The sequence below is a fragment of the Paraburkholderia sp. BR10141 genome, from assembly GCF_056155635.1.
Window position 1 is genome coordinate 57207 of the sequence record NZ_JBMIQH010000028.1, and the last position, 52318, is coordinate 109524.

At 66.2% G+C, this 52318-nt stretch carries 51 protein-coding genes and 1 pseudogene; 34 read left to right on the forward strand and 18 right to left on the reverse strand.

From position 1 onward, the window contains the following. The first annotated feature begins 16 nt into the window (after positions 1 to 16). Entirely contained in the window at positions 17 to 4093 is a 4077-nt protein-coding gene (purL, locus tag ACOJB8_RS30355) for a phosphoribosylformylglycinamidine synthase (protein WP_475015920.1), read from the forward strand. Positions 4094 to 4315: 222 nt separating this feature from the next. Next, positions 4316 to 5431, forward strand: a complete 1116-nt coding sequence (locus tag ACOJB8_RS30360; protein ID WP_342945725.1) for a Fic family protein — start codon at positions 4316 to 4318, stop codon at positions 5429 to 5431. A 70-nt stretch (positions 5432 to 5501) separates the two neighbouring features. Here ACOJB8_RS30360 and ACOJB8_RS30365 read toward each other — a convergent pair whose 3' ends face one another. The 5 genes from ACOJB8_RS30365 to ACOJB8_RS30385 form a co-directional block, all read right to left on the reverse strand. Then, the gene (locus tag ACOJB8_RS30365) at positions 5502 to 6281 is read right to left on the reverse strand and encodes a peptidylprolyl isomerase (protein WP_069268088.1); all 780 of its coding nucleotides are present in this window, start codon (positions 6279 to 6281) and stop codon (positions 5502 to 5504) included. 60 nt (positions 6282 to 6341) lie between these two features. Beyond that, positions 6342 to 6650: a BolA family protein gene (locus tag ACOJB8_RS30370; RefSeq protein WP_342945726.1), complete on the reverse strand. Its 309-nt coding sequence runs from the start codon at positions 6648 to 6650 to the stop codon at positions 6342 to 6344. Then, a complete protein-coding gene (locus ACOJB8_RS30375; RefSeq protein WP_069268086.1) occupies positions 6647 to 7180 on the reverse strand; it encodes a septation protein A in 534 nt (177 codons plus the stop codon). Before ACOJB8_RS30375 ends, ACOJB8_RS30370 begins: the two co-directional genes overlap by 4 nt. A gap of 101 nt (positions 7181 to 7281) precedes the next feature. Next, entirely contained in the window at positions 7282 to 7701 is a 420-nt protein-coding gene (gene msrB, locus ACOJB8_RS30380) for a peptide-methionine (R)-S-oxide reductase MsrB (RefSeq protein ID WP_342945727.1), read from the reverse strand. Positions 7702 to 7751: 50 nt separating this feature from the next. Next, the gene (locus ACOJB8_RS30385) at positions 7752 to 9350 is read right to left on the reverse strand and encodes a protein adenylyltransferase SelO (protein ID WP_475015923.1); all 1599 of its coding nucleotides are present in this window, start codon (positions 9348 to 9350) and stop codon (positions 7752 to 7754) included. Between the two features lie 143 nt (positions 9351 to 9493). Here ACOJB8_RS30385 and ACOJB8_RS30390 point away from each other — a divergent pair, with 143 nt between their 5' ends. From ACOJB8_RS30390 to ACOJB8_RS30425, 8 genes are all read left to right on the forward strand, one after another. Then, the gene (locus ACOJB8_RS30390) at positions 9494 to 11182 is read left to right on the forward strand and encodes a 3-(methylthio)propionyl-CoA ligase (protein ID WP_368683066.1); all 1689 of its coding nucleotides are present in this window, start codon (positions 9494 to 9496) and stop codon (positions 11180 to 11182) included. Positions 11183 to 11427: 245 nt separating this feature from the next. Then, a complete protein-coding gene (locus tag ACOJB8_RS30395; RefSeq protein ID WP_475015925.1) occupies positions 11428 to 13509 on the forward strand; it encodes a 3-hydroxyacyl-CoA dehydrogenase NAD-binding domain-containing protein in 2082 nt (693 codons plus the stop codon). A gap of 46 nt (positions 13510 to 13555) precedes the next feature. Further along, a complete protein-coding gene (pncA, locus tag ACOJB8_RS30400; RefSeq protein ID WP_069268081.1) occupies positions 13556 to 14191 on the forward strand; it encodes a bifunctional nicotinamidase/pyrazinamidase in 636 nt (211 codons plus the stop codon). Positions 14192 to 14244: 53 nt separating this feature from the next. Continuing rightward, a complete protein-coding gene (locus ACOJB8_RS30405; RefSeq protein WP_342945731.1) occupies positions 14245 to 15423 on the forward strand; it encodes an acetyl-CoA C-acyltransferase in 1179 nt (392 codons plus the stop codon). A 176-nt stretch (positions 15424 to 15599) separates the two neighbouring features. Then, complete coding sequence (locus tag ACOJB8_RS30410; RefSeq protein WP_069268127.1) at positions 15600 to 15902, forward strand: Dabb family protein; 303 nt, start codon at positions 15600 to 15602, stop codon at positions 15900 to 15902. Positions 15903 to 15910: 8 nt separating this feature from the next. Then, positions 15911 to 16438, forward strand: coding sequence for a PaaI family thioesterase (locus ACOJB8_RS30415; RefSeq protein ID WP_083245560.1), 528 nt, complete (start codon positions 15911 to 15913; stop codon positions 16436 to 16438). Positions 16439 to 16548: 110 nt separating this feature from the next. Beyond that, positions 16549 to 17547 carry an NADP-dependent oxidoreductase gene (locus tag ACOJB8_RS30420; protein WP_069268079.1) on the forward strand — a complete coding sequence of 333 codons (999 nt, stop codon included), beginning with the start codon at positions 16549 to 16551 and terminating at the stop codon, positions 17545 to 17547. Positions 17548 to 17636: 89 nt separating this feature from the next. Further along, positions 17637 to 18518, forward strand: coding sequence for an SDR family oxidoreductase (locus tag ACOJB8_RS30425; protein ID WP_475015927.1), 882 nt, complete (start codon positions 17637 to 17639; stop codon positions 18516 to 18518). A 147-nt stretch (positions 18519 to 18665) separates the two neighbouring features. Here the strand turns inward: ACOJB8_RS30425 and ACOJB8_RS30430 are convergent, their stop codons facing one another. Further along, positions 18666 to 19520 (reverse strand): NRDE family protein, encoded by an 855-nt coding sequence (locus tag ACOJB8_RS30430; RefSeq protein ID WP_069268077.1) that lies wholly within the window; start codon positions 19518 to 19520, stop codon positions 18666 to 18668. Between the two features lie 91 nt (positions 19521 to 19611). Beyond that, on the reverse strand, positions 19612 to 20631 hold the full coding sequence (gene ygfZ, locus ACOJB8_RS30435) for a CAF17-like 4Fe-4S cluster assembly/insertion protein YgfZ (RefSeq protein ID WP_342945734.1): 1020 nt from the start codon (positions 20629 to 20631) through the stop codon (positions 19612 to 19614). Between the two features lie 77 nt (positions 20632 to 20708). Between ygfZ and mltG the strand changes: the two genes are divergently transcribed. The 10 genes from mltG (at position 20709) to ACOJB8_RS30485 (ending at position 31041) form a co-directional block, all read left to right on the forward strand. Further along, on the forward strand, positions 20709 to 21719 hold the full coding sequence (gene mltG / locus ACOJB8_RS30440) for an endolytic transglycosylase MltG (protein ID WP_069268075.1): 1011 nt from the start codon (positions 20709 to 20711) through the stop codon (positions 21717 to 21719). Beyond that, positions 21720 to 22340, forward strand: a complete 621-nt coding sequence (gene tmk / locus ACOJB8_RS30445; RefSeq protein WP_069268074.1) for a dTMP kinase — start codon at positions 21720 to 21722, stop codon at positions 22338 to 22340. Between the two features lie 87 nt (positions 22341 to 22427). Then, complete coding sequence (locus ACOJB8_RS30450) at positions 22428 to 23471, forward strand: DNA polymerase III subunit delta' (protein ID WP_368606475.1); 1044 nt, start codon at positions 22428 to 22430, stop codon at positions 23469 to 23471. 51 nt (positions 23472 to 23522) lie between these two features. After that, complete coding sequence (locus ACOJB8_RS30455; protein ID WP_342945738.1) at positions 23523 to 24308, forward strand: TatD family hydrolase; 786 nt, start codon at positions 23523 to 23525, stop codon at positions 24306 to 24308. A gap of 67 nt (positions 24309 to 24375) precedes the next feature. Next, positions 24376 to 25101: an ankyrin repeat domain-containing protein gene (locus ACOJB8_RS30460; protein WP_069268071.1), complete on the forward strand. Its 726-nt coding sequence runs from the start codon at positions 24376 to 24378 to the stop codon at positions 25099 to 25101. 84 nt (positions 25102 to 25185) lie between these two features. After that, positions 25186 to 25548: a Rap1a/Tai family immunity protein gene (locus ACOJB8_RS30465; RefSeq protein ID WP_069268070.1), complete on the forward strand. Its 363-nt coding sequence runs from the start codon at positions 25186 to 25188 to the stop codon at positions 25546 to 25548. A 205-nt stretch (positions 25549 to 25753) separates the two neighbouring features. After that, positions 25754 to 27064, forward strand: a complete 1311-nt coding sequence (locus tag ACOJB8_RS30470; protein ID WP_368683060.1) for a mechanosensitive ion channel family protein — start codon at positions 25754 to 25756, stop codon at positions 27062 to 27064. Between the two features lie 42 nt (positions 27065 to 27106). Next, complete coding sequence (gene otsA / locus ACOJB8_RS30475; RefSeq protein WP_069268069.1) at positions 27107 to 28513, forward strand: alpha,alpha-trehalose-phosphate synthase (UDP-forming); 1407 nt, start codon at positions 27107 to 27109, stop codon at positions 28511 to 28513. 103 nt (positions 28514 to 28616) lie between these two features. Beyond that, on the forward strand, positions 28617 to 29783 hold the full coding sequence (locus ACOJB8_RS30480; protein ID WP_368606471.1) for an AAA family ATPase: 1167 nt from the start codon (positions 28617 to 28619) through the stop codon (positions 29781 to 29783). 190 nt (positions 29784 to 29973) lie between these two features. Continuing rightward, positions 29974 to 31041, forward strand: a complete 1068-nt coding sequence (locus ACOJB8_RS30485) for a glycosyltransferase family 4 protein (RefSeq protein WP_069268067.1) — start codon at positions 29974 to 29976, stop codon at positions 31039 to 31041. A 23-nt stretch (positions 31042 to 31064) separates the two neighbouring features. Here ACOJB8_RS30485 and ACOJB8_RS30490 read toward each other — a convergent pair whose 3' ends face one another. From ACOJB8_RS30490 to ACOJB8_RS30500, 3 genes are all read right to left on the reverse strand, one after another. Then, positions 31065 to 31652, reverse strand: coding sequence for a BPSL1445 family SYLF domain-containing lipoprotein (locus ACOJB8_RS30490; protein ID WP_069268066.1), 588 nt, complete (start codon positions 31650 to 31652; stop codon positions 31065 to 31067). Between the two features lie 128 nt (positions 31653 to 31780). Then, positions 31781 to 32224 carry a hypothetical protein gene (locus tag ACOJB8_RS30495; protein ID WP_069268065.1) on the reverse strand — a complete coding sequence of 148 codons (444 nt, stop codon included), beginning with the start codon at positions 32222 to 32224 and terminating at the stop codon, positions 31781 to 31783. Between the two features lie 311 nt (positions 32225 to 32535). Further along, a complete protein-coding gene (locus tag ACOJB8_RS30500) occupies positions 32536 to 32856 on the reverse strand; it encodes a PsiF family protein (RefSeq protein WP_342945740.1) in 321 nt (106 codons plus the stop codon). A gap of 204 nt (positions 32857 to 33060) precedes the next feature. Between ACOJB8_RS30500 and ACOJB8_RS30505 the strand changes: the two genes are divergently transcribed. Then, the gene (locus ACOJB8_RS30505) at positions 33061 to 33357 is read left to right on the forward strand and encodes a YciI-like protein (protein ID WP_368606470.1); all 297 of its coding nucleotides are present in this window, start codon (positions 33061 to 33063) and stop codon (positions 33355 to 33357) included. 34 nt (positions 33358 to 33391) lie between these two features. Here the strand turns inward: ACOJB8_RS30505 and ACOJB8_RS30510 are convergent, their stop codons facing one another. After that, entirely contained in the window at positions 33392 to 34063 is a 672-nt protein-coding gene (locus ACOJB8_RS30510; RefSeq protein WP_368619963.1) for a phosphoribosyltransferase, read from the reverse strand. 268 nt (positions 34064 to 34331) lie between these two features. Here ACOJB8_RS30510 and ACOJB8_RS30515 point away from each other — a divergent pair, with 268 nt between their 5' ends. Continuing rightward, positions 34332 to 34553 (forward strand): hypothetical protein, encoded by a 222-nt coding sequence (locus ACOJB8_RS30515; RefSeq protein ID WP_069268061.1) that lies wholly within the window; start codon positions 34332 to 34334, stop codon positions 34551 to 34553. A gap of 15 nt (positions 34554 to 34568) precedes the next feature. Here ACOJB8_RS30515 and ACOJB8_RS30520 read toward each other — a convergent pair whose 3' ends face one another. Beyond that, a complete protein-coding gene (locus tag ACOJB8_RS30520) occupies positions 34569 to 35426 on the reverse strand; it encodes a LysR substrate-binding domain-containing protein (RefSeq protein ID WP_069268060.1) in 858 nt (285 codons plus the stop codon). A 137-nt stretch (positions 35427 to 35563) separates the two neighbouring features. Here ACOJB8_RS30520 and ACOJB8_RS30525 point away from each other — a divergent pair, with 137 nt between their 5' ends. The 3 genes from ACOJB8_RS30525 to ACOJB8_RS30535 all read left to right on the forward strand — a co-directional run bounded on the left by ACOJB8_RS30525 (position 35564) and on the right by ACOJB8_RS30535 (position 38007). Then, the gene (locus ACOJB8_RS30525; protein ID WP_475015932.1) at positions 35564 to 36724 is read left to right on the forward strand and encodes a 2-aminoethylphosphonate--pyruvate transaminase; all 1161 of its coding nucleotides are present in this window, start codon (positions 35564 to 35566) and stop codon (positions 36722 to 36724) included. 54 nt (positions 36725 to 36778) lie between these two features. Continuing rightward, complete coding sequence (gene phnX, locus ACOJB8_RS30530) at positions 36779 to 37582, forward strand: phosphonoacetaldehyde hydrolase (protein WP_475015934.1); 804 nt, start codon at positions 36779 to 36781, stop codon at positions 37580 to 37582. Between the two features lie 107 nt (positions 37583 to 37689). Continuing rightward, positions 37690 to 38007, forward strand: coding sequence for a YnfA family protein (locus ACOJB8_RS30535; protein ID WP_342945745.1), 318 nt, complete (start codon positions 37690 to 37692; stop codon positions 38005 to 38007). 12 nt (positions 38008 to 38019) lie between these two features. On the opposite strand, the pseudogene ACOJB8_RS30540 reads toward ACOJB8_RS30535, so the two are convergent. Together ACOJB8_RS30540 and ACOJB8_RS30545 are read right to left on the reverse strand one after the other, a co-directional pair. Continuing rightward, positions 38020 to 38157: pseudogene (locus ACOJB8_RS30540) on the reverse strand (thioesterase); the annotation flags it as partial. An 88-nt stretch (positions 38158 to 38245) separates the two neighbouring features. Beyond that, entirely contained in the window at positions 38246 to 38422 is a 177-nt protein-coding gene (locus ACOJB8_RS30545) for a hypothetical protein (protein ID WP_342945746.1), read from the reverse strand. Positions 38423 to 38664: 242 nt separating this feature from the next. Here ACOJB8_RS30545 and ACOJB8_RS30550 point away from each other — a divergent pair, with 242 nt between their 5' ends. The 5 genes from ACOJB8_RS30550 (at position 38665) to ACOJB8_RS30570 (ending at position 41391) form a co-directional block, all read left to right on the forward strand. After that, a complete protein-coding gene (locus tag ACOJB8_RS30550) occupies positions 38665 to 38997 on the forward strand; it encodes a hypothetical protein (RefSeq protein WP_475015936.1) in 333 nt (110 codons plus the stop codon). Positions 38998 to 39001: 4 nt separating this feature from the next. Next, entirely contained in the window at positions 39002 to 39574 is a 573-nt protein-coding gene (locus ACOJB8_RS30555; RefSeq protein ID WP_368606463.1) for a cupin, read from the forward strand. A 70-nt stretch (positions 39575 to 39644) separates the two neighbouring features. After that, positions 39645 to 40088, forward strand: a complete 444-nt coding sequence (locus ACOJB8_RS30560; protein WP_256094983.1) for a PRC-barrel domain-containing protein — start codon at positions 39645 to 39647, stop codon at positions 40086 to 40088. A gap of 137 nt (positions 40089 to 40225) precedes the next feature. Next, a complete protein-coding gene (gene ppk2 / locus ACOJB8_RS30565) occupies positions 40226 to 41047 on the forward strand; it encodes a polyphosphate kinase 2 (RefSeq protein ID WP_475015938.1) in 822 nt (273 codons plus the stop codon). 89 nt (positions 41048 to 41136) lie between these two features. After that, positions 41137 to 41391 (forward strand): RNA-binding protein, encoded by a 255-nt coding sequence (locus ACOJB8_RS30570; protein ID WP_254313976.1) that lies wholly within the window; start codon positions 41137 to 41139, stop codon positions 41389 to 41391. A gap of 113 nt (positions 41392 to 41504) precedes the next feature. Here the strand turns inward: ACOJB8_RS30570 and arcC are convergent, their stop codons facing one another. The 4 genes from arcC to arcD form a co-directional block, all read right to left on the reverse strand. Further along, complete coding sequence (gene arcC / locus ACOJB8_RS30575) at positions 41505 to 42434, reverse strand: carbamate kinase (RefSeq protein WP_069268050.1); 930 nt, start codon at positions 42432 to 42434, stop codon at positions 41505 to 41507. A 106-nt stretch (positions 42435 to 42540) separates the two neighbouring features. Further along, complete coding sequence (locus ACOJB8_RS30580; RefSeq protein WP_342945751.1) at positions 42541 to 43551, reverse strand: ornithine carbamoyltransferase; 1011 nt, start codon at positions 43549 to 43551, stop codon at positions 42541 to 42543. 59 nt (positions 43552 to 43610) lie between these two features. Beyond that, entirely contained in the window at positions 43611 to 44870 is a 1260-nt protein-coding gene (gene arcA / locus ACOJB8_RS30585; RefSeq protein WP_370684327.1) for an arginine deiminase, read from the reverse strand. A 13-nt stretch (positions 44871 to 44883) separates the two neighbouring features. Next, positions 44884 to 46251 (reverse strand): arginine-ornithine antiporter, encoded by a 1368-nt coding sequence (gene arcD, locus ACOJB8_RS30590; RefSeq protein WP_475015951.1) that lies wholly within the window; start codon positions 46249 to 46251, stop codon positions 44884 to 44886. Between the two features lie 720 nt (positions 46252 to 46971). Here arcD and ACOJB8_RS30595 point away from each other — a divergent pair. From ACOJB8_RS30595 to ACOJB8_RS30610, 4 genes are all read left to right on the forward strand, one after another. Continuing rightward, positions 46972 to 48966: an acetoacetate--CoA ligase gene (locus ACOJB8_RS30595; protein ID WP_342945753.1), complete on the forward strand. Its 1995-nt coding sequence runs from the start codon at positions 46972 to 46974 to the stop codon at positions 48964 to 48966. Between the two features lie 79 nt (positions 48967 to 49045). Further along, a complete protein-coding gene (locus ACOJB8_RS30600; protein WP_342945754.1) occupies positions 49046 to 50050 on the forward strand; it encodes an AraC family transcriptional regulator in 1005 nt (334 codons plus the stop codon). Positions 50051 to 50292: 242 nt separating this feature from the next. Continuing rightward, positions 50293 to 52083, forward strand: coding sequence for an acyl-CoA dehydrogenase (locus ACOJB8_RS30605; protein ID WP_342945755.1), 1791 nt, complete (start codon positions 50293 to 50295; stop codon positions 52081 to 52083). A gap of 47 nt (positions 52084 to 52130) precedes the next feature. Then, a partial coding sequence (locus ACOJB8_RS30610) for an NAD(P)-binding protein (protein WP_475015941.1) occupies positions 52131 to 52318 on the forward strand: 188 nt, incomplete at its 3' end.

Sequence of the window (52318 nt, forward strand, 5' to 3'; positions counted from 1 at the left end):
CGCAACGCCCCAGTCCATGGCCCACTTCTCGTGTTTCCCCGGCGCTTCGGCCCTTTCCGACTTCCGTCAGACCCGCCTGCTAGAGACGCTTCAGCGTATCGACGCCAACATCGTCGGCGTGCACGGCCAGTATCTGCACTTCGTCAATTCGGCCGAGCCGCTCTCTGCCGACGACAGCGCGAAGATCGACGCGCTGATGCACTACGGCGCGCCGTTCGCGGCGCCGCAGGAGCGCGGCAGCGCGCTCACGTTCCTCGTCGTGCCGCGCTTCGGCACGGTGTCGCCGTGGGCGAGCAAGGCCACGGACATCGCGCACCATTGCGGCCTCGAGCAGGTGCGCCGCATCGAGCGCGGCGTCGAATACACCGTGGTGCTCAAGGCGGGCCTGCTCGGCGGCAAGAAGACGCTCCCGGAAGAGGCGCACGCCGCCGTCGCCGCGGCGCTGCACGACCGCATGACGGAAAGCGTGGCGCCTTCGCGCGACGCGGCACTGCATCTGTTCGACGAACTGCCGGCCCGCCCGATGCAGACGGTCGACGTGCTCGGCCACGGCCGTGCGGCGCTGGAAACGGCCAACGGCGAACTGGGCCTCGCGCTCGCCGACGATGAAATCGACTATCTCGTCGACAACTTCAAGAAGCTCGAGCGCAACCCGACCGACGTCGAGCTGATGATGTTCGCGCAGGCCAACAGCGAGCACTGCCGCCACAAGATCTTCAACGCGAGCTGGACGATCGACGGCCAGGATCAGGATATGTCGCTTTTCGCGATGATCCGCAACACCGAGAAGATCAGCCCGCAGGGCACGATCGTTGCCTACTCGGATAACTCGTCGATCATGGAAGGCGCGGTCGCGGAGCGCTGGTTCCCGCGCAAGAACCACGCCGACGGCACGCCCGGCGAACAGTACGGCCGCCACACCGAACTCACGCACACGCTGATGAAGGTGGAGACGCACAACCACCCCACGGCGATCTCGCCGTTCGCGGGCGCGGCGACGGGCTCGGGCGGCGAAATCCGCGACGAAGGCGCGACGGGCCGCGGCGCGCGTCCGAAGGCCGGTCTCACGGGCTTCACGGTTTCGAACCTCGATCTGCCCGACGCACGCGAAGCATGGGAAGACGCGCGTGACGCGGCCGTGCCGCTCGCGCTGCGCAACCCCGCCGACACGCAGGGCGCCTATGGCCGCCCGGACCGCATCGCTTCGCCGCTGCAGATCATGATCGACGGCCCGCTCGGCGGCGCCGCGTTCAACAACGAATTCGGCCGGCCGAACCTCGGCGGCTATTTCCGTACCTACGAGCAGAACGTGGCGGGCACCGTGCGCGGCTATCACAAGCCGATCATGATCGCGGGCGGCCTCGGCAACATCAGCGCGCAGCACACGCACAAGCACGACCTGCCGGCCGGCACGCTGCTGATCCAGATCGGCGGCCCGGGCATGCGCATCGGCATGGGCGGCGGCGCGGCCAGCTCGATGGCCACCGGCACCAATACCGCCGAACTCGACTTCGACTCGGTTCAGCGCGGCAACCCGGAAATCGAGCGTCGCGCGCAGGAAGTCATCAATTCGTGCTGGCAGCTGGGCGAGCGCAACCCGATCCTGAGCATTCACGACGTGGGCGCGGGCGGCCTTTCCAACGCCTTCCCGGAACTCGTCGACGGCGCCGACAAGGGCGCGCGCTTCGAGCTGCGCAAGGTGCAGCTCGAAGAGTCGGGCCTTTCGCCGCGCGAAATCTGGTCGAACGAGTCGCAGGAACGCTACGTTCTCGCGATCGCACCCGCCGATCTGGCCGAATTCCAGGCGATCTGCGAGCGTGAGCGCTGCCCGTTCGCCGTCGTGGGCGTCGCGACCGACGCGCGCGACCTGAAGCTCATCGACACCGACGAGCAGGCGCTCGCGGCCAACGGCGGCCACCAGCCCGTCGACATGCCGATGGACATCCTGCTCGGCAAGCCGCCGCGTATGCACCGCAACGTCGAGCACGCGAGCGTGCCGCTCGCGCCGGTCGAAGTCACGGGCGTCTCGCTCGACGAAGTCGCGAAGAGCGTGCTGCGCCACCCGACCGTGGGCAGCAAGTCGTTCCTCATCACCATCGGCGACCGCTCGGTGGGCGGCACGACGGTGCGCGACCAGATGGTCGGCCCGTGGCAGGTGCCGGTGGCCGACTGCGCGATCACCGCGCTCGACTATGCGGGCTACAAGGGCGAAGCGATGACGATGGCCGAGCGCACGCCGCTCGCCGTGATCGATGCGCCTGCATCGGGCCGCATGGCCGTGGGCGAGGCGATCACCAACATCGCCAGCGCGCCCATTTTGTCGCTCGACAAGCTCAAGCTCTCCGCGAACTGGATGGCCGCGTGCGGCGCACCGGGCGAGGACGCGGCGCTCTACGACACCGTGAAGGCGATCGGCATGGAGCTGTGCCCGGCGCTGGGCATCGGCATTCCGGTGGGCAAGGATTCGCTCTCCATGCGCACGAAGTGGAACGAAGCAGGCGTGGCGAAGGAAGTGGTCGCGCCGGTTTCGCTGATCATCTCGGCGTTCGCGCCGGTCGACGACGTGCGCCGCCACCTCACGCCGCAACTGCGCCGCGTCGACGAGGCGGGCGAGTCGGTGCTGATCGCGATCGATCTGGGCCGCGGCAAGAACCGCATGGGCGGCAGCATCTTCGCGCAGGTCACGCAGCAGGTCGGCGACGCGGTGCCCGACGTCGACAGCGCCGAAGACCTCAAGCAGTTCTTCACGGCCATCCAGCAACTGAACGCGAACGAGCAACTGCTCGCGTACCACGACCGCTCGGACGGCGGCCTGTGGGCGACGGTGTGCGAAATGGCTTTCGCGGGTCACACGGGCGTGTCGCTGAACGTGGACATGCTCGCGCTCGACAGCGAGCACGAGTCCGACTACGGCGACGCCAAGGACTGGGCGAAGCAAACGAGCGGCCGCCGCGAAGACCGCACGCTGCGCGCGCTCTTCTCCGAAGAACTGGGCGCCGTGATCCAGGTGCCGGCACAGCAGCGAGACGTCGTGATGGGCGTGCTGCGTCAGCATGGCCTCTCGGTGTGCTCGCACGTGATCGGCACGCTGAACAATCGCGACTCGATCGAAATCTACCGTGACGCGAAGCGCATCTACGAAGCGCCGCGTGCGGAGCTGCAACGCGTGTGGAGCGAAGTGAGCTGGCGTATTGCGCGTCTGCGCGACAATCCCGCGTGCGCCGATTCCGAATACGACGCGCTCCTCGACGCCGCCGATCCGGGCATGCAGCCGCATCTCACGTTCGATCCGGCCGAGGACATCGCTGCGCCGTTCATCGGCAAGGGTGCGCGTCCGCGTGTCGCCATCCTGCGCGAGCAGGGCGTGAACTCGCACCTCGAAACCGCATACGCGTTCGACCGCGCCGGCTTCGACGCGCACGACGTCCACATGAGCGACCTGCTCGAAGGCCGCGCCACGCTCGCTGACTTCGCGGGTGCGGTGGCCTGCGGCGGCTTCTCGTACGGCGACGTGCTGGGCGCGGGCGAAGGTTGGGCCAAGACGATCCGCTTCAACGCGAAGCTCGCGGACATGTTCGCGGCCTTCTTCGCGCGTCAGGACACGTTCGCGCTCGGCATCTGCAACGGCTGCCAGATGATGTCGAGCCTCGCCTCGATGATCCCGGGCGCCGAAGCCTGGCCGAAGTTCACGCGCAACAAATCGGAGCAGTTCGAAGCGCGCTTCTCGCTGGTGGAAGTGCAGGGCTCGCCGTCGATCTTCTTCAACGGCATGGAAGGCTCGCGAATTCCCGTGGCGGTCGCGCACGGCGAAGGTTTCGCGGACTTCTCGCAGCAGGGCGACATCGCGAAGGTCGCGGTGGCGATGCGCTACGTCGACCATCGCGCCCAGGCAACCGAGGCCTACCCATTCAATCCGAACGGCTCGCCGCAAGGCATCACGTCGGTCACGACGCCCGACGGCCGCTTCACGGTGCTCATGCCGCACACCGAGCGCGTGCAGCGCACGGTGACGATGAGCTGGCACCCCGAAGCCTGGGGCGAGGCGAGCCCGTGGATGCGTGCGTTCCAGAACGCGCGCAAGTGGGTGGGCTAATGCGCCTCGCGAACCACGCGAACTTCGCGGACGGTTGACGCCGGAGCAGGGCAACTCGCCCCGGCGGAAAACCCCGGTCCTGCCTCGATTGCGAGTGCGGACCGGGGTTTGTGCTTTTTGAGCGCCGGCCGGTGGGACCTTGCGGCGAAAATCGACATTAATCGCCGCATATTTTGCGGTGATTGGCTTGCGCGTGCGGCGAATACGTCTCATAATCGCCGCATGAATAGCGGCGAATACACCTACATCTGGGAAGCGGGCGACTGGCCTCAATGGCGCTTCGATCTGGCGGCGCTCGCCGAGCCCATGGCCGAGGTCAGCCGCGCCCAGGGCCTGCTGGTGGGCAGACTGGCCGATGTGGGACTCGCGCTGCGCGATCAGGCGAGCCTCGCGGCCCTGACGGAGGACGTGCTCAAGACCAGCGAGATCGAGGGCGAGCAGCTCGACGTCGCCTCCGTGCGTTCGTCCATCGCGCGTCGCATGGGCGTGGACATCGGGGCGCTCGCGCCGGTGGACCGCCACGTGGAAGGCGTGGTGGAGATGGTGCTCGACGCGACCACCAACAGCCGCGCGCCGGTTACGCGCGAGCGCCTGTTCGGCTGGCACGCCGCGCTATTTCCCACGGGCTACGCGGGCCTGTCGCGCATCAACGTCGGGGCATGGCGCGACGATGCGAGCGGGCCCATGCAGGTGATCTCGGGGCCGATCGGCCGTCAACGCGTGCATTTCGAGGCGCCGCCCGCGAACCGGCTGGAAGCCCAAACGCAGCGCTTTCTCGACTGGCTCAACGGCCCGCCGCGAGAGCCGCCGTTGATCAAGGCGGCCCTCGGCCACTTGTGGTTCGTCACGCTGCACCCGTTCGACGACGGCAATGGCCGCGTGGCAAGAGCCATCGGCGACCTGCTGCTCGCGCGCGCAGACGGCAGTGCGCAGCGCTTTTACAGCCTCTCCGCGCAGATCCAGCGGGAGCGCAAAGGGTATTACGACATTCTGGAGCGCACGCAGCGCGGCTCGATGGATGTCACGCTCTGGCTCGCCTGGTTCTTCGACGCGCTGCATCGCGCGGTCGATCAGGCGCAAATTACGCTGGACGCGGTGCTCGCCAAGGCGCGCTTCTGGCGCGAGTGGGCCACGACGCCCTTCAACGAGCGCCAGGTCAAGCTCCTGAACCGCTTGCTCGACGGCTTCGACGGCAAGCTCACGAGCGGCAAGTGGGCGGCTATTGCCAAATGCTCGTCCGATACGGCCTTGCGTGACATCAACGACCTGGTGGCGCGTGGCGTGTTGCGCAAGACGGAGGGTGGCGGGCGCAGCACGAGCTACGAGCTCAACGCGTAGTCCGCAAACAAAAACCCCGCGCCTTCGAAGGTCGCGGGGTTTTTTGCAGTACTTGGAGCCGCGTGCAGCCTTACTGAATCTTCGCCTGCTTGCGCAGATTCTCTTCGAACGCCTGCAGCTTTTCCTGCTGGATCTGCTGGACGATCTGCGGGCGCACCTGCTCGAGCGGCGGCGGCGTGACCGGGCGGATGTCGTCCACGCGGATGATGTGCCAGCCGAACTGCGTGTGCACCGGCGTATCGGTCATCTGGCCTTTCTGCAGATGCGTGGCCGCAGCCGCGAATTCCGGCACATAGGCTTTCGGATCGGACCAGTCGAGGTCGCCGCCGTTCTTGGCCGAGCCCGGGTCCTTCGAGTACTGCTTCGCGAGGTCTTCGAAGCTGGCGCCGGCCTTGATCTTCGCGATCAGGTCCTTGGCCTGCTGCTCGTTGTCCACGAGGATGTGGTGCAGATGGTATTCGCTGCCGCCCGCATCCTTGGTCAACTGGTCGTAGCGCGCCTTGACTTCGGCGTCGGTCGGCTGGTTGTTCTTCACGAAGTTCTGAATCAGCGCGCGCAGCACGACGGTCTGCTGGGCCACGGCGATTTGCGCCTTCACGTCCGGGTTGTTCGGAATGCCCTCGCGAATGGCTTCCTGCATGAGGATTTCGCGGTTCACGAGCTCCTCGCGCACCGCCATTTGCAGTTGCGGCGAATCCTGCTGGCCTTGTTGGACAAGCTGCTGGACCAGCGCATCGGCGCGCGCTTTGGGAATCGGCGTGCCGTTCACGACGGCGATGTTCTGCGCAAAGGCGGGAGCCGCCGCGCAGGCAGCCAGCAACACCCAGAGATGGGTCTTCTTCAAGGTCATCGGAAAGTCCTAACGGGGCGAACCAAAATGGCGAACAAAAAAGTCGAAATCTAACGTGGGCTAGCGGGGCAGCGCCGCGGCTTCTTCGGGCGTGAGCGCCGTGATCGCGAGAGCGTGGATGCCGCGCTGCATGGCCTCGGCCAGCGCATCATACACCATGCGATGCCTTGCCACGCGGGCTTTCCCCGCGAATGCGCCCGCAACGATCGTGACATGATAGTGACCGCCGGCAGCGGCGCCCGCGTGTCCGGCATGCTGCGCGCTGTCGTCGCGCACGTCGATCGAAACCGGGGTGAGCGCCGCGGTCAGGCGCGTTTCGATGAGCGCCATGCGCTCGGCGGGGCTGGCGTTGAGAAAGACGTCGCTCATTCTTCTTCCTTCATGTAACGCGAAAGCCACAGGCTCTGGCCGACGATGAACACCACGAGAATGCCGGTCGCGCCGAACAGCTTGAAGTCGACCCACGCGTCGGTGGAGAAGTGGAATGCCACGAAGAGATTGAGAATGCCGAGCAGCGCGAAGAAGATCGACCAGACGAAGTTCAGTTGCGTCCAGATGCGCGGCGGCAGGGTGATCTGCTTGCCCATCATCGCTTCGATGAGGTTCTTGCCGAAGGCCATCTGCGAGACGAGCAGCACGACCGAGAACGCCCAGTAGAGCACGGTCGGTTTCCACTTGATGAAGGTTTCGTCGTGCAGCATTAGCGTGGCGCCGCCGAACACGACGACGATGCCCAGCGAAAGCCACAGCATCGGGTCGACCTTGCGGTGACGGAACGCGACCCAAGCGATCTGCACGAGCGTAGCTCCAATCGCCACGGCCGTAGCCGTGAAGATGCCCCACAGCTTGAAGGCGACGAAAAAGAGGATGATCGGGAACAGATCAAACAGGAATTTCATTATCGGCCTGAGAGTTGACGAATTGAGCCCGGCAAAAGAGGGCACGACGTTGTCAAGGCCGCATTGGGCCCCGCGCGGGGCGCGAGGCTGCCTTGGCAACGTCACTTGGGCTCGAATTGTAGCGCAGCCGAATTGATGCAATACCGAAGGCCCGTCGGGGCCGGACCATCCTCGAACACGTGGCCGAGGTGCGCGCCGCAGTTCTTGCAGCGCACCTCGATGCGAAGCATGCCGTGCGTGCGGTCGGTTTTCTCTTCGATCACCTCGCCGTTGATCGGGCGGAAGTAGCTCGGCCAGCCGCAACCCGCGTCGAATTTCGTGTCGGACTCGAAGAGCGGCGTGCCGCAACACACACAGTCATACACGCCGCGATCGAAATGATCCCAGTATTTGCCCGTGAAGGCTCGCTCCGTGGCCGCATGGCGCGTGACCTGATACTGGCCTTCGTCGAGCTGCTCGCGCCATTGCTCGTCGGACCGGTAGCCGGGGTAGGAGGGTGAGTTGTGGTCGTCCTGGCTCATGTCGGGTTCCTGTCGGGTGGGAAACAAGGATCACGTAGATGGGGGCGCGCTCACGAAGAGCAACTGACTTCGAGCGAACTCGCCCAGTCGGGCGGCAGCCCTGCGTACGACGCGTTCTCGGGCTGCTCGTCGAATGGCCGCTCGAGCACCCTGGCGAGCCGCTCGACTTCGCTGAAGTCCTTCTGCGCAGCGCGCTCGATCGCCGTTTGCGCGAGGTGATTGCGCAGCACGTATTTCGGATTGGTGCGGTTCATCGCCTCGACGCGCGCAGCGTCGTCGCGTGTTTCGTGCGCGAGGCGCGCGCGGTAGTCGGCAGCCCACGCGTCGAAGGCGGCGCGATCGAGAAAGAGATCGCGCACCGGCGTGTCGCCACTCGCGTCATGCTTCGAGACGCGCGCGAGATGGCGATAGGTGAGCGTGAAATCGGCACGGTTGGCATGCATGATTTCGAACAGCTTGTTCGCGAGCGCGTCGTCGCCTTCGCGCTCGTGTTCGAGGCCGAGCTTCGCGCGCATGCGCGCTTCGAGCGCGGGCGCGAAGTGCCCCTTGAAGCGTTCGAGCACGCCTTGCGCGTCGGCTACCACGCGCTCGCCGCGCTTCTTTTCGTCGGCGATGTCGTAGTGCGCGCCGAACAGCGGCACGAGCGCTTGCGCGAGGCAAAAGAGATTCCAGTACGCGATCTGCGGCTGCATGCGATACGCGTAGCGGCCCTGCGAATCCGAATGATTGCAGATGTGGTTGGCGTCGAAGCCGTCCATGAAGCCGAACGGACCGTAATCGATCGTGAGGCCGAGGATCGACATGTTGTCGGTATTCATCACGCCATGGCAGAAGCCCACGGCCTGCCACTCGACCATCAGCGCTGCCGTGGTGCGCACCGCCTCGTCGAGCAGGGCGAGGTACGGGTCGTCGGCTTCGCGCAGTTGCGGATAGTAGCGCGCAATCACGTGGTCGGCGAGCGCGCGCAGCGCGTCCACGTCGTCGTGCGAATAGAAGTGCTCGAAGTGGCCGAAGCGCACGAAGCTCGGCGACACGCGCGTGACGACCGCAGCCGTCTCCATTTCTTCGCGGCGCACGGGCTGGTCGGAGCCGGTCACCGTGAGGGCGCGCGTGGTCGGAATGCCGAGATGATGCATGGCCTCCGAGCACAGGAATTCGCGGATCGACGAGCGCAGCACCGCGCGGCCGTCGCCCATGCGCGAGTAGGGCGTGCGGCCCGCGCCTTTGAGCTGGATCTCGTTGCGCCTGCCCTCGTGCTCGACCTCGCCGAGCGTGAGCGCGCGGCCGTCGCCGAGCTGGCCCGCCCATACGCCGAACTGGTGGCCGGAGTAGACCGTTGCGTACGACATGGCCGAAGGCGAGCGCTCGCGCGTGAAATTTCCGCTAAAGAACCCGGCGAACGCGGGGTCGGCAACGGCGGATGCATCGAGCCCGAGTTGCGCGGCCATGGCCTGCGAGAAGCCGACAACGTAAGGCGCAGGCAGCGGCGCGCCGGGCAGTCGCGTGTAAAAGCGTGCGCCGAGCGCGGCGAAGGCGTCGTCGCGCGGCACGATCAGTGCGCGTTCGAAGTCGGCGAGCGGACCGGTGGCGGGCGTGTGCGTAGCGGACGAGCCGCCTTGGGAGTCGGGAGTGCCTGGTGAAAACGACATATTGAGGGCCTGTTGAATAGTCGATATTGTAAGTCCGCACCCGCCGGCGTGCTGGGGCAGGTTCGAAGCTTGCCGGCGAGCCAGCCCGATGCGCCAAAGACAACGCCAGACAAAGCCGATCAAACGCGAGGAGACCGCCACCGATGACTGCGCCGCTGCTGGGACAGATGATGGATGTGCCGCTCACGCTCCCGTCGTTGATTGCGCATGCGGCGCGCCACCATGGCAACGCGCAGATCGTCTCGCGCCGCATCGAGGGCGATATTCACCGCTACACGTACCGCGAATGCGAGGTGCGCTCGAAGCAGCTTGCCCAGGCGCTCATTGCGCTGGGCGTGGCGCCGGGCGAGCGCGTCGGCACGCTGGCCTGGAACGGCTACCGGCACCTCGAAGCCTATTTCGGTGTGACCGGATTCGGCGCCGTGTGCCACACCATCAATCCGCGGCTCTTTCCCGAGCAGATCGCGTGGATCGTCAATCACGCCGAAGACCGCTACGTGCTGTTCGACATCACGTTTGCCGCGCTCGTCGACACGCTCGCGCCGCAATGCCCGAGCGTGCGCGGCTGGATCGCGTTGTGCGACGAGTCGCACCGGCCGGCAATGCGCACGGAAGTGCTCTGCTACGAAACGCTGCTCGCCGCGCAGGACGGCCACTTCGCGTGGCCCGAACTCGACGAGCGCAGCGCCTCGAACCTTTGCTACACGTCCGGCACCACGGGCAACCCGAAAGGCGCGCTGTACACGCATCGCTCGTCGGTGCTGCATGCCTATGGCGCGTCGCTGCCCGACGCCATGGGGCTTTGCGCGCGCGATGCGATCCTGCCGGTCGTGCCGATGTTCCATGTGAACGCATGGGGCATTCCGCATGCGGCGCCGCTCACGGGTGCGAAGCTCGTGATGCCCGGCAAGGATCTCGACGGCAAGTCGCTCTATGAACTCATGGAAGCGGAAGGCGTCACCGCCTCGGCCGGCGTGCCCACCGTCTGGCTCGGCTTGCTGGCGTATGTGCGCGCAGCGGGCGTGCGTTTTACCAAGCTGCAGCGCACGGTGGTCGGCGGCTCGGCCTGCCCGCCGGCGATCCAGCGCGCCTTCGAGGACGACTACGGCGTGCAGACCATCCACGCGTGGGGCATGACGGAGATGTCGCCTCTCGGCACGCTCTCGAGGCTCAACTGGGAGCAGTCGGAGCGTCCGCGCGAAGCGCAGCAGGCGCTGCTCGAAAAGCAGGGGCGCGTGATTTTCGGCGTGGACATGAAGATCGTGGGCGAAGACGGGCGGGAATTGCCGTGGGATGGCGTGACGTTCGGCGACCTGCACGTGCGCGGGCCGTGGGTGATCGACCGTTATTTCCGCCAGGAAAGCGGCTCGCCGCTCGTGGACGGCTGGTTCCCCACGGGCGACGTCGCCACGATCGACCCCGACGGCTTCCTGCACATCACCGATCGCAGCAAGGACGTGATCAAGTCGGGCGGCGAGTGGATCAGCTCGATCGACCTGGAAAACATCGCCGTGGCGCATCCGGCCATCGCGGAGGCCGCGTGCATTGCCTGCGCGCATCCGCGCTGGACCGAGCGGCCGCTCATCGTCGCGGTGAAGAAGCCCGGCGCCGCGGTGACGCGTGAAGAGTTGCTCGCGCACTTCGAAGGCAAGGTCGCGAAATGGTGGCTGCCCGACGACGCCGTGTTCGTCGACGAATTGCCCCATACGGCAACGGGCAAGCTGCAAAAGCTCAAGCTGCGCGAGCAGTTCCGCGCCTATGTGCTACCGACTGCGTTGGCCGTGGAGGGCTGTCCGCTCGACCCGGCGCAAGACGCCGCGAAGCGCGGATAAGCTACCCCGAGCCGCCCGCGCAGCCGCGCAAGGTTCTCCGGCGCAGCCATCTGGCTGCGTTTTTTTCTTCCGACTTTTTCCGGTCAACCCGCCAGATTCGTGGGTTCAGTACAAACCCTGGCGTCCGCAGCGCAGCAAAAAATTGAACGAACGTTCTTTTTTTGGGTATTCTGCCTGCTGACCGGGAATGTCGGACAATGAAACCGACGACGCACATCGCGGCCCGCAAGCATGGAGGCAGGCAAATGGCAGTGGACTACACGACTCGCGACGGCGTCGCCGTCATCACGCTCAATAATCCGCCCGTCAACGGCCTCGGGCATTCGACCCGCGCAGGCATTGTCGAGGGCCTCGCGCGCGCCGCTAGCGATCCGGCCGTTGCGGCCATCGTGATCACGGGCGCCGGCAAGGCGTTCTCGGGCGGCGCGGACATCACCGAATTCAACACGCCCAAGGCGATGCAGGAGCCCACGCTCCACACGGTCATCAAGGAAGTCGAAAAGAGCGCGAAGCCGGTCGTGGCCGCGATCCATAGCGTGGCCATGGGCGGCGGTCTCGAACTCGCGCTCGGCGCGCACTACCGTATCGCTGCTCCCGGCGCGCAGATCGCGCTGCCCGAGGTGAAGCTCGGCATTCTGCCGGGCGCGGGCGGCACGCAGCGTCTGCCGCGTGCGATCGGCCTGGAAGCCGCGCTCAACATGATCGTCACGGGCGCGCCTGTGATGAGCGAAAAGCTCGCGAATTCGGGGCTCTTCGACGCCATGGCGCAAGGCGATCTGCTCGAAGAGGCAATCGCATTCGCGCGCAAGGCGGCCGACAAGCCGGGCCCGCATCCGCTCGTGCGCAATCGCAAGATCGAACACGCGAACGCCGAGGGCTTCCTGCAGTTCTCGCGCAACACCGTGGGTGCGATGGCGAAGAACTATCCCGCGCCGGTGAAGTGCGTCGACGCCATTGCTGCGGGTGTGAAGCAGGGCTTCGAAAAGGGCCTCGCCTTTGAGCGCGAATGCTTCCTCGAACTCGTGCAGACGCCGGAAAGCCGCGCGCTGCGCCACGCGTTCTTCGGCGAGCGTGCCGCGAGCAAGATTCCCGATGTGCCGTCGAGCACGCCCACGCGCGATATCGAGAAGGTGGCCGTGATCGGCGCGGGCACGATGGGCGGCGGCATCACGATGAACTTCCTCAACGCGGGCGTGCCGGTCACGCTGCTGGAAACGAAGCAGGAAGCGCTCGATCGCGGCCTCGCCACGATCCGCAAGAACTACGAAGCGCAGGTCAAGAAGGGCAAGCTCACGCAGGAGAAGCTGGAGGCGCGCATGGCGCTCATCAGCCCGACGCTCTCCTACGACGACCTCAAGCAAGCCGATCTCATCATCGAGGCAGTATTCGAAGAACTCGGCGTGAAGGAGCAGGTGTTCAAGCGCCTCGACGAAGTCGCCAAGGCTGGCGCGATCCTCGCCTCGAACACTTCGACGCTCGACGTCGACAAGATCGCGGCGTTCACGAAGCGTCCGCAGGACGTGGTGGGTCTGCACTTCTTTAGTCCTGCCAACGTGATGAAGCTGCTCGAAGTCGTGCGCGGCAAGGAAACGGCCAAAGACGTGCTCGCCACCGTCATGCAGGTCGCGAAGAAGATCCGCAAGACGGCCGTGGTGTCGGGCGTGTGCGACGGCTTCATCGGCAACCGCATGATCGAGCAGTACGTGCGTCAGGCGCTCTACATGCTCGAAGAAGGCGCACTGCCCGCGCAAGTGGACCGGGCAGTCGAAAAGTTCGGCTTCGCGATGGGCCCGTTCCGCATGAGCGATCTGGCCGGCAACGATATCGGCTGGGCCATTCGCAAGCGCCGCTATCAGGAACACCCGGACATGAAGTACTCGAAGATCGCCGATCGTCTGTGCGAGACCGGCCGCTTCGGGCAGAAGACCGCCGCGGGCTGGTACGACTACAAGGCGGGCGAGCGCAACGCGCTGCCTTCGAAACTCGTCGACGAGATGATCGTCGCGTACTCGAAGGAAGCCGGTGTTGAGCGCCGCAAGATCAGCGACGAGGAAATCGTCGAGCGTCTCGTGTTCTCGCTCGTCAACGAAGGCGCGAAGATTCTCGAAGAGGGCATCGCTTCGAAGGCGTCGGACATCGACATGGTCTATCTCACGGGCTACGGCTTCCCGCTGTGGCGCGGCGGCCCGATGCTGTACGCCGACACGGTCGGCCTCTACAACGTCGAGCGCGCGATTCGCCGCTATGCGCAGCAGCGCAATGGCGAGGCGTGGGAAGTCGCGCCTTCGATCGTCGAACTGGCTGCCAGTGGCGGTACGTTCAACTAAGCATTACTTGCGGACGCAAAAGCGGACGAACAGGCGGACGAACATCATGAGAAGCGCAGACGACGTGCTCCTGCTGATCGACCTGCAATACGACTTCATGCCCGGCGGCGCGCTTGCTGTCGCGCGTGGCGATGAAGTCGTGCCGGTCGCGAACCGGCTCGCGCAGGGCTTCAGCCACGTGGTGCTCACGCAGGACTGGCACCCGGCGCAGCACGTTTCATTTGCGGCCAACCACGCGGGGCGCGCGCCGTTCGAGACGACGGCGCTGCCCTACGGCGAGCAAGTGCTGTGGCCCGTGCATTGCGTGCAGGGCACCGAAGGCGCGGCGCTGCATCGCGACCTGGACGTGCCGCACGCGCGCGCGGTGATCCGCAAGGGCCATCACGCCGACGTGGACAGCTACTCCGCGTTTCTCGAAGCCGACCGCAAGACGCCGACGGGCCTCGCGGGTTATCTGCGCGACGTAGGCGTGAAGCGCGTGTACTGCTGCGGCCTCGCGACCGACTACTGCGTGGCGTGGTCCGCGCTCGACGCGCGCGCTGCCGGCTTCGAAACCGTGCTGATCGAAGACGCCTCGCGCGCCATCGACCTGAACGGCTCGCTTGCCGCCGCGTGGCAGCAGTTGCTCGCGGCCGGTGTGAAGCGCGCGCAGTCGGCCGAGGTGCTGGCACTGTCCGCCTGAACGTCCAATCAAAGACATCCTCTGGATTCAATATTCGTAGTGGGAGACATCGCATGACTGACGCCGTAATCGTATCGACCGCCCGCACGGGCCTCGCCAAATCCTGGAAGGGCGCCTTCAACATGACGCACGGCGCCACGCTCGGCGGGCACGTGACGCAAGCCGCCGTCGAGCGCGCGAAGATCGACCCCGCGCGCGTGGAAGACGTGATCATGGGCTGCGCGAACCCCGAGGGCGCCACGGGCGCGAATATCGCGCGCCAGATCGCGCTGCGTGCGGGCCTGCCCGTGAGCGTGCCGGGCATGACGGTGAACCGCTTCTGTTCATCGGGACTCCAGACGATCGCGCTTGCCGCGCAACGCGTGATCGCGGGCGAAGGCGACGTGTTCGTCGCGGGCGGTGTGGAATCGATCTCGTGCGTGCAGAACGAGATGAACCGCCACATGGTGGCCGAAGGCTGGCTCAACCAGCACAAGCCCGAAATCTACTGGAGCATGCTGCAAACGGCCGAGAACGTCGCGAAGCGCTATGAAATCTCGAAGGATCGCCAGGACGAGTACGGCGTGCAGTCGCAGCTGCGCGCGGCGGCCGCGCAGGCAGCCGGTCTCTTCAACGACGAAATCGTGCCGATGACGGTCCTCGCCGGTGTCGCCGACAAGGCCACGGGGCAGCTCGTCACGAAGGAAGTGACGATCGCCGCCGACGAAGGCATTCGCGCCGACACCACGCTCGAGGGCGTTGCGAAGATCCGCACGGCGATGCCGGGCGGCGTCATTACGGCCGGCAACGCGAGCCAGTTCTCGGACGGTGCGAGCGCCTGCGTCGTGATGAACGCTAAAGTCGCGGAACGCGAAGGCCTGCAGCCGCTCGGCATTTTCCGCGGCTTCGCCGTGGCGGGCTGCGAACCGGACGAGATGGGCATCGGTCCCGTGTTCGCCGTGCCCAAGCTGCTCAAGCAGACGGGACTGAAGGTCGAGGACATCGGCCTGTGGGAACTGAACGAAGCGTTCGCAGTGCAGGTGCTGTACTGCCGCGACAAGCTCGGCATTCCCGCCGACCGCCTGAACGTGAACGGCGGCGCAATTGCCGTCGGTCACCCGTATGGCGTATCGGGCGCGCGCCTCACGGGCCACGCGCTCATCGAAGGCAAGCGCCGCGGCGCGAAGTTCGTCGTGGTGACGATGTGCATCGGCGGCGGGCAGGGCGCTGCCGGCCTCTTCGAGGTCGTGTGATGCACGGTGCGGCGGACTCGCGAGAGTCTGCCGCCGCCTCGGCCACACCACCGCTTTCCCGCGGCTTTCCGCGTGCCGAGCCGCTCTCGCACCCGTGCCGCTGCGGGTATCATGACGGCTATCGGCGCGCGCACGGTGCGGCGCCTGTTCCCATGCAGACTGAAAGAGGTGAGTTCGTGATTCGTCATATCGTGATGTGGAAGCTCAAGGAGTCGGCCGAAGGCGCGACGCGCGCCGAGAACGTCGTGAAGTTCAAGGCGCTGCTCGAAGGCTGCCGCGATCTCGTGCCGGGCACGCTGCACCTCGAAGTCGGTGTGGCCGAGCCGGGCCTCGCTTCCACATTCGACCTCGTGCTCGTCTCCGACTTCGCCGACCAGGCCGCGCTCGACGGCTATCAGGACCACCCCGAGCATCTCGTCGTGAAGCAGTTCGCGAAGCTCGTGGTCGAGTCGCGTCAGTGCGTGGATTACGTGGTCTAACGCGCATCATGACCGGTACCGCAGATCAATCGCAGGGCGGCGGCGCGCCAAAAAGCGAAGACGCTCAAGAACCGCAACCATCGCTCACGATCATCGAGAGTCCCTTCGTCGAGCACCTCGGCGCGCAACTCGTGAGCGCGCGTGACGGCGCGAGCGAAGTCGTGCTGCCGCTCGCCGAGCGGCATCTGAATACATGGGACGTCGCGCACGGCGGCGTCACGATGACGCTCGCCGACATCGCGCTCGCCATGGCCGCGCGCAGCGTCGCCGCCGACGGCGTGGGCGTCGTCACCGTCGAAATGAAAGTGAACTTCATGCAGCCGGGGCGCGGCGAATTGCGCGCCACCGGCCGCGTGCTGCACCGTTCCACTACCATGGCCTATTGCGAAGGCGAGATTCGCGACAGCGAAGGCCATTTCGTCGCCAAGGCGCTCGGCACCTTCAAGTACATGCGCCGGCTTGCGGTGGGCCGTGACGTGACGCGTCAGCGTCTGCGCAGCGACCCCAGCGCGCGGCCGGGGCCGAGCGACGGTTAAACGCGCAATCGGGCGCGTGCGAGGGCTTTGCTCGTGCGCACCCGGGTGCTGTTCTCTCGCGCGGCAGGCGTGCAACGCCTCGCCGCGCCCAACGAAGCAACACGGATGCCATGACCCAGACCAATCGCCAGATCCTGCTCGCTTCGCGCCCGGAAGGCGCCGCGAGCGTCGATAACTTCCGCCTCGTCAAAACGCCGCTCGCACCGCTCGAAGAGGGCCAGCTGCGCGTGCGCAACCACTATCTCTCGCTCGATCCGTACATGCGCGGGCGCATGAACGACAGTAAGTCGTACGCAGCGCCGCAGCCGCTCGACTCGGTGATGATCGGCGGCACGGTGGGCGAGGTGGTCGAATCGCGCAACCCGAAGTTCAAGGTCGGCGACAAGGTCGTGGGCATGTTCGGCTGGCAAGAGTTCGGCACCTCGAACGGCAGTGACCTGCATGTCGTCGATACGACGCATGTGCCGCTTTCCGCGTACCTCGGGCCGGTCGGCATGCCGGGCGTCACCGCGTGGTACGGCCTGAATCGCATCATCGAGCCGAAGGCGGGGCAAACCGTCGTCGTGAGCGCGGCGAGCGGCGCGGTGGGCAGCGTGGTCGGCCAGCTTGCGAAGCGCGCGGGCTGCCGCGCAGTGGGTATCGCGGGCGGCGCGGACAAATGCCGCTATGTCGTGGAGACGCTCGGCTTCGACGCATGCGTCGACTACAAGGCCGGCAATCTCTATCAGGATCTCAAGGCCGCGACGCCGGACGGCGTGGACGGCTACTTCGAGAACGTCGGCGGCGCGGTGCTCGACGCTACGCTCGCGCGCATGAACGCGTTCGGCCGCATCGCGCTGTGCGGGATGATCGCCGGCTACGACGGCGAGCCGATGCCGCTCAAGTATCCGCAACTGCTGCTCACGCAGCGCCTGCTTGCGCAGGGCTTCATCGTGAGCGAGCACATGGAAGTGTGGCCGCAGGCGCTCGCTGAACTGGGTACGCTGGTCGCGAAGCAGCAGCTCGCGTATCGTGAGACCGTGGCCGAGGGGCTCGAGAACGCGCCCGGCGCGTTCCTCGGCATGCTCAAAGGCCACAACTTCGGCAAGCAGCTCGTCAAGTTGATCTAACTATCTGAGTGTGAGCGCAAGCGCCCGGGAAGGGGCGCTTCGCTTTTCCGTGCGCAGTGTTCACCGCAACCTTCACCGCAGGATTCGCAATGTCCGAACCGTTTGAGTTCGACGGCCGCGTGGCTGTCATCACGGGCGCGGCAAGCGGCTTTGGCCGCGCGTTCGCGCAACAGGCCGCAGCGCTCGGCATGAAGCTCGTGCTCGCCGATGTCGATCAGACGCTGCTCGACGAAACCGTCAATGCCTTGCGCGAAGGCGGCGCGCAGGCCATCGGCGTGCGCACCGACGTGCGCGATGCCGCGCAGGTCGACGCACTCGCTAAGGCCGCGCTCGACGCGTATGGCAAGGTCCATCTGCTCTTCAACAACGCGGGCGTCGGCACCGGCGGCTTCGTGTGGGAAAGCACCGCGAAGGACTGGGACTGGGTGTTCGGTGTGAACGTAATGGGCGTGGCCAATGGCGTGCGCAGCTTCACGCCAGCCATGCTCGCGCAGGGCGAGCGCGCGCATATCGTCAACACGGCGTCGGTGGCGGGGTTGCTTTCGCCGCCCGCCATGGGCGTGTACAACGCGTCGAAGCATGCCGTGGTCTCGCTCACCGAGACGCTTTATCACGACCTGAAGAACGTGACCGACAAGGTGAGTTGCTCGTTGCTGTGTCCGGCCTTCGTGTCGACCGGCATCGCGAACGCCGAGCGCGCCCGGCCTGACGATCTTCGCAACGAAGAACCACCCACGCGCTCGCAGCAAGCCGCCGATCTGCAGTTGCAGCGCGCGGTGCGCTCCGGCAAGCTCACGCCCGACGACGTCGCGAAGGCGACCTTCGACGCCGTGCGGGACGGGCGCTTTTATATCCTCACGCATCCGCAGATTCTTCCTTCGGTGAAGCTGCGTCATGAGGACATCGAAACATTGCGCAACCCGACCGATCCGCTCTCGCTCAAACCTGAAGTCAAGAAAGCGCCGCAATAAACGCGGCGGAGGTCACGCTCGTGCGTTACGACGGCACGATCCACGAGTTCATCAAGGTGGGCGCGTTCATCGACGAGGCGCGGCGCGCACAGCAGCAGGCCGCGCACGCGCCGCGCGTCGCGTACGGCACGGGCGACTGAAACGCGCTCAGCCTCTTTCGACGGTATAGGTTTCGTGGCGCTCGAAGGCGCCCGGGCGGACGACGCGATGCGCGCCGTCGTCGTCGCTGCGCTCTAGCGCTTCCACATCCAGCAGGGTGCCGCGCAGCGTGACGCGCAGCGCCGTGGTGCCGCGTGTGCCGTAGTCGGGCGTTTCGATGAATGCCGCGGAAAGCGCACGTTCGCGTTCGAGCGAAATGCCCGTGGCGGGCAACTCGCGGTCGGGCGCGACCTGCGGGTCGCGCATCATGTCTACGAGCCGCGCGAGTGGGACTTGCGCGTCGCCCGTCGCGAGCTGTGCGAGTTCTGCGCGCTTGCGTACGAGCTTGGGCCACGGCGTGTCGAGCACGGCATTGGAAATGCCGTGCGTGCCTTCGGGCAGCAAGGCCGGCGCGCGGTCCGCGCGATTGCAGTACCACGCCAGCTCGCGCCGCGTCCAGTCGCCGACGATCAGATTGAAGCCGTTATAGAGATCGCCCGAGCGCGCGATCTCGTCGAGATAGCCGAGCGGCGTATCGGGCAGACCTTGCGCGCCGGTGAGCCAGCGCGAGACGAGCGTGCCGCGCGTGGGCGCGTCGGGGCGCATGTCGTTCGGCGCGCGATAGTTCGTGAGCGCGGCGAAGCGGCCGCGGCGCGTCATGCCCAGCCACGTGCCGCCGCCGACGAGATCGCGGCCCGCCAGCACGCCCGTTGCCGAACTGCCCGGGGACGTGACGTCGTCCGAGGCGTTCCACCAGTGCAGCGGGTCGGCGGTGCGGCGCAGGAACTCGTCGCGGTTGGCCGCGAGCGTGAAAAGCGCGCCGGCGCGCGCGCGCGGACGCCAGTCGAACACGATCAGGCACATGGAGCGGGCCCCTGCAGGGTCGGGTCTGGGGCCATGCCCAGGCAACGTGAGGCGCCGGGCGCCTCACGTGCAATGGACGCGGTGCGCAGCGTCAAATTTCGGCCGGCAACGCGTACGGCAGCGGCAACACGCGCAGCGCGGGGCCGTCCGCGGCGCCGAGATGCACGCTGCCCGTTTCGAGTGCGGCAAGCTTGATCTCGGCGAGCAGATCGACGCCGCCCTCGGGCGCGGCGGCGGCGTTCACGACCATGCCGCACGGCTGGCTCGGGTCGTCCGAATGGAAAAGCTCGGCCCCCGCATGCGCGGCGTCCAGATTCGCGGCCACATTGGCGAGCGCGGTGCGGCGCTTGATCGTGCCGCGATACTGGCTGCGCGCGACGATTTCCTGGCCGGGGTAGCAGCCCTTGCGGAAGTTCACGCCGCCCAGCACGTCGTAGTTGACCATCTGTGGCACGAACTGCTCGCTCACGGCCTGCGTGATGCGCGGCTCGCCCGCGCGAATGTCGAGCCAGTCCCACACCGCCGGCGACACGCGCTCGACCAAACCCTCGAGCTTCGCGAGGCGCTCCTGCACCGCTTGCTTCGGGCCGACCCACAGATAACGCAGCACGCCGGCCGCGTCGGGCACACGGATCAGCGTGCCTGCGGGGTCGTCCACCTTCACGTGCACGCCGTCGGGCAGCGCGTCGAACACGCTCGCGAGCGCGCCGCGCACGTCGCCAGCGAGCCCCACTACGAGCAGCTTGTCGCTGTCGTCGGTGAGCTTGGCCTTGGCCCGCAGCACGAACATCGACAGGCGTTTTTGCACCGGCGCCTGTACGTCCTTCGAGATCAGGAGACGGATCGTGTCGCCGGTCTTCCAGGTGAGGAACGAGGCGAGCAGACGGCCCTTGGGCGAGCAGTAGCCCGCGAGGCGCGCGCCGGCCACGTCGAGATGCTGGACGTCGTTGGTGAGCTGGCTGTGCAGGAAGGTCGCGGCGTCGTCGCCATTGGCGTCGATCACGCCGAACTGCGGCAGGATCGCGTAGGCGCCGCCTTTCAGAACGGCGTCGAAGTCGGCCGTGGATTCAGGAGCGGAAAGCGTGGAAGCGGGATCGAGCGGTGAGTTCATGGATTCGGGGAACAGTCAATCCTGACTTTAGCGAAGGCAAGCAGTTATTATATGAGGTCCCCCTGAGTCGTGTTTCCATGTCCCTTCTGAAGAAATGCCTTGTTGCCGGCGCCGCGCTAGTCGTGATTGGCGCCGCCGCGGCAGGCGGCGTGTGGCGCTGGGCCACCACGCCGCTCGAACTGGCCGCCCCACAGCTCGACGTCACCATCAAGCCGCACAGCACCGTGCGCAGCGTCACGCTGCAATTGCGGCGCGGCGGCGTGCCCGTGCAGACGCAACTTTTCGTGCTCATGACGCGCGTGCTCGGTTTGCAGAGCCAGCTCAAATCGGGCAACTACGAATTCAAGGCGGGCATCACGCCCTATGAGGTGCTGCAGAAAATGGCGCTCGGCGACGTGAACGAGTCCGTCGCCACCATCATCGAGGGCTGGACCTTCAAGCATATGCGCGCCGAACTCGACGCGAACCCCGCACTGCGCCACGACACGGCCGGCATGAGCGACGCCGAGCTGCTCGCCGCGATCGGCGCGCCGCCGGCGCCGAACGGCAGCGGCGAGGGGTTGTTTTTCCCCGACACCTATCTGTTCGACAAGGGCTCGAGCGATCTCGATGTCTATCGACGCGCGTATCACCTGATGCAGACGCGTCTGAACGAAGCATGGACCGCGCGCGCACCCGGCTTGCCGCTCAAGTCGCCCTACGAGGCGTTGACGCTCGCGTCCCTCGTCGAAAAGGAGACGGGCCGCGCCGCCGACCGCGCGCTCGTGGCGGCCGTGTTTTCGAATCGCCTGAAAGTGGGCATGCCGCTGCAGACCGATCCGGCCGTGATCTACGGTCTGGGCGACAACTACGCGGGGCATTTGCGCAAGCGCGATCTGCAGTCGGACACTCTTTACAATACCTACCTGCGCCTTGGGTTGCCGCCAACGCCCATTGCGTTGCCCGGCGTCGCGGCGATCCAGGCGGCGCTCAATCCGGCATCGACGGCTGCGCTGTACTTCGTGGCGCGCGGCGACGGCAGCAGCGTCTTTTCTGACAATCTTGTCGACCACAACAAGGCCGTCGACAAATACATCCGGGGAAATTAAATGGCGCGGGGCCGATTCATCACGTTCGAGGGCATCGACGGCGCGGGCAAGACCACGCATCTCGCCTGGTTTTGCGATCAACTCGCCCAGAAACTCGCGCCGACGGGCCGTACGGTCGTCATGACGCGCGAACCCGGCGGCACGCCGCTGGGCGAGTCGATCCGGGAACTCGTGCTGCATCAGCCGATGGACCTCGAAACCGAGGCGCTCCTGATGTTCGCGGCGCGCCGCGAGCACCTCGCCAAGGTGATCGAGCCCGCGCTCGCGCGTGGCGACTGGGTCCTGTCCGACCGTTTCAGCGACGCCACCTTCGCCTACCAGGGCGGCGGCCGCGGGCTGCCGCGCGACAAGCTCGAAACGCTGGAGCGCTGGGTGCAGGGCGGTTTCCAGCCGGACCTGACGGTGCTGTTCGACCTGCCGCCCGATACGGCGAGCGAGCGGCGCGGCGCGGCGCGCGAACCCGATCGCTTCGAAAGCGAGTCCGATGCGTTCTTCAAGCGCACGCGCACCGAATACCTGCGCCGCGCGGAAGAGGCGCCGTATCGTTTTGCGATCGTCGATTCGTCGCAGGGCATCGACGCGATTCGCAAAAAACTCGAGCAAGTGATCGCAGCGCTTTGATTTCAAGGCGATATTTGGCACTCTTATAGGGCTGCGCGATCTTCTTGTGAATTCTGTAGAAGACCGCTTAACCGATTGATTCAGAAGATGATCTATCCTTGGCAAACCGACGACTGGCAACGCCTGCAGCAACTGCGCAGCCACTGGCCGCACGCGCTCCTGCTGCATGGCCAGGCGGGCATCGGCAAGCTCCAGTTCGCGCAGCATCTCGCGAAGGGGCTGCTCTGCGAAGCGCCGCAGGCCAATGGCGAGCCATGCGGCGCCTGTGCGGCCTGCAACTGGTTCGTCCAAGGCAATCATCCGGATTACCGCATCGTCGTGCCCGAGGCATTGGCGGGCGAAATCGGCCAGGCCGGCGACGACGAGGCCAAAGCCGAAAAGGCCGACAAGGCCGACGGCGAAGAGGGCAAGAAGGGCCGCGCGCCGAGCAAGGAAATCCGCATCGAGCAAGTGCGGGCGCTGCTCGACTTCACGAGCGTGGGCTCGCATCGCGGCGGCCTGCGCGTGGTCGTCCTGTATCCGGCCGAGGCGCTCAACGTCGCCGCCGCAAATGCGCTGCTGAAGACGCTCGAAGAGCCGCCCGCGGGCGTGGTGTTTCTCGTGGTCTCGGCGCGCATCGACCGCCTGCTGCCGACCATCATCAGCCGCTGCCGCCAGTGGCCCATGGGCACGCCCGCGCCCGCAGCCGCTGCGGCCTGGCTCGCGCAGCAGGGCGTGGACGACGCGCCGGCGCTGCTCGCCGAAGCCGGCGGCGCGCCCCTCGCGGCGCTCGCGCTCGCGCACGACGAAAACCGCACGCTGCGCGACTGGACCCTGGCCCAGCTCGCGGCGGGCCCCGCCTGCGACGCCTTTGCGTGCGGCGAGACGCTGCAGAAGCTGCCGGTGCCGCTCGTGCTCGGCTGGCTGCAGCGCTGGGTCTACGACCTGCTCGCCGAACGCACAGCGGGGCGCCCGCGCTACTTTCCGCAGGCCGCCGGCGGCCTCGCTCGCTGCGCCGCGAAGCTCGACGCCGCGGCGCTGGCGCGCTACCTGAAGACGGTCACGCGCCAGCGCGCCGTGGAAAACCATCCGCTGAATGCGCGCCTCGTGTTCGAGGAACTCTTTCTCGGCTATCGTGAACTGTTCGCCTGACGGGCGCTGACGTACCCGATCAGGCCCGAATCTTCCATCGCAGGACCATCCATGTTTGTCGATTCGCATTGCCACATCAACTTCGAGGGCCTAGGCGACCGCCTCCCGCAGGTGCTCGAGAACATGCGCGCGAACGCCGTCACGCACGCGCTGTGCGTGTCGGTGGACCTCGAGACGCTGCCTTCGGTGCTCGACATCGCGAGCCGTTACGAGAACGTCTACGCGTCGGTCGGTGTGCATCCCGACCACGAGCACATGCGCGAGCCGACCGTGGCCGAGCTGGTCGAACTGGCTGCGCACCCGAAAGTGGTGGCGATCGGTGAAACGGGGCTCGATTACTATCGCCTGGGCGAGCGCACGATCGCCGACATGGAATGGCAGCGCGAGCGCTTTCGCACGCACATTCGCGCGGCGCACGCCACGGGCAAGCCGCTCATCGTCCATACGCGAGCCGCTTCGGACGACACCCTGCGCATCATGGAAGAGGAGCGCGCGGGCGAACCGGGTGGCGTAATGCATTGCTTCACGGAGCCGTGGGCGATTGCCGAGCGCGCACTCGCGCAGAATTTTTACATCTCGCTTTCGGGCATCGTGACGTTCAAGAGCGCGACCGATGTGCAGGAAGTGTCGCGCCGCGTGCCGATCGAGCGTCTTTTGATCGAAACCGATTCGCCGTACCTCGCGCCGGTGCCATTTCGTGGCAAACCCAATGAACCTGCGTACGTGAGCCATGTCGGAAGATTCATTGCGCAGCAACGCGGATTGCCGGACGCCGAACTTGGCGCTGTCACCACGCAGAACTTTTTCCGGCTCTTCAAGATCCAGCCGCAGGCCTGAATCGCGAACCGCGTGCTGTCAATGATTTTAAATATCAACGAGATAGCAGATAACGTTAAGGCTTGACATGAACTCGAAACCGCTTCCGCACGCCGCCAACCCTGTCCGCCGTACTGCCGCCGCGCTCGTGCTCGGCGTCGCCGCCACCCTGTTCGGCGCCGCGGCGCATGCCGCTCCGATCGACTCGCTCATCAAGAGCGTCAAGTTCGACGACGACAAGGGCGTGCAAAAGGCGCTCGCTCAAGGCATGGACCCGAATGCCACCGACGACCAGGGCATGCCGCTCCTCGTGCTGGCCGCGCGCGAGAAGTCCGACAAGGTCGGGGCCGTGCTGCTCGACAACCCGAAGACGAATATCGCCGCTGAAGACCGCGCAGGCGAAAACGCGCTGATGCTCGCCGCGCTCAATGGCGACGTGGACTTCGTGAAGCTCCTCATTACCAAGGGCGCCGAGGTCAACAAGAAGGGCTGGACGCCGCTGCACTACGCCGCCGCGAACGGCAACGACGACGTCGCGAAGCTCCTGATCGGCTATTCGGCCGACGTCAACGCGCTGTCGCCCAACGGCACGACGCCGCTCATGATGGCCGCACGCGGCGACCATCTCACGACGCTCCAGATGCTGCTCGAGCACGGCGCGACGCTTGGCGCGAAGAACCAGATCGGCATGACGGCGCTCGATTTCGCGCGCCAGTACAAGGCGCCGGATGCGATCAAGGACCTCACGGCGCGCATGACGCAGGCTGGCCTCTCCACGGCGAGCCCGGCAGCGCCGCAAAACAGTGCAAAATAATGGGGCTAAGACGGCCGCACTGCACCAACGCGGCCGCCCGGCGGCGCTCGATGCGCCGCTCCCCATGACAACTCAAGGAGAACCATGCTGCGGGTTCTGATCTGTGCGGGCGCGATGGCGTTGCCGCTCTCCGCTTTCGCATTCACGGCAAGCGACCTCAACCGGCTCTGCACGAAGACCGACGTGGCTTCGCGCAGTGCATGCGCTGCCTATATCGAAGGTGCCGCGGACGGCATCTTCAACACCATCGACGCCATCGGCGGCACTACCGGGCCGCGCGTGGGTCAATACTTCTGCCTGCCGCCCGATGCGCGCTCGGCGCAACTCACCGATGCGGTGCGCAAGTACATCGCCGACAACCCGAACGTGGCCGGCTACAACGCCAGTACTGCCATTTCGCTCGGGCTGGGCAAGGCGTTTCCCTGCAAGACCGGCAGCGGGAGTTGAAGCCGGCGGGTTCAAGTCGTAACCCGTAGTCCGTAGTTAGATATAGCTGCAAACACGGCGCGGCACCGACCGCCGCCGCGCCGTTCATCATCGAGGCCGCAGCGGGGCCAGCGTTCACCCTCGCCGAGGCCGTCCGCGGGCCTGCGCCCGTGCCGTTTCCAAGAGTCGCCCTTTGCTCAGGATGCTCAGGAGGAACTGGCCGCAGATGCCGACACTCGACGATCTCTCCCATTTCACCGACGCGCCGCTGCACGACTGGCTCGGCACGTTGCTCGTGAGCGCGCTCGCGCTCGTTTTCGCGCTCGGCCTGCACTGGGTCGGCGGCCGCGTCTTGCTGCGCATCGCGCGCCCGTATCCGCGGGTCAGCGTGTTCCTGCGCTATATCCGCAAACCGGCGCTCGCCGTGCTCGCGATCCTCGCGATCGAATTCGTCTGGTGGCAGGCGCCCGACACGCTCAGGCACATCAGCGGCCTGCGCGAGCTGTGCGCGTTCGCGCTGATCGCCGCGATCACCTGGCTTTCGGTGCGCTGCGCGGCAGCGATCGGCGAGGCCATCATCGCCGCCCATCCGCTCGACATCGCCGACAACCTCCAGGCCCGCCGCATCCACACCCAGGCCCGCGTGCTCGCGCGTACGGTGATGGTGCTGATCATCATCGTGGGCGTGGGCGCGGCGCTCATGACCTTCCCGAACGTGAGGCAGATCGGCGCGAGCCTGCTGGCTTCGGCCGGGGTTGCCGGTCTCGTCGCCGGTATCGCGGCACGCCCCGTGCTAGGGAATCTGATTGCCGGTTTGCAGATCGCGCTCTCGCAGCCGATCCGGCTCGACGACGTGGTCGTGATCCAGGGCGAGTGGGGGCGCATCGAGGAAATTACCGGCACCTATGTTTCGGTGCGGATCTGGGACCAGCGGCGGCTCATCGTGCCGCTGCAATGGTTCATCGAGAATCCGTTCGCGAACTGGACGCGCAGCAGCTCGCAGATCATCGGCACGGTGTTTCTGTGGCTCGACTACCGCATGCCGCTCGCGCCGCTGCGCGAGGCGCTCGCGCGCATCGTCGACGGTGCGCCCGAATGGGACCGCCGTGTGCAGGTTTTACAGGTCACCGACGCCAACGAGCGCGCGATGCAGGTGCGCGTGCTGGTGAGTTCGCGCGACTCCGGCCTGAACTTCGATTTGCGCTGCCGCGTGCGCGAAGGGCTGCTCGATTTCGTCAACGAGCACTATCCGCAGTTCCTGCCGCGTGCGCGCGCTGAAGTTTCGGCGGAGCTCGAAAGCAGCACCGGGGAACTGCCGTCCTTCGTGCGCCGCCCCGCGCGGCAGGCGGCGGCGAGCACGGCGGCCCATACGGAGGCGGATCCCGTGACGGGCACGCGCGTGCCGGGAGACGGCGAGGAGCTGGAGACGCACCGCCCGGCGCGGCCGGCATCCGAAGCGGCTAAGGGGGCCGAGGCAGCGCAAGCCACCGACGCCCGCGAGCCGGCGACCGAAAGCCGCCGCGATAATGGTGGATAACCGCTGCCAGCGGTCGAGAGGGAAAGGAGGAGGAACAGCAAGATGGGCAGACTGATAGTCGTCTCGAACCGCGTGGCGACGCCGACGGAGACCAAGGGCTCGGCAGGCGGCCTCGCGGTCGGCGTATTCGGCGCGCTGAAGGACGCGGGCGGCGTGTGGTTCGGCTGGAGCGGCGACGTGGTGAGCGAGACGGTGGCGAACGCGGGGCCGACGCTCGTCGAAGAAGGCCACGTCACCTTTGCGACCGTCGGCCTCACGCGCAAGGACTACGATCAGTACTACCGCGGATTCTCGAACGCCACGCTCTGGCCGGTGTTCCACTACCGCAACGACCTCGCGCGCTACGAGCGCGACGAATACGCCGGCTATCGCCGCGTGAACGCGTGGCTCGCGCACAAGCTCATGAAGCTGATCCACCCGGACGACAACATCTGGGTGCACGACTACCACCTGATTCCGTTCGCCGAGGCGCTGCGCTCGGAAGGCGTACGCAACCGCATCGGCTTCTTTTTGCATATTCCGTTTCCTTCGCCGCAGGTGCTGCAGACCATTCCGCCGCACGACGAACTCGTCAGGTCGCTGTGCTGTTACGACCTGCTGGGCTTCCAGACGCAGAACGACCAGCAGGCATTCCACGACTACATCGCGCGCGAGGCGCGCGGCAAGGTTCGCGAGCGCGCAGAGAATCCGGAGCACGGCGAGGTCGAGGCGTATGGCCGCAAGCTGCGCACGGGGGTCTACCGCATCGGCGTGTTTCCGGACGAGATCGCCGAGCAGGCCGCGCGCTACGAAAGCCGCCAGCACGTGCTCGACCTCAAGCAGAGTCTCGAAGGGCGCAAGCTCATCATGAGCGTGGACCGGCTCGACTATTCGAAGGGGCTCGTCGAGCGTTTCCATGCGTTCGAGCAGTTGCTGGAAACGTCGCCCGAATGGCGCGGCAAGGTCACGCTCGTGCAGATCGCGCCGCCCACACGCTCGGATGTCGCGAGCTACAAGGTGATACGCGAGGAACTGGAGCGGGAAGCCGGGCGCATCAACGGCCGCTACTCTGGCCTCGATTACACGCCGATCCGCTATCTGAGCCAGCAGTACGACCGCTGGAAACTGATGTCGCTCTTTCGCGAGTCGCAGATCGGCTATGTGACGCCGCTGCACGACGGCATGAATCTCGTCGCCAAGGAATACGTGGCCGCGCAGAATCCCGGCGATCCGGGCGTGCTCGTGCTGTCGATCTTCGCAGGCGCGGCGGCCGAACTCACGGGCGCATTGCTCGTGAATCCTCATGATGCGACCGGTATGTCGGAAGCGCTGGAACGCGCGCTCTCGATGCCGCTCGAAGAGCGCCAGGCGCGCTACCAGACCAACATGGAGGCGCTCAGACGCAACGACCTCGGCGTGTGGCGAGACACCTTCCTGCGCGACCTCGCCGCGGTGCCCCAGCCGCGCTGAACGATACGGGGCACAGGCGGTTCGCGCGCCGGCACGATTGCGTATGATGCGTGGCTGATCCACGCATCCGCAGTGCGACTGCCACGCCACCCCGCGCACCTTCATGCTGACTACGCTCGCCATCGCCAACTACCGCTCGCTGCGCGAGCTCATCGTGCCGCTCGGTGCGCTCAACGTCGTGACCGGTCCGAACGGCAGTGGCAAGTCGAATCTCTATCGCGCGTTGCGTCTGCTCGCGCTCACCGCCCGCGGCGGCGTGATCCCGTCGCTGGCGCGCGAGGGCGGCCTGCAATCCACGCTGTGGGCGGGCCCCGAGCGCTTCTCGCGCGCCGTCACCGCTGGGGAATACGCGGTGCAGGGCACGGTGCGCAAGGATGCGGTGAGCCTGCGCCTGGGCTTCGCGGGCGACGCCTTCGGTTACGCGATCGATCTGGGATTGCCGCTGCCTTCGTCCACTTCGCAGTTTTCGCTCGACCCGGTGATCAAGCGCGAATGCATCTGGAGCGGGCCGATCCTGCGGCCCTCGGCGTTGCTCGTGGATCGCCAGGGGCCGATGATCCGCATCCGCGACGCCGCGGGCGAATGGACGACGCTCGCGCAGCCCGTGGCGAGCTTCGACAGCATGATGACCGAGTACGCCGACCCGCGCAGCGCACCCGAAATGATCGCCGTGCGCGAGCAGATTCGCTCGTGGCGTTTCTACGACCACTTCCGCACCGACGAGCACGCGAGCGCGCGCCAGGTGCAGATCGGCACGCATTCGCCGGTGCTCGCCGACGACGGCGCCAACCTCGCCGCCGCGCTGCAGACGATCCGCGAGATCGGCGACGGCGAGGCGCTCGATACCGCCATCGGCGACGCCTTTCCGGGCGCGCGCGTCGAAGTCGTGAATCACGAAGGGCGCTTCGAGGTAGCGCTGCGCCAGGAGGGGCTATTGCGGTCGCTGCGTGGCGCGGAGCTCTCGGACGGCACCTTGCGCTATCTACTGCTCGCGGCGGCGCTGCTGAGCCCGCGGCCGCCGGGCCTGCTGGTGCTCGACGAGCCCGAGACGAGCCTGCATCCGGACCTGCTGCCGTCGCTCGCGCGGCTCATCGCGCGGGCGTCGCGGCACTCGCAGGTCATCGTCGTCTCGCACGCGGCGCGGCTCGTGGCGGCGCTGGAGCGCGAGGCCGGCAGCCAGTCGGTCGTGCTCGAACGGCGCCTCGGCGCAACCGGGTTCGCCGACCCCGACACGCTCGACGTGCCGGCCTGGAAATGGCCCGCCAGATAGGCCGGTAGGGCAAACGCAGGGGTTGTTTCGGCTTGTAACACCGTATAGAAATTGAAAGACTGGCGGCGCGCGAGCCCGGCTTGCCGAATAATGGGATAACTGCTGCGTCGCCGATGGCCGCCCGGACCTGGCTTAGAATGACCGGCACCGCAAGAACGGGCAACGCGGCCCCGTTTCCTGGAGACACACGATGAGAATTGCGCAGATCGCCCCGCTGACCGAATCGGTCCCGCCGAAGCTCTATGGCGGCACCGAGCGCGCCGTGTCGTATATCACTGAAGCGCTGGTCGAACTCGGGCACGACGTCACGCTGTTCGCGAGCGGCGATTCGCTCACGAGCGCGAAGCTCGAGCCCGTGTGGCCACGAGCGCTGCGGCTCGACCCCGGCATCCGCGACCGTATCGCACCGCACATGCTCCTCATGGAAATGGTGCGCCGCCAGGCCGACCAGTTCGACGTGTTGCATTTCCATATGGACTACTACTCGTTTTCGGTGTTCAAGCGCCAGGAAACGCCGTTCGTGACGACGCTGCACGGCCGTCTCGACCTGCCCGAGCAGCAGCCCGTCTTCGATACGTTCAACACCGCGCCCGTCATCTCGATCTCCAATGCACAGCGCCAGCCGATGCCGCAAGCGCGCTGGCTGCGCACGGTCTACCACGGCCTGCCCGAGACGCTCTACACGCCGCAGCCTGTGGAGCAGCGCTATCTTGCGTTTCTCGGCCGTATTTCGCCGGAAAAACGCGTCGACACGGCGATACGCATTGCCGGGCGCTGCGGGCTGCTCATCCGGATCGCCGCGAAGGTCGACGAAGCCGACCGCGAGTATTTCGAGCGCGACATCAAGCCGTTGCTAGCGCTGCCGCACGTCGAGTACGTGGGCGAGATCAACGACAGCCAGAAGGCCGAATTCCTCTCCGGCGCCCATGCGCTGCTGTTCCCGATCGACTGGCCGGAGCCGTTTGGCCTCGTGATGATCGAGGCGATGGCGTGCGGCACGCCCGTGATCGCGTTCAATCGCGGCGCCGTACCGGAGGTGGTGGAAGAGGGCGTGACGGGCTTTATCGTCGAGGACGAGATCGGCGCCGTGGCGGCGGTGAACCGCATCGCGCGCGTTCCGCGCGCCGGCGTGCGGCGCCGCTTCGAAGAGCGTTTCACCTCGCACCGCATGGCGCAGGAGTACGTGCAGGCGTACGAGGCGGTGATTCGCGCGAACAAGCGTTCGCGCTTCAAGGTGATCGATACGTCCGCGAGCTGAGCGCACGGACGTCCGCGGGGCGTCTAGAGCTCGAGTTTCGTGATCTTCGTGCCGCCGAGCGAGAGGTCGCCGATCAGCCCGCTGTTGGTGAGCACGAAGACCTGCACGGGCTGGGTGGCCGTGGTGGTGTCGATCGAGCCGTTCGCGCCGACCTTCACGAGCGCGACCGACGCGTCGCCGCCTGCCGACCAGCCGCTCGAATTGCGGAATTTCGCCAGCGCGTCTTCCGTCATGAAGAGATAGATGACGGACTTCGACTGCACGCCGAGCGTTGCGCCAACCGACGCCGACGACGTGCTGTAAAAGCCAACCGTGCTGCCCCCCACGCGCAGCGCGCCGTCGCCGTGTTCGCCGCCGACGCCGATGCCCGCCTGGATCACGCGCGGGAACACCAGAATGCCGCGAGCCTTGCCGACCAGTTCGCGCGAGCCCGGCACCGTCTGATAGAGGCGCGACAGGGTGGCGTCGACGTCGGAGTTGATCGAGTCGGCGCGCGACGCATTGGTCGCGGGGCTGGGGGCCTGGCTGCCGGTGGTGGTGCAGCCCGAGAGTGTCGCGACGCCGACGGCGATTGCGACAGAAGCCTTCAAAAGCATGCGAGATGCGTTCATCTTGTTCTCCGTTCTAGTTGCCGGGCGCCGCGATGTCACGGCGTCCCGTCGTTATACCCGAACGTCCCGACCCGCTCTTTGAGGCTGCGCAGCACACACGCTGTGCCCTGGGGCATGCACGAAACGCGCTAGCGCTCCGGCACGGGCTTGGCCGTGGGCCGACGCAAGGCGCGCTTCACGCCGCCGATGAGCACGCCGATCGCGAGCAGCACCGCAGCGGGCACGACCCAGTAGCCGACAAACGCGTGCCACAGGTAGCCCGCAAGCGTCGTGCGCCGCACGGCGTATTCGTCGCGCGCTTCCTGCTGGCGCTGCGCGTTCGCCGCGAGCACCGCGGCGGGGCAGCCGGCTGCACGCGCGGTTTCGGGCGTGCCGTGGCAGCGCAGCGGGGCGCCGGCGTCGCGCTCGGCGTCGGTGAAGGTCCAGGAGGTCAGCGCGCGCTGCAGATCCGCGCGGTTATACGCCATCTCGTCCTGAACCTCGCGCACTGCGACGATCATCACCGGCACGAGCCAGAAGGTGATCACCATGAGCCAGCGGCGAAACCAGCGGTTCTTGTGTCTCCATGCCATCTGCGCCTCCGTTCGATGCCATTGGCATCAACGTCAACGCGGCAGCCCGATGGCTAATGTGTGATTTCGCGGGGAGGGGCCGCCGCTGCAGCCATCATAGGAGAAAAACGGCACGTCCGAATGCGGGTCATGACGCAAATCCGCGCAAACCTGCACGATTTCGCATCCGTCGACGACGATTCGCACAACCGAAGACACCGGCGCTGCAACGCACAAAAACAGCGCATAAAAAAACGCGCCGCAGCAAAGGCTGCGGCGCGCGGATCCTGCGAGCGCAAACGGGTGCGGGAGCGTTCCCGAACCCGCTTCGCTCAGCTCTTCGTCGAGAGGCAGGTCTTCATGAATGCCTTGCGGTCGTCGCCCTTCTTGTCGCCGGCCTGGGCGTTGCACGCCTTCATGCGCTCTTGCTGGGTCATCGTCGGAGCCGGAGCGCCGGCAGTCGAAAGGCACTGCTTCATGAATGCCTTGCGGTCGTCGCCTTTCTTGTCGCCGGCCTGGGCGTTGCATGCCTTCATCTTGTTCTGCTGGCTGTTCGCCGCCGGCGCGGAAGCGGGTGCGGCGGTCTGTGCGAACGCCGGCGCGGCCAGCACGCCGCCCAGCACGATTGCAGCAATGACGGATTGCATCTTCATCGTTCACTCCCTTGACTTTGGACGTTCTCAGTTGACGTGCGGCCAGCCGTAAAGGCCGGTGCGCCTCGCGCGCGCCGCCATTATGGCAAAGCTGCCATTAAAACGACGCAGCGATGTGTTCGGTTGACGCGCGCGCTGCTGCACAATGTTCGCTATCGGCCGTCGACCCAGTCCGGCGTGGCCGCAACGACACGGAGAACGCGCATGCATTACCTCTTGATGTACGAACTCGCAGACGACTACCTCGAACGCCGCCCCGAACACCGCAGTGCGCATCTGAAGCTGGCATGGGCGGCCGTCGAACGCGGCGAGTTGCTCCTGGCGGGTGCGGTTGCCGATCCCGTCGACAACGCGCTGCTGCTTTTCCAGGGTGACAGTCAGGCCGCGGCCGAAGCGTTCGCGCGCGCCGACCCGTACGTGCTTTCGGGGCTCGTGAAGCATTGGCGCGTGCGGCCCTGGCAAACGGTGGTGGGCGAAGCGGCGTCGAATCCGGTGAAATAAGGCGCAAGTGCAGCGGCGGCGCAACCCGCGCGGCTTAGCTCTGCGCGTCGCCGCGCGCGTCGTTCGCCGCAGCTTGAGCCAACAACTCGCGCACGGTGTCGTCGCTGACCTGATCGAAGTCGAGATAGAACTGGCCGACGCTGTAGAACGCCTCGGGCGTGCGCGCACAGACGAATTCGTCCACCGTCCTGCCGAGCCGGTCCCGCGAGCCCGAGGGCGCGACCGGCAGCGCTGCGACGATGCGCGCGGGGCCAAGCGTGGCGAGCGCGAGCGCCGCTGCCTTGAGCGACGCGCCCGTGGCCATGCCGTCGTCGACGATGACCGCCACACGGCCCGCCACCGCAAGCGGAGCACGCTCGCCGCGATAGCGCGCCTCGCGCCGGCCAAGCTCGATGCGTGCGAGCGCCATGGCGCTCTGCAACTGGGCCTCGCTCACGCCGGCGCTGCGTACGAGCGCACTGTCCACGTACTGCGCGCCGTTCGACGACAGCGCGCCCATGGCGAGTTCCGGCTGCCAGGGCAGGCCAAGCTTGCACACGGGCAAGACATCGAGCGGCACCTGCAGCGCCTTCGCGACTTCATAGGCTACGGGCACGCCGCCGCGCGGGAGCGCGAGCACGATGACGTCGCGTCTGCTCGCGTAGGCCGAGAGCGGGCCGGCGAGCGAACGGCCCGCCTCGCGGCGATCGGTAAAGGGGCGTTCCATGAAGAGGTCCTCCCATCTCGTTGCAGGCAAACTGGCCAAGGGCCGCGCAACGATGCGTTCAGTTTGCCACTCGCGGCCACACGCTGCTGGTAAAAAGGGCACCTCGCCGGCTTCCACGATGCGGCGCGCAATGCGAGCGGTCGTGCATGCCACTGCCCGCGCGATCCATTGCGGGGCGGCGCTCATTTGCATACGCGGATTTCTCGTTTGGCGCGGGCGTATCGCCTCGCTACGATGAAGTCGATCCCGCCACCGACGAGGTCTCGCCATGTCCGAATCCGCCTCCTTCAAGCCGCGCGTCGTCGAACCGGTCGTGCCCGATGCCCCCGACGGCCTCGGGCTCGCCGTCGAGCTGTGGCTCGCGCGCCCGGTCGACGGCATCGCGGGCCGGGCGCTGCGGATTCACCTGCGCCACGGCGCGCGCATGGAGCAGGCCGAAACGCTGCGCGATCTGCTCCATGCCGTCGGCACCGCTATCGTGGTGTCCTGACGGCCCTCCCGCCGCTCAATCGAGCGGAATGGCAAAGAGCGCGTCGAGCAGATTCGACGAGGTCGTGTCGGCGAGGCGCGTAAGCGATTCGACCATGCGCACCTGGCAGTCCACGAGTGGCAGCATGCGAATGCGCCGCGACTCGCCAAATTCCGCATGCGCGATCACACCCACGCCCACGCCCTGCGCAATGGCCGTTTGCAAGGCCTCGCGGCCATCCACGTAGAGCACGGGCTGGACCTGCAGTCCTTTGCGCACGAGTTCGGCTTCGAGCAACTGCTGCGTGACCGAATGCGTTTCGCGAAACACCATGGGCTCGCGCACGAGTTCCTCGTACGTCATGCGGCGCTTTTTCGCGGCGGGGCTTTCGGCGGGCACGACCGCGACCAGCGGTTCCTCGCGCAGCACGCGGGCCTGCAGCCGGCTGTGAACCTGACGCGCGGCCGTGATCGCGGCGTCGGCTTCGCTCGCGAGGACGCGGCGCATGCATTCCGTCGCGTTCGCGATCGATAGCTTGATCACCACCCCCGGATAGCGCCGCCTGAACGCGCCGATCAGCTTGATGGCGAGGTCGGGCGCGTCGGCGGCGAGGGCGAGTTCGCCCGATTCGAGCGCGCCTGCCGCTTCGAGAAGCCGCCGCGCGTCGCGCTCACACCCCACCATCTGACGCGTCACCGCGAAGAGTCGTCGCCCGAGTTCGGTGAGTTCCACACCGCGAGGGCCGCGTTCGAAGAGTTTGACCCCGAAATCTTGTTCGAGCCGCCGCACATGGTCCGATACGGCCGGCTGCGTGAGCGAGAGCGCCTGCGCGGCGCGTGAGAACCCACCGTGTTCGGCGACCGCGTGAAAAGCCCGCAATTGCGCGTATTGCATGTCGAAGCACTCCGGCGACAGGAGAAAAACTGGGGATAAGTTCAACTTATATCGACATCGATTATATCGATTTTACCGATGGACGGCGCTGCGCTAACGTGTCGGGATCGACTGTCCCGACGCCCACTGGAGCCCGCATGACCACCCCCGCCGAGCCGTATCTCCTGACCCCCGGACCGCTTACGACCGCAGCCTCGACCAAGGCCGCGATGCAGCGCGACTGGGGCTCGTGGGACGCCGACTTCCGCGCCATGACCGCGCAATTGCGCGCCGCGCTGCTGCAGATCGCGGGCGACGAGCAGGGTGAATACGACTGCGTGCCGTTGCAGGGCAGCGGCAGTTATTGCGTCGAGGCGATGCTCGGCAGTTTCGTGCCGCGCAATGGCCACGCGCTCGTGCTCGCCAACGGCGCGTATGGCAAGCGCATCGCCACGACGCTGCGCTACCTGGGTCGCGAGCACACCGTGCACGACACCGGCGACTACCTGCCGCCGCGCGCCGAAGACGTCGAACAGCTGCTGATCGCGAACCCGGACATCACGCATGTCGTCGTCGTCCACTGCGAGACCAGCTCGGGCATTCTGAACCCGATCGAGGAGATCGCGGCCGTGACGGCCCGCCAGGGGCGGCGCCTTCTGGTCGACTCGATGAGCGCGTTCGGCGCGGTGCCGCTCGACGTGCGCACGCTGCCTTGCGACGCGTTCGTCTCCTCGGCCAACAAGTGCATCGAGGGCGTGCCGGGCTTCGGCTTCGTGATTGCAAAGAAGGAAGTCCTGAACAACGCAAAGGGCGTGAGCCACTCGCTCGCGCTCGATATCTACGACCAGTGGGACGTCATGAACCGCACCGGCCAGTGGCGCTTCACGCCGCCCACGCACGCAGTGGCCGCGTTCATCGAGGCGCTGCGTCTGCACGCGCTCGAAGGTGGTCAGCCGGGGCGCCTTGCACGCTATGCGCGCAATCGCGACGTGCTCGTCGAGGGCATGCGCGGGCTCGGTTTCGAGCCGCTGCTGACCGAAGCCTGGCGCTCGCCCATCATCGTCACGTTCTTTTCGCCGGCCGATCCCGCATTCGACTTCGCGCGCTTCTACGAACTGATGAAGGCGCAGGGTTTCATCATCTATCCGGGCAAGCTGACGAGCGTGGAGAGCTTTCGCGTCGGCTGCATCGGCGCACTCGACGAGACCGTCATGCGCCGCGTCGTGGCCGCGTGCGGCGAAGCGCTGCGCACGCTCGGCGTGGCAAGCGCTGCGCCCGCGCCGGTCGACCTCGGCGCACGCGAAGCGCTCGCCGCGTAATACGCACAGATCGTCAAGACTCCACATCATCGATTTTTTAGCAGGACGCATGCAATGAAACACGTCAAGGCAGTAATTTTCGACTGGGCGGGCACCGTGGTCGACTACGGTTCGCGCGCGCCGATGGGCGCGTTCGTCGAGACCTTCGAGCAGTTCGGCGTGCCGATCACGGTCGACGAGGCGCGCGGGCCGATGGGCATGGCCAAGCGTCCGCACATCGCGGCGCTGATGGCGCTGCCGCGCGTCGCGGCGGCGTGGGAAGCGCACTACGGCCACGCGCCTGGCGAAGCCGATATCGACGCCGTGTACGACGTCTTCGTGCCAAAGAACGTCGCCGTGGCCGCGCAGTACAGCGACGTGATTCCGGGCGTAGCGGCCGTGACCGCCGCGCTGCGTGCCGACGGCGTACGCATCGGCTCGACCACGGGCTACACGCGCGAAATCATCGACCAGATCGTGCCGGGCGCGAAGGCTCAGGGTTTCGATCCGGACAGCATCGTTTGCACGGGCGACACGCCCGAGGGCCGGCCTTCGCCATACATGATCTACCGCACGCTGCCGCAGCTCGGCGTGTGGCTCGCGCGCGACGCGATCAAGGTGGACGACACCGAAGTCGGCATCGAGGAGGGCATCAACGGCGGGACGTGGGCGGTGGGTGTCGCCGTGAGCGGCAACGCGTTCGGCCTGACCGAGGAAGAAGTTCGCGCGCTCGCGCCCGAAGAATTCACGCGCCGCCGCGCCGCGGCCGCGGAACGCCTGCGTGCGGCGGGCGCGCACTACGTGATCGACAGCGTCGCCGATCTGCTGCCCGTGGTGAACGAGATCGAAGCGCGGCTGGCCCGCGGCGAGCGGCCCTGAGGCGACCCGAAGGGAACTGAGGGGAACAGAGCGGTACGTTGCGAAGAACGCGCAGGCGGCCTCGCCGCCTGCGTTACCATGGGCGCCCCAGCCACTAGCCGCCGCCCATGAAGACGTTTGCGCTTTTCGTCGTGACCGCGCTCGCCGAGATCATCGGCTGCTATCTGCCTTATCGCTGGCTGCGCGAAGGCGCGAGTGGGTGGCTCCTCGTGCCCGCCGCTGCCTCTCTCGCGCTCTTCGCGTGGCTGCTCACGCTCCATCCCACGGCCGCCGGGCGCACCTATGCGGCCTACGGCGGCGTCTATGTCTGCGTGGCGATTCTCTGGCTCTGGGCCGTCGAGGCGATCAGGCCGAGCCCCTGGGACTGGGCCGGCATCGGCTTCACGCTGGCCGGCATGGCGCTCATCATGTTCCAGCCGCGCTGAGCGAATCCAGGCTCAGCCGCGCGTATTGACTTGCGGAAACTTGTCGCGGAAGGCCTGCGGCATCGGCACGACCTTTTTCGCTTCGTAGTCGAAGAACACGAAGCCCGATTTCGCCATGGCGATGAGCGCGCCATCGGCCGGCCGCGTGATGGACGAATGGCCCGAGGTGAAGGCCGCCCTGTCGCGCCGCTTGCGAGCCACCGGTTGAGCGCTGCCGCGCCATGGCGGCGCAAGCGCGCTAGCGCAGGCGCTCGGGTGGCGCTTCAGGCGGAGGATCGCCTTCCGGTACGGGCGGCGGCTCGCTGTCCGGTACCGGAGGAGGTGGCGGACGATGCGGATCGTCGGGCTCCTCGGTCGGCAGATGAGCCTCGGGGCCGCGGCCAACACGAGCGGCGGGCAGGAAATTCGAACGCATAAACCTCTCCGGGATACACGAAGCGTGCGCCAGATGGGGCGTCGCAGCCCCTCGGCCTCGCCTTCGCGCGAATCGATTTGCCCGGCTCGGCGCAAACGCCGTGCCCCGCGGGTCGCCGGGGCCTGCCGGGGCCGGTACGCGGGTTGCTGCTTATCAAGCCGGGACCGGCGCGGTCAGCTCGCTTCGACTGTGCGGGGTCCTCGCATCCGGGCTCGCAACGTACTGAAGGAGGACCGATCACCATGCACACCCCACCGACGAAGGTTTTCGCGCCCGGCGCGCTCGCGCTGGCACTCGTCCTGGAAGGAGCAGCGGCGGGCGCGGCGCTCGCGCAGGACAACACCGGCGCGGATCGGCCGACCACGGCGCCCGCCACCGAGTCGAGCGGGGCGAAGGCCAACGGCGTGTACCCGGCGCCGACCCAGGGCGTCGAGAAGGGCGTGCCCGCCAGCAAGGGCGCACAGGCGACGCGAACGACACATTCCTCGAAACACAAACCGCATCACGCGAAAAAGCCGGCAAACGGCGCGGCGGGCGCGTCGGCCGCCGCGGGCGGCAGCGCTGCGAGGGAGTAAGACGATGCATGAAGATCGCGCCTTTCATTTTCCGCGCAAACTGCGCGAAAGCCGTCCGGCCCAACGCGAAAGCGGCGTCGAAACTTTCGTCCTCGCCGCGCACGGCTGGGTGCCGAACAACGCCCGGCTTCCCGTCATCGTCTATCGGCGCGCGCTGGCGCCAGGCGCCCATGACCTTGCACGGGCATTCAACGAACGCTTCGAGGCGAACGGCTGGCCGGTACAATGGCTCGACGGCGTATTCGACTATCACCATTTCCATTCCACGGCGCACGAGGTGCTGGGCGTGTTCGCCGGCACCGCCGAGCTGATTCTCGGCGGCCCGGGCGGGCGCGTGCTGCGCGTGCATGCCGGCGACGCGCTGCTGCTGCCGGCCGGCACCGGTCATTGCCTGCTGTCGCTCGCCGGCGGCTTTCGCGTAGCGGGCGGCTATCCGCGCGGGCAGCAGTGGGACATCCGCCGCGACGCGCTGACGTCGGCGGAGTTGCGCGCCATGCAGGCGCTGCCGTATCCCGCAAGCGATCCCATTTGCGGCGAACGTGGGCCGTTGATCGAGCATTGGCTCGCGCAGGCGTGAGCGCGCCAGGCACAGCGCTTGCCTTCAGGCGGTATTCGCCGTGCATTCGCACAAGGGATAGGGGGATACCATGACGACACAATCGAATCGCCCGCTGAATATGCGAGACCTGGCTTGTCGCCGCGCTTGTGCGCTCGTCGTCTCGTTCGGGTGCACGTTCGGCTGTGCGCTGGGCGTACCGTCTGCCGCGCTCGCGCAGGGCGCACCGCAATCGATCGCCGTGCAGCGCATGGCGACGGTGCAGTCTGGCACCGGATTTCGCGCCTCGAAGCTCGTGGGCTCAGACGTCTACGACAATAGCGGCAGCAAGATCGGCGCGATCGACGACATCGTGCTCGAGTCGCCTAACCAGGGCGCCTTCGCGATTCTCTCCGTGGGCGGCTTCCTCGGTCTGGGCAAGCATCTCGTGGCCGTGCCGTTCAACGACCTGCGCATCGACAGCAAACAGATCGTGCTGCAGGCCGACAAGGACCAGCTGAAGGCCATGCCCGAGTTCAACTACGCGCACGAATGACGCGCTCGTAGGTGAGCGTGATTGCCGGAGGTCAAGACCGCCAGGGCCTGAGTCCAAAGTCCTATTGCGCGCTCCCCGTCCACCCACCATAGTGGATGGATGCCTCATGTGAGGCGTCTGAAGCGGGGAGCGATTCAATGGCGAAGAAAGAGGAAGTCAAGGCGGCGAGCGTAGCCGCGCCGGCAGAAAAACTCAGCGAAAAGGCCTATCAAAAGGAACTCGAGCGCCTGCATGGCGAACTCGTTCGCTTGCAGGAGTGGGTGGTCCAGAAGCGCCTCAGGGTGTGCATCCTGTTTGAAGGCCGCGACGGCGCAGGCAAGGGCGGCACGATCAAGGCGCTCACCGATCGGGTCAGCCCGCGCGTATTTCGCGTATTCGCGCTGCCCGCGCCCACGGAGCGCGAGAAGTCGCAGATGTACTTCCAGCGCTACCTGCCGCTGCTGCCCGCCGCGGGCGAAATCGTGGTGTTCGACCGGAGCTGGTACAACCGTGCGGGCGTCGAGCGCGTGATGGGCTTTTGCACGCCGGAACAGGCCACGGAATTCCTGCGCGGCGTGCCGCTCATCGAACGCGCCATCATCGACTCGGGCACGATCCTCATCAAGTTCTGGCTCGAAGTGAGCCAGCAAGAGCAGACCCGGCGCCTCGAAGGGCGCATCAACGACCCGCGCAAGATCTGGAAGCTTTCGCCCATGGACCTGCTGTCGTATAGCCGCTGGTACGACTATTCACGCGCGCGCGACGAGATGTTCGACATGACGGATACGCCGGAATCCCCATGGTTCGTTGTCCGATCCGATGACAAGAAGCGCGCGCGTCTGAATGTCATCAGCCATATCCTGAACACCATTCCATACAAGGCGCTGCCGCGCGAGAAGGTCACGCTGCCCGAGCGCCAGAAGGCACAAGGCTACCGCGACCCGGACTATCGTTACCGTTACGTGCAGGAGAAGTACTGAGCGGCATCGCGTCCGACCCGGCGCAGCTTGTCGTCGCGCCGGATAAAACCACACTATCATCACGATTGAACGCTCACGAGGGGTAGACCATGGCCGAGCTGCTGTTGGGTAATATCGACGAACACGTCACCGACGCCGAAATCAACGAGTTTCTGGAGCGCTACGGTTTCCCGCCGTACGACGCGATTCAGCGCATCGAGGGAGCGGGCCGTCCCGGCGCGCTGCTCACCTTCCACGCCGCGAGCGAGGAGGGGTTGCGCCGCTTGCAGGGACGCATTAACAACCTGTTCTGGCGCGAGCACACCATCAGCGCACAGGTCATGCCGCCCGCACGCGAGGAATAGGCGCACGCAACTACACAACAGGGCGCGCACCGCGGCTACGCCAGCTGCGGTGCGCGCCCTGCATTTTCAGGCACCGTTTCGAGGCGGCCGCCCGCGAACCGTAAAGGCCAGCCTCAATAGAAGATCAAACCCGGCCGCTGCGTGCTCACGCGCGTACCCGCCTTGCCCTGGGTGATCGCCACGATATCGGCCAGCGCGCCGATCACCGCATCCTTGCCGGTGTTGCGCGCGAACTCCGCGGCCGCCATGACCTTCGGACCCATCGACCCGGCCGCGAAGCCCAGCTTCTCCAGTTCGTCGGGATGCGCGCTCGCAATCGCCTTTTGTGACGGCTGGCTCCAGTCGACGTACGTGGCGTTCACGTCGGTCGCGATGATGAGCATATCGGCCTCCAGCTCCTGCGCGAGCAGGGCGGAGCATAGATCCTTGTCGATCACCGCCTCCACGCCGCCTAGCTTGTGGCCTTCGCCGTAGAGCGTCGGAATGCCGCCGCCGCCCGCGCAAATCACGATCGTGCCGCGCTCCAGCAGCCATTTCACGGGGCGGATCTCGAAGATGTGTTTCGGCCGCGGGCTCGCCACGACACGGCGGAACTTGTCACCGTCCGGGGCGATGGCCCAGCCGCGCTCCGCGGCGAGCTTCTGCGCCTGCTCCTTCGTATAGACCGGGCCGATCGGCTTGCTCGGATGCTGGAACGCAGGATCGTTCGCGTCCACTTCGACCTGGGTGAGGATGGTCGCGAACGGCACCTCGTACGGCAGGAGATTGCCGAGTTCCTGCTCGATCATGTAGCCGATCATGCCCTCGGTCTGCGCGCCGAGCACGTCGAGCGGGTAGCCGGGCACGTCCTTGTAGGCCTCGCCCTGCAGCGCGAGCAGGCCGACCTGCGGCCCGTTGCCGTGGGCGATCACCAGTTCGTTGCCCTGCGCGATCTGCGCGATCTGGGTGGCCGCGAGGCGCACGTTCTCGCGCTGGTTCTCTGCCGTCATCGGCTCGCCGCGACGCAGCAGCGCGTTGCCGCCAAGCGCAATCACGATTCGCATGTCTGACTCCCAAGGTGATGCGTGTCGGTGAAGCGGGGCGCATGCACCGCGTTACCGGGTTTGCAACCCGGCCGCGCGGCGCACGCGCGCCGTCGAGCGGTACGGCTCAAATGTCGGCGAGCGTCGAAACGAGAATCGCCTTGATCGTGTGCATGCGGTTTTCCGCCTGCTCGAAGGCCAGATTCAGCGGCGATTCGAATACTTCCTCAGTGACCTCGACGCCGTTCTTCAACTCGGGATACGTGTCAGCGATCTGCTTGCCGACCTTGGTCTCGCTGTTGTGGAAGGCAGGCAGGCAATGCATGAAGCGCGTTTGTGCGCTGCCGCTCGCCTTCATGAGCGCCATGTTCACCTGGTAGGGCAGCAGCACCTTGATCCGTTCGCCCCAGGCTTCCATGGGCTCGCCCATCGAGACCCACACGTCGGTGTGCACGAAATCCACGCCCTTGACGGCTTCCTTGGGGTCTTCGGTGAGCAGCATGCGCGCGCCGCTTTCCTCGGCGAACTTCTTGCAGTCCGCCACGAGATCGTCGTGCGGCCAGAGCGACTTCGGCGCCGCGATGCGCACGTCCATGCCGAGTTTCGCGCCAATCAGCAGCAGCGAGTTGCCCATGTTGTTGCGGGCGTCGCCCAGATACGCGTAGCTGATCTGCGTGAGCGGCTTGTCCGAATGCTCGCGCATGGTGAGCACGTCGGCAAGCATCTGCGTGGGGTGGTATTCGTCGGTCAGACCGTTGAACACGGGCACGCCGGCGAACTTAGCGAGTTCCTCGACGATATCCTGTTTGAAGCCGCGATACTCGATCGCATCGTACATGCGGCCCAGCACGCGCGCCGTGTCCTTCATGCTTTCCTTGTGGCCGATCTGCGACGAGGTCGGATCGATATAGGTGACGTTCGCGCCCTGGTCGTAGGCCGCGACTTCGAACGCGCAGCGCGTGCGTGTGGAGGTCTTCTCGAAGATCAGCGCAATGTTGACGCCCTTGAGGTGCTGCTGCTCGGTCCCCGTGTATTTGGCGCGCTTGAGGTCGCGCGAGAGGTCGAGCAGATAACGCAGCTCGCGGGTGCTGTGGTGCATGAGACTAAGCAGGCTGCGGTTGCGCAGGTTGAAAGCCATGTCGTTTCTCCGTTGCGAATGCAGTGGGAATGCAGTGGGAATGCGAATAGGGGCGGCGCTCAGAGATCGACGGCGTCGCGCACGATCGGGCAAGTCATGCAGTGGCCGCCGCCGCGCCCGCGGCCCAGTTCGCTCGCCGTGATCGTGATGACCTCCACGCCGGCCTTGCGCAGCAGCGTATTCGTATAGGTGTTGCGGTCGTAGCCAATCACGACGCCGGGCTCGACGCACACCACGTTGTTGCCGTCGTCCCATTGCTCGCGTTCGGCCGCGAACGCGTTGCCGCCGGTCTCGACGATGCGCAGACTCTTCAAGCCCAGCGCTTCTGCCACGACGTCCACGAAGGGCTTCTCCTCGCGGCGCAGGTCGAGCTTCGAGGGACTCTTGTCGTCGGGGCGAATCGAGAACGGCACGATCTCGTTGACCACCTCCGGGAAGATCGTCACGAGGTCGCGGTCGCAGAAGCTGAACACCGTGTCGAGGTGCATGGCCGCGCGCGACTTGGGCAGGCCCGCCACGACAATGCGCTCGGCGCCGCCCTTGGCGAAGATGTTCTGCGCGAGACGGCCGATCGCCTGGCGGCTCGTGCGCTCGCCCATGCCGATCAGCACGACGCCATTGCCGATCGGCATCACGTCGCCGCCTTCGAGCGTGGCCGCGCCATGGTCCTCGTCGGGGTCGCCGTACCACACCTGGAAGTCCTTGCCCGCGAACTCGGGGTGATAGCGGTAGATGGCCGTGGTGAGCAGCGTTTCCTGCCTGCGCGCCGGCCAGTACATCGGGTTGAGCGAGACGCCGCCGTAGATCCAGCAGGTCGTGTCGCGCGTGAAGGTGCTGTTGGGCAGCGGCGCGAGCACGAAGCTCGAATAGCCCAGATAGCGGCGAAATTCCTTGAGGATCTTGCTTTGTTCGGTATCCGGAATATCTTCGGCGACCACGCCGCCGATGAGGAATTCCGCGGTCTTGCGCGGCTCGAGCCCTTCGAGCCAGCTGCGCACCTCGCCGGCGAGCGACACGCCCACGGTCTCGGGGCGAACCTTGCGATCGAGGATGTATTTGAGCCCTTCGGGGTGTTGCACCGTTTCCGTGAGCAGATTGTGCATTTCGAGGACGTCTACGCCGCGCTCCCGCATTTTCGTGACGAAGTCGAAGTGGTCGCGCTTCGCCTGGCTGACCCAGATCACGTCGTCGTAGAGCAGCTCGTCGCAGTTGCTGGGGGTGAGGCGTTGATGCGCGAGACCCGGCGCGCACACCATGACCTTGCGCAGCTTGCCTGCCTCCGAATTGACGCCGAAGGCGACAGTGTCCGTACTCATCATGAGACTCCTCGAATCAAAGGGTGAGAAAGCCCTTGTACAGGCCGAAAGCCGCCAGCAATGCGCCAATCAGCACAGCGGCGAAAACGAACTTCTCGATGGTGGTGAATACGGGCTGGCCGACCTCGCGTTTTGCGCGTGCGAACAGGACGATGCCCGGCGCGTAGAGCAACGCGGAGAGCAGCACGTATTTGAGGCCGCCGGCGTAAATGAGCCAGACCGCGTAGATCACGGCGACGCCCGCGATGACGAGGTCCTTGTTGCGCTCGCCGCTGTCGGCCTCATACGTTTCGCCGCGCAGCGCGAGCAGGAATGCGTAGGCTGCCGACCAGAAGTAGGGCAGCAGGATCATCGAGGTCGCGAGATAGATGAGCGAGAGATACGTGCCCTTCGAAAACAGCGTGATGACGAGGAAGATCTGCACCATGCCGTTCGTGAGCCACAACGCGTTGGCCGGCACGTGCTTCGCGTTTTCCTTGCGCAGGAAGTTAGGCATCGTGTGGTCGCGCGCGGCCGAAAAGATGATTTCTGCGCACAGCAGCACCCACGAGAGCAGTGCGCCCGCAAGCGACACGACGAGGCCCACGCTGATCAGAATCGCGCCCCAGTGGCCGACCACGTTTTCGAGCACGCCGGCCATCGAAGGATTCTGCAGTGCCGCGAGTTTCGGCTGCGTGAGTACGCCGAGCGACAGCACGTTCACGAGCACGAGCAGGAGCAGCACGCCGACGAAACCGATGACCGTGGCCTTGCCGACATCGCTGCGCTTTTCCGCGCGCGCAGAGAAGATGCTCGCGCCTTCAATGCCGATGAACACCCACACGGTCACGAGCATCATGCCGCGGACCTGGTTCGTCACGCTGCCGAGCTTGGGATTCATTTGTCCCCAGAAGTCGGCCGTGAAGGTGCTGGAGCGGAACGCAAACACGCAGATGATGATGAAGAGGCACAGCGGCACCAGTTTCGCGACCGTGGTGATCTGGTTGACGATCGCGGCCTCCTTGATGCCCCGCAGCACGAGAAAGTGCAGCGCCCAGAGCAGCACCGAGGCGCAGACGATGGAGATCGGCGTGTTGCCCTCGCCGAACACCGGGAAGAAGTAGCCGAGCGTGCTGAACAGGAGAACGAAGTAGCCGACGTTGCCGAGCCACGCGCTGATCCAGTAGCCCCAGGCCGAGCCGAAGCCCATGTAGTCGCCGAAGCCGGCTTTCGCGAAGGCGTAGACCCCGCCGTCGAGTTCGGGTTTGCGGATGGCCAGCGACTGGAACACGAACGCGAGCATGAGCATGCCGATCGCGGTGATCGCCCAGCCGATCAGCACCGCGCCGGCGTCGGCGCTGGCCGCCATGTTTTGCGGCAGGGAAAAGATACCGCCGCCCACCATCGAGCCCACGACGAGGGCGGTGAGCGCGCCAAGGCGCAACTTGTTGGCAGAGGCTGGCGTGGCGGCGCTGTCGGGCTTGGCCGCGGGGTGAGACGAAGACGTCGATTCGGACATGCGCGATCTCCTGTACGAGCCGGCTGGGTTGCAGATCTCGCGCTGCGCGCGAGCCCATCAACATGCTGGTGCCTGAATCTGCAGCGCGGATCGCATGCCGCGAGAGCGGAACCCGTGCCGCTACGCGCTCAATCTGATAGGGGGCGCGCAAAATGACAATAAGACCTTGGTCCGATAGGAAGAGGCGGTTCGACGGGAATTAGGCAAATTAAAGGCGTCAGTGGATTGCAGTTTTATGACGGGCCTTATGCTAATTGCGTACGGAATGGGGCCGTTTGCCGGACTTTGCCGGCAGACAGGCATTGCGCGGCGCAGGGTAAATTCGCGGTTCGATCTATTTGTGCAGGACAACTCGCATGTGAATTTCGATTAATCTTAGATTAAATCGGGAAGCCAAATATTGATCGCGCGTAAGTGTTCAATCACCTCTTTTATTCGAATTATTGGAAATAATTACAAGTTGATGTGCCATTACGCGCGACGTTATCGGACATCATTGCCAGCAAACGCGATAGGAAACCTTCCACTGGTTTCCCTGAATTGTTCGACGCGTACCGGCTCCGGCACCATTAGGTCAAACGAAGCCACACGAGCCCACGCAACGAGATGAACGAAACCGTTCCCGCATCCGCTCCGGCCTGGACGCCGGCACCGCAGCAGGTCGAGTCCGCCCGCATAACGCGGTTCATGAAGTGGCTCGGCGAGGCGCGCGGTCTCGCGTTCGACGACTACGACTCGCTCTGGCGTTGGTCAGTCGAGGACATCGACGCTTTCTGGTGCGCGCTGTGGGACTGGGCGCAGATTCCCTCGCGCGAGCCGCGCGGCGTGGCGCTCGCCGATGCGGCGATGCCCGGTGCACGCTGGTTTCCGGGTGTCGAGTTGAACTACGTCGAGCGGGCCTTTCAGCTCGCGAGCGACGCGCGGCCGGCGATCGTTTCGCGCAGCGAGAGCGGCCCCATGGCGGGCCGCACGCGCGAATTGAGCTGGGCGGAGCTGCGCCGCCAGGTCGCGGCTTGCGCGGCCACGCTGCGGCGCATGGGCGTGACGCGCGGCGACCGTGTGGCGGCCTTCATGCCGAACACGCCCGAGACGGTCGTGGCATTTCTCGCCACCGCGAGCGTGGGCGCGATCTGGTCGGTGTGCTCGCCCGACATGGGGCCGCTCGCGGTGCTCGACCGCTTCCGGCAGATCGAGCCGAAGGTGCTCTTCGCCGTAGACGGCTACCGCTACGGCGGCAAGCCGCACGACCGCCGCGAGCTGATTCACCATCTGCTGCGCGAGCTGCCGAGCGTGGCGCATCTCGTATTCGACCCGCAGCTCGACCCGGACGCCGACGCGAAGGTGTACCCGCAGGCCACGGCATGGCGCGACGCGATCGCTGGAAACGTCCCGCTCGAAATCGAACATGTGTCGTTCGATCATCCGCTGTGGATCGTCTATTCGTCGGGCACGACGGGCATGCCCAAGGCCATCGTGCATTCGCACGGCGGCATCGTGGTGGAGCACGTAAAGCTCACCGCGCTGCATCTCGACCTGAGCCCCGGCGACCGGTTCCACTGGTACGCCAGCACGAACTGGATCATGTGGAACTGCCAGGTGGGCGGCCTGCTCGCGGGCGCGACGCTCTGCCTCTACGACGGCAACCCCACGTATCCCGACGCGCAGGCGCTGTGGCGCTTCGTGGGCGAGACGGGCGTGACGTTCTTCGGCGCGGGGGCGGCATATTTCCAGGGGTGCCTGAAGGCCGGTGTCGAGCCGCGTGCCGCGGCCGATCTGTCGCGCCTGCGCGCGGTCGGTTCGACCGGCTCGCCGCTGCCGCCCGAAGCGTACGCGTGGATACTCGAGCAGGTAGGGCCCGTCTGGATCGACGCGATTTCCGGCGGCACCGATTTCGCGGGTTGCTTCCTCGCCGGCGTGCCGACCTTGCCGGTCTATCTCGGCGAAATGCAGTGCCGGTGCCTGGGCGCGCGCGTCGAGGCGTTCGATGAAGCCGGGCACGCGCGCATCGACGAAGTCGGCGAACTCGTGTGCACTGCGCCCATGCCTTCGATGCCGCTTTGCTTCTGGCGCGACGACGCGAACCGGCGCTACCGCGAAAGCTACTTCGACATGTTTCCCGGTATCTGGCGCCACGGCGACTGGCTGCGCATCACGCCCCGCGGCGGCGCGGTCATCTACGGTCGCTCGGACGCCACCATCAACCGCCACGGCATCCGCATGGGCACGAGCGAGCTGTATCGCGCGGTGGAGTCGGTGCCCGAAGTGCTCGACAGCCTCGTGGTCGATCTCGAGTACTTGGGGCGCAGCTCGTCGATGCCGCTCTTCGTGGTGTTGCGCCCGGGTGTCGATCTGAGCGACGCGCTCGCGCAGCGCATTCGCGCACGCGTGCGCGAGGCACTCTCGGCGCGCCATGTGCCCGATGAGATCCATCAGGTTCAGGCCGTTCCGCGCACGCTGTCAGGCAAGAAGATGGAGGTGCCGATCAAGCGGCTTCTGCTCGGCCAGCCGCTCGAGAAGGTGGCCAATCCGGACACCATGGCCAACCCGGAAAGTCTCGCGTGGTTCGATGCATTCGCGCGGGCGAGGGGCCCGGCCGCGTGATTTCGGCCGCGCCGATTTAAAATGGCGCGCGGGCCGACGCCGAAGTCTGTCCGTTTCCGCGGCCTTTCATCGTCAATGCATGCCATCGCCTAGCGCCACCGTTCCCATCTCGCTCGTCAACGGCTTTCTCGCCGGCGCGGGCGCCGAGCCCAGCGTGATCCGCCGCTATCTCAACGAGGCGGGCATCGCGCTCGAACTGCTCGCCAAGCCGGGCGGCCGCGTGACGGAAGAGCAGTTCTCCACGCTCTACCAGACGCTCGCCATCGAACTCGACGACGAGATGCCCGGCATCTTCAGCCGGCCGCTGCGCAGTGGCACGCTCAAGTTTCTCTGCCTGAGCCTGCTCGATGCGCGCAACCTCGAAACGGCGCTGCATCGCTTCGACCAGTTTTTCCACATCGTGCTCGACGATTTTCGGCTCGAATCGCGCCGCCATGGGCTCGTGGCCCAGGTGGCATTACGCGCCAATCCGGCGTACGGCGCGATCGGGCCGCTCGGGCAGGAGCTGACGCTCAAGCTTGCCCACGGTGTGTCGTCCTGGCTGATCGGGCAGCGGATCCCGCTGCTGCAAGTCGATTTCGCCTGCGCGCAGCCGCCGCACGCACTCGATCACCGCTACTTCTTCCCGGGGCCCGTGCGCTTTGGCCGCGAGGCCACGCTGATGCGCTTCAGCGCGGCCTATCTCGACATGCCGATCCGGCAGAGCAAGCGCAACCTGCGCGCGTTTCTCGCGCGCTCGCCCGGCGACTGGATCTTCGAGACCTTCAGCGAGCAGCTGGTGAGCCACAACGTGCGCCAGTACCTGGCCGCGCAACTGCCCGATCTGCCGACCATCGAAGCGGCGGCCGACAGCCTGCACTGCTCGGTGCGTACACTCTGCCGGCGCCTCGCCGCAGAGGAAACCACGTTCCAGGCGCTCAAGGACGAACTCCGCCGCGACGTGGCGATCCAGCGCCTCACCGACACCCAGGACACGATCGCGGCCATCGGCGGCGATCTGGGTTTCGACGACCCCAGCGCCTTTCATCGCGCCTTTCGGCACTGGACGGGCAGCACGCCCGGCACCTACCGCCGCCGAGGCTGAGCGGCTGGGCGCCTGAGCGTCGCCCTGCGCAAAGTCGGGTCGCCCAGCCATGTTGGCGGGGCACAGCAGCCGATAACGTGGCCAGAATTGTCACCATGTGGTCCGGTTTGGACAGTGGTTTGGCGACCGATTGACGCTACGATCCGTCCTGTACTGCCGCAAGGTGGCCACCCAGGTGTCCCTGGTGATCCTGGCCCGGCGGCGCATCCATTTTGACCCCTGAGTGACTGGAAGGACCGATCATGAGCTACAACGCCCCCGTCAAGGACATGCTGTTCGTGCTGAAAGAGCTGGCCGGCATCGACGCCGTCGCAACCCTGCCGGGTTTCGGAGACGCTGGTTTCGACACTGCGCAGGCCGTGCTCGACGAGTGCGCGAAGCTCTCCGGCGAAGTCATCGCGCCGCTGAACGTGGAAGGCGATCGCGTGCCCAGCAGCTGGCGCGACGGCGAGGTCACGGCGACGCCTGGCTTCGCAGGGGCGTTCCGCCAGTATGTCGAGGGCGGCTGGCAGGGTCTGCAGCATCCGACCGAATTCGGCGGCCAGGCGCTGCCCAAGCTGATCGCGACGCCTTGCATCGAAATGCTCAACGCGGCGAACCTTTCGTTCGCGCTGTGCCCGCTGCTCACCGACGGCGCCATCGAGGCGCTGCTCACCGCGGGCAGTGACGAACTGAAGGCGCGCTACGTGCCGAAGCTCATCTCCGGCGACTGGACCGGCACGATGAACCTCACCGAGCCGCAGGCCGGCTCCGACCTCGCGCTGGTGCGTTCGCGCGCCGAACCGCAGGGTGACGGCACGTACAAGGTCTTCGGCACCAAGATCTTCATCACGTGGGGCGAGCACGACATGGCGGAGAACATCGTTCACCTCGTGCTGGCTCGCACGCCCAACGCGCCAGAAGGCGTGAAAGGCATCTCGCTCTTCGTCGTGCCGAAGTTCCTCGTCAACGACGACGGCTCGCCCGGCGCGCGCAACGACGTGCATTGCGTATCGATCGAACACAAGCTCGGCATCAAGGCGAGCCCGACGGCCGTGCTGCAATACGGCGACCACGGCGGTGCGATCGGTTACCTCGTGGGCGAGGAGAATCGCGGCCTCGAATACATGTTCATCATGATGAACGCCGCGCGCTTCGGCGTGGGCATGCAGGGCGTGGGCGTGGCGGAGAGCGCCTACCAGAAGGCCGTGGCGTACGCGAAGGAGCGTGTGCAGAGTCGCCCCGTGGATGGCTCGCTCAAACAGTCGGCGACCATCATCCATCATCCGGACGTGCGCCGCATGCTCGGTTCGATGCGCGCGATGACCGAGGGCGCACGCGCGCTCGCCTATGTCGCCGCCGCCTATAGCGATCATGCTCACTACCACGCCGATCCTGAAGTGCGCGCGCGCAATCTCGCGATCTACGAATTCCTCGTGCCGATCGTGAAGGGCTGGAGCACCGAGATGGTCAACGAGGTGACGAGCCTCGGCGTCCAGGTGCATGGCGGCATGGGCTTCATCGAGGAAACGGGCGCGGCCCAGTACTACCGCGATGCGCGCATTCTCGCCATCTACGAAGGCACGACGGCGATCCAGGCGAACGACCTGGTCGGCCGCAAGACGGTGCGCGACGGCGGCGCGGTTGCGAAGGCGCTGCTCGGCGAGATCGATCGGACTGCTGAGGAACTCGGCCAGGCCGGCGGCGCGGCCGCGGCATCGATGCGCGAGCAGCTGGAGAAGGGCGCGCGCGCACTGGCGAATGTCGTCGACTACGTGGTTGCGAACGTCAAGCGCGACCCGAACGCGGTGTTCGCGGGCAGCGTGCCGTATCTCAAGCTCGCGGGCATCGTGCTGTGCGGTTGGCAAATGGCGCGTGCGCTGCTCGTCGCGCAACGCGAACTCGCGAACGACGCCGGGTTTTACGGCGCGAAGATCGCGATCGCGCAGTTCTACGCCGAGCACATTCTCGCGCAGGCTGGGGGCCTCGAGACGTCGATCCTGGCCGCAAAGGGCGACGCTGGCGTGCTCGCACTGAGCGAAGTGCAGTTTTGATCGGGCGGTTTAGAGCGCTCAGTTAGCAAGGAAGGAAGGAGGAGGATATGTCGTCGATTGATTTGATCGCACAGTACGGCCCACGCGAGTCGATGGAATACGACGTGGTGATCGTCGGTGGCGGTCCTGCCGGGCTGTCTGCTGCGATCCGCCTGAAGCAGCTGGCCGCGGAAAAAGGCACTGAGATCGGCGTCTGCGTGCTGGAGAAAGGCTCGGAAATCGGGGCGCATATCCT

Coding starts and splice junctions, on each gene's coding strand:
- arcC (WP_069268050.1), bottom strand. CDS start 42,434: ATGCGAATCGTGATTGCGCTTGGCGGCAACGCGCTGCTGCGTCGCGGC.
- ACOJB8_RS30555 (WP_368606463.1), top strand. CDS start 39,002: ATGCATGAAGATCGCGCCTTTCATTTTCCGCGCAAACTGCGCGAAAGC.
- ACOJB8_RS30420 (WP_069268079.1), top strand. CDS start 16,549: ATGACCCAGACCAATCGCCAGATCCTGCTCGCTTCGCGCCCGGAAGGC.
- ACOJB8_RS30390 (WP_368683066.1), top strand. CDS start 9,494: ATGACTGCGCCGCTGCTGGGACAGATGATGGATGTGCCGCTCACGCTC.
- ACOJB8_RS30415 (WP_083245560.1), top strand. CDS start 15,911: ATGACCGGTACCGCAGATCAATCGCAGGGCGGCGGCGCGCCAAAAAGC.
- ACOJB8_RS30580 (WP_342945751.1), bottom strand. CDS start 43,551: ATGGCTTTCAACCTGCGCAACCGCAGCCTGCTTAGTCTCATGCACCAC.
- ACOJB8_RS30600 (WP_342945754.1), top strand. CDS start 49,046: ATGCCATCGCCTAGCGCCACCGTTCCCATCTCGCTCGTCAACGGCTTT.
- ACOJB8_RS30405 (WP_342945731.1), top strand. CDS start 14,245: ATGACTGACGCCGTAATCGTATCGACCGCCCGCACGGGCCTCGCCAAA.
- msrB (WP_342945727.1), bottom strand. CDS start 7,701: ATGAGCCAGGACGACCACAACTCACCCTCCTACCCCGGCTACCGGTCC.
- ACOJB8_RS30560 (WP_256094983.1), top strand. CDS start 39,645: ATGACGACACAATCGAATCGCCCGCTGAATATGCGAGACCTGGCTTGT.
- ppk2 (WP_475015938.1), top strand. CDS start 40,226: ATGGCGAAGAAAGAGGAAGTCAAGGCGGCGAGCGTAGCCGCGCCGGCA.
- ACOJB8_RS30510 (WP_368619963.1), bottom strand. CDS start 34,063: ATGGAACGCCCCTTTACCGATCGCCGCGAGGCGGGCCGTTCGCTCGCC.
- ACOJB8_RS30375 (WP_069268086.1), bottom strand. CDS start 7,180: ATGAAATTCCTGTTTGATCTGTTCCCGATCATCCTCTTTTTCGTCGCC.
- ACOJB8_RS30430 (WP_069268077.1), bottom strand. CDS start 19,520: ATGTGCCTGATCGTGTTCGACTGGCGTCCGCGCGCGCGCGCCGGCGCG.
- ACOJB8_RS30535 (WP_342945745.1), top strand. CDS start 37,690: ATGAAGACGTTTGCGCTTTTCGTCGTGACCGCGCTCGCCGAGATCATC.
- ACOJB8_RS30470 (WP_368683060.1), top strand. CDS start 25,754: ATGCCGACACTCGACGATCTCTCCCATTTCACCGACGCGCCGCTGCAC.
- ACOJB8_RS30425 (WP_475015927.1), top strand. CDS start 17,637: ATGTCCGAACCGTTTGAGTTCGACGGCCGCGTGGCTGTCATCACGGGC.
- ACOJB8_RS30365 (WP_069268088.1), bottom strand. CDS start 6,281: ATGACCTTGAAGAAGACCCATCTCTGGGTGTTGCTGGCTGCCTGCGCG.
- ACOJB8_RS30480 (WP_368606471.1), top strand. CDS start 28,617: ATGCTGACTACGCTCGCCATCGCCAACTACCGCTCGCTGCGCGAGCTC.
- ACOJB8_RS30450 (WP_368606475.1), top strand. CDS start 22,428: ATGATCTATCCTTGGCAAACCGACGACTGGCAACGCCTGCAGCAACTG.
- arcD (WP_475015951.1), bottom strand. CDS start 46,251: ATGGTGGGCGGCGGTATCTTTTCCCTGCCGCAAAACATGGCGGCCAGC.
- ACOJB8_RS30360 (WP_342945725.1), top strand. CDS start 4,316: ATGAATAGCGGCGAATACACCTACATCTGGGAAGCGGGCGACTGGCCT.
- otsA (WP_069268069.1), top strand. CDS start 27,107: ATGGGCAGACTGATAGTCGTCTCGAACCGCGTGGCGACGCCGACGGAG.
- ACOJB8_RS30505 (WP_368606470.1), top strand. CDS start 33,061: ATGCATTACCTCTTGATGTACGAACTCGCAGACGACTACCTCGAACGC.
- ACOJB8_RS30395 (WP_475015925.1), top strand. CDS start 11,428: ATGGCAGTGGACTACACGACTCGCGACGGCGTCGCCGTCATCACGCTC.
- ACOJB8_RS30570 (WP_254313976.1), top strand. CDS start 41,137: ATGGCCGAGCTGCTGTTGGGTAATATCGACGAACACGTCACCGACGCC.
- ACOJB8_RS30595 (WP_342945753.1), top strand. CDS start 46,972: ATGAACGAAACCGTTCCCGCATCCGCTCCGGCCTGGACGCCGGCACCG.
- ACOJB8_RS30495 (WP_069268065.1), bottom strand. CDS start 32,224: ATGGCATGGAGACACAAGAACCGCTGGTTTCGCCGCTGGCTCATGGTG.
- ACOJB8_RS30545 (WP_342945746.1), bottom strand. CDS start 38,422: ATGCGTTCGAATTTCCTGCCCGCCGCTCGTGTTGGCCGCGGCCCCGAG.
- ACOJB8_RS30485 (WP_069268067.1), top strand. CDS start 29,974: ATGAGAATTGCGCAGATCGCCCCGCTGACCGAATCGGTCCCGCCGAAG.
- tmk (WP_069268074.1), top strand. CDS start 21,720: ATGGCGCGGGGCCGATTCATCACGTTCGAGGGCATCGACGGCGCGGGC.
- ACOJB8_RS30455 (WP_342945738.1), top strand. CDS start 23,523: ATGTTTGTCGATTCGCATTGCCACATCAACTTCGAGGGCCTAGGCGAC.
- ygfZ (WP_342945734.1), bottom strand. CDS start 20,631: ATGAACTCACCGCTCGATCCCGCTTCCACGCTTTCCGCTCCTGAATCC.
- ACOJB8_RS30385 (WP_475015923.1), bottom strand. CDS start 9,350: ATGTCGTTTTCACCAGGCACTCCCGACTCCCAAGGCGGCTCGTCCGCT.
- ACOJB8_RS30460 (WP_069268071.1), top strand. CDS start 24,376: ATGAACTCGAAACCGCTTCCGCACGCCGCCAACCCTGTCCGCCGTACT.
- pncA (WP_069268081.1), top strand. CDS start 13,556: ATGAGAAGCGCAGACGACGTGCTCCTGCTGATCGACCTGCAATACGAC.
- ACOJB8_RS30500 (WP_342945740.1), bottom strand. CDS start 32,856: ATGAAGATGCAATCCGTCATTGCTGCAATCGTGCTGGGCGGCGTGCTG.
- ACOJB8_RS30465 (WP_069268070.1), top strand. CDS start 25,186: ATGCTGCGGGTTCTGATCTGTGCGGGCGCGATGGCGTTGCCGCTCTCC.
- ACOJB8_RS30515 (WP_069268061.1), top strand. CDS start 34,332: ATGTCCGAATCCGCCTCCTTCAAGCCGCGCGTCGTCGAACCGGTCGTG.
- ACOJB8_RS30520 (WP_069268060.1), bottom strand. CDS start 35,426: ATGCAATACGCGCAATTGCGGGCTTTTCACGCGGTCGCCGAACACGGT.
- ACOJB8_RS30605 (WP_342945755.1), top strand. CDS start 50,293: ATGAGCTACAACGCCCCCGTCAAGGACATGCTGTTCGTGCTGAAAGAG.
- ACOJB8_RS30550 (WP_475015936.1), top strand. CDS start 38,665: ATGCACACCCCACCGACGAAGGTTTTCGCGCCCGGCGCGCTCGCGCTG.
- phnX (WP_475015934.1), top strand. CDS start 36,779: ATGAAACACGTCAAGGCAGTAATTTTCGACTGGGCGGGCACCGTGGTC.
- ACOJB8_RS30525 (WP_475015932.1), top strand. CDS start 35,564: ATGACCACCCCCGCCGAGCCGTATCTCCTGACCCCCGGACCGCTTACG.
- arcA (WP_370684327.1), bottom strand. CDS start 44,870: ATGATGAGTACGGACACTGTCGCCTTCGGCGTCAATTCGGAGGCAGGC.
- ACOJB8_RS30490 (WP_069268066.1), bottom strand. CDS start 31,652: ATGAACGCATCTCGCATGCTTTTGAAGGCTTCTGTCGCAATCGCCGTC.
- purL (WP_475015920.1), top strand. CDS start 17: ATGGCCCACTTCTCGTGTTTCCCCGGCGCTTCGGCCCTTTCCGACTTC.
- ACOJB8_RS30370 (WP_342945726.1), bottom strand. CDS start 6,650: ATGAGCGACGTCTTTCTCAACGCCAGCCCCGCCGAGCGCATGGCGCTC.
- mltG (WP_069268075.1), top strand. CDS start 20,709: ATGTCCCTTCTGAAGAAATGCCTTGTTGCCGGCGCCGCGCTAGTCGTG.